The organism is Pseudomonas sp. LBUM1679, assembly GCF_059695565.1.
Genome location: NZ_CP166774.1, coordinates 2,585,707 through 2,642,364 on the forward strand (window position 1 = coordinate 2,585,707; position 56,658 = coordinate 2,642,364).

51 protein-coding genes and 3 pseudogenes (2 of these 54 cut by a window edge) are annotated in these 56,658 nt (G+C 60.2%); 22 read left to right on the forward strand and 32 right to left on the reverse strand.

Translation table 11 applies throughout. From position 1 onward, the window contains the following. From ACA062_RS11945 to ACA062_RS11970, 6 genes are all read left to right on the forward strand, one after another. On the forward strand, positions 1-522 hold the 3' portion of the coding sequence (locus ACA062_RS11945) for an AMP-binding protein (RefSeq protein ID WP_497456539.1). The gene continues 636 nt to the left of window position 1, outside the view; 522 of the gene's 1,158 nt are visible here — the last part of the coding sequence; the start codon falls outside the window, past its left edge; the stop codon is at positions 520-522. Between the two features lie 12 nt (positions 523-534). Beyond that, entirely contained in the window at positions 535-1,326 is a 792-nt protein-coding gene (locus ACA062_RS11950) for an ABC transporter ATP-binding protein (RefSeq protein WP_497456540.1), read from the forward strand. A gap of 69 nt (positions 1,327-1,395) precedes the next feature. Further along, positions 1,396-2,277 (forward strand): branched-chain amino acid ABC transporter permease, encoded by an 882-nt coding sequence (locus ACA062_RS11955; RefSeq protein ID WP_497456541.1) that lies wholly within the window; start codon positions 1,396-1,398, stop codon positions 2,275-2,277. Positions 2,278-2,288: 11 nt separating this feature from the next. After that, positions 2,289-3,356, forward strand: a complete 1,068-nt coding sequence (locus ACA062_RS11960) for a branched-chain amino acid ABC transporter permease (protein WP_497456542.1) — start codon at positions 2,289-2,291, stop codon at positions 3,354-3,356. Positions 3,357-3,432: 76 nt separating this feature from the next. Beyond that, positions 3,433-4,755: an ABC transporter substrate-binding protein gene (locus ACA062_RS11965; protein WP_497456543.1), complete on the forward strand. Its 1,323-nt coding sequence runs from the start codon at positions 3,433-3,435 to the stop codon at positions 4,753-4,755. A 25-nt stretch (positions 4,756-4,780) separates the two neighbouring features. Then, positions 4,781-5,551 (forward strand): ABC transporter ATP-binding protein, encoded by a 771-nt coding sequence (locus ACA062_RS11970; RefSeq protein ID WP_497456544.1) that lies wholly within the window; start codon positions 4,781-4,783, stop codon positions 5,549-5,551. 69 nt (positions 5,552-5,620) lie between these two features. Here ACA062_RS11970 and ACA062_RS11975 read toward each other — a convergent pair whose 3' ends face one another. The 11 genes from ACA062_RS11975 to ACA062_RS12025 form a co-directional block, all read right to left on the reverse strand. Further along, positions 5,621-6,724, reverse strand: coding sequence for a sigma-54 interaction domain-containing protein (locus ACA062_RS11975; RefSeq protein WP_497456545.1), 1,104 nt, complete (start codon positions 6,722-6,724; stop codon positions 5,621-5,623). An 8-nt stretch (positions 6,725-6,732) separates the two neighbouring features. Beyond that, the gene (locus ACA062_RS11980; protein ID WP_497457405.1) at positions 6,733-7,920 is read right to left on the reverse strand and encodes an acyl-CoA dehydrogenase family protein; all 1,188 of its coding nucleotides are present in this window, start codon (positions 7,918-7,920) and stop codon (positions 6,733-6,735) included. Between the two features lie 403 nt (positions 7,921-8,323). Beyond that, complete coding sequence (locus ACA062_RS11985; RefSeq protein WP_497456546.1) at positions 8,324-8,590, reverse strand: hypothetical protein; 267 nt, start codon at positions 8,588-8,590, stop codon at positions 8,324-8,326. Positions 8,591-8,810: 220 nt separating this feature from the next. Continuing rightward, positions 8,811-9,794 carry a LysR family transcriptional regulator gene (locus ACA062_RS11990; protein WP_497456547.1) on the reverse strand — a complete coding sequence of 328 codons (984 nt, stop codon included), beginning with the start codon at positions 9,792-9,794 and terminating at the stop codon, positions 8,811-8,813. A gap of 88 nt (positions 9,795-9,882) precedes the next feature. Further along, the gene (locus tag ACA062_RS11995) at positions 9,883-11,232 is read right to left on the reverse strand and encodes an amidohydrolase family protein (RefSeq protein ID WP_497456548.1); all 1,350 of its coding nucleotides are present in this window, start codon (positions 11,230-11,232) and stop codon (positions 9,883-9,885) included. 66 nt (positions 11,233-11,298) lie between these two features. Next, positions 11,299-12,699 carry an NCS2 family permease gene (locus ACA062_RS12000; protein ID WP_497456549.1) on the reverse strand — a complete coding sequence of 467 codons (1,401 nt, stop codon included), beginning with the start codon at positions 12,697-12,699 and terminating at the stop codon, positions 11,299-11,301. Between the two features lie 10 nt (positions 12,700-12,709). Next, positions 12,710-13,360, reverse strand: a complete 651-nt coding sequence (locus ACA062_RS12005; RefSeq protein ID WP_497456550.1) for a glutathione S-transferase family protein — start codon at positions 13,358-13,360, stop codon at positions 12,710-12,712. Between the two features lie 11 nt (positions 13,361-13,371). Continuing rightward, on the reverse strand, positions 13,372-15,096 hold the full coding sequence (locus ACA062_RS12010) for a Rieske 2Fe-2S domain-containing protein (RefSeq protein ID WP_497456551.1): 1,725 nt from the start codon (positions 15,094-15,096) through the stop codon (positions 13,372-13,374). Then, positions 15,093-15,980 (reverse strand): aromatic ring-hydroxylating dioxygenase subunit alpha, encoded by an 888-nt coding sequence (locus ACA062_RS12015; RefSeq protein WP_497456552.1) that lies wholly within the window; start codon positions 15,978-15,980, stop codon positions 15,093-15,095. Before ACA062_RS12015 ends, ACA062_RS12010 begins: the two co-directional genes overlap by 4 nt. A 114-nt stretch (positions 15,981-16,094) precedes the next feature. Next, entirely contained in the window at positions 16,095-17,756 is a 1,662-nt protein-coding gene (locus ACA062_RS12020) for a PHA/PHB synthase family protein (protein ID WP_497456553.1), read from the reverse strand. 181 nt (positions 17,757-17,937) lie between these two features. Next, positions 17,938-18,912 carry a ribonuclease Z gene (locus ACA062_RS12025; protein WP_497456554.1) on the reverse strand — a complete coding sequence of 325 codons (975 nt, stop codon included), beginning with the start codon at positions 18,910-18,912 and terminating at the stop codon, positions 17,938-17,940. 783 nt (positions 18,913-19,695) lie between these two features. Between ACA062_RS12025 and ACA062_RS12030 the strand changes: the two genes are divergently transcribed. Together ACA062_RS12030 and ACA062_RS12035 are read left to right on the forward strand one after the other, a co-directional pair. Continuing rightward, on the forward strand, positions 19,696-20,559 hold the full coding sequence (locus tag ACA062_RS12030; protein ID WP_497456555.1) for a diguanylate cyclase domain-containing protein: 864 nt from the start codon (positions 19,696-19,698) through the stop codon (positions 20,557-20,559). A 108-nt stretch (positions 20,560-20,667) separates the two neighbouring features. Next, entirely contained in the window at positions 20,668-21,510 is an 843-nt protein-coding gene (locus ACA062_RS12035; RefSeq protein WP_497456556.1) for a hypothetical protein, read from the forward strand. Positions 21,511-21,549: 39 nt separating this feature from the next. On the opposite strand, the gene ACA062_RS12040 is transcribed toward ACA062_RS12035, so the two are convergent. From ACA062_RS12040 to ACA062_RS12050, 3 genes are read right to left on the reverse strand one after another with little or no spacing between them, the layout of a single operon-like run. Then, a complete protein-coding gene (locus ACA062_RS12040) occupies positions 21,550-22,905 on the reverse strand; it encodes an amidase (RefSeq protein ID WP_497456557.1) in 1,356 nt (451 codons plus the stop codon). Between the two features lie 13 nt (positions 22,906-22,918). After that, positions 22,919-23,938, reverse strand: a complete 1,020-nt coding sequence (locus tag ACA062_RS12045) for an MFS transporter (RefSeq protein WP_497457406.1) — start codon at positions 23,936-23,938, stop codon at positions 22,919-22,921. After that, positions 23,860-24,249 carry an MFS transporter gene (locus ACA062_RS12050; protein ID WP_497456558.1) on the reverse strand — a complete coding sequence of 130 codons (390 nt, stop codon included), beginning with the start codon at positions 24,247-24,249 and terminating at the stop codon, positions 23,860-23,862. Before ACA062_RS12050 ends, ACA062_RS12045 begins: the two co-directional genes overlap by 79 nt. Before the next feature lie 211 nt (positions 24,250-24,460). Between ACA062_RS12050 and ACA062_RS12055 the strand changes: the two genes are divergently transcribed. The 3 genes from ACA062_RS12055 (at position 24,461) to ACA062_RS12065 (ending at position 27,401) form a co-directional block, all read left to right on the forward strand. Next, positions 24,461-25,498, forward strand: coding sequence for a LacI family DNA-binding transcriptional regulator (locus ACA062_RS12055; RefSeq protein ID WP_497456559.1), 1,038 nt, complete (start codon positions 24,461-24,463; stop codon positions 25,496-25,498). A 257-nt stretch (positions 25,499-25,755) separates the two neighbouring features. Then, the gene (locus ACA062_RS12060; protein ID WP_497456560.1) at positions 25,756-26,421 is read left to right on the forward strand and encodes a c-type cytochrome; all 666 of its coding nucleotides are present in this window, start codon (positions 25,756-25,758) and stop codon (positions 26,419-26,421) included. Further along, a complete protein-coding gene (locus ACA062_RS12065; RefSeq protein WP_497456561.1) occupies positions 26,418-27,401 on the forward strand; it encodes a c-type cytochrome in 984 nt (327 codons plus the stop codon). Before ACA062_RS12060 ends, ACA062_RS12065 begins: the two co-directional genes overlap by 4 nt. Before the next feature lie 110 nt (positions 27,402-27,511). On the opposite strand, the gene ACA062_RS12070 is transcribed toward ACA062_RS12065, so the two are convergent. Next, positions 27,512-27,772 (reverse strand): hypothetical protein, encoded by a 261-nt coding sequence (locus ACA062_RS12070; RefSeq protein ID WP_497456562.1) that lies wholly within the window; start codon positions 27,770-27,772, stop codon positions 27,512-27,514. A gap of 276 nt (positions 27,773-28,048) precedes the next feature. Here ACA062_RS12070 and ACA062_RS12075 point away from each other — a divergent pair, with 276 nt between their 5' ends. Further along, a complete protein-coding gene (locus tag ACA062_RS12075) occupies positions 28,049-28,255 on the forward strand; it encodes a hypothetical protein (RefSeq protein WP_497456563.1) in 207 nt (68 codons plus the stop codon). A 133-nt stretch (positions 28,256-28,388) separates the two neighbouring features. Here ACA062_RS12075 and ACA062_RS12080 read toward each other — a convergent pair. Continuing rightward, a pseudogene (locus ACA062_RS12080) lies at positions 28,389-28,637 on the reverse strand (avidin-fold protein); the annotation flags it as partial. Positions 28,638-29,124: 487 nt separating this feature from the next. Here ACA062_RS12080 and ACA062_RS12085 point away from each other — a divergent pair. After that, entirely contained in the window at positions 29,125-30,450 is a 1,326-nt protein-coding gene (locus ACA062_RS12085) for an MFS transporter (protein WP_497456564.1), read from the forward strand. Next, entirely contained in the window at positions 30,447-31,379 is a 933-nt protein-coding gene (locus tag ACA062_RS12090) for a 2-hydroxyacid dehydrogenase (RefSeq protein WP_497456565.1), read from the forward strand. Before ACA062_RS12085 ends, ACA062_RS12090 begins: the two co-directional genes overlap by 4 nt. A gap of 688 nt (positions 31,380-32,067) precedes the next feature. Here ACA062_RS12090 and ACA062_RS12095 read toward each other — a convergent pair. Further along, a pseudogene (locus ACA062_RS12095) lies at positions 32,068-32,298 on the reverse strand (hypothetical protein); the annotation flags it as partial. 289 nt (positions 32,299-32,587) lie between these two features. Between ACA062_RS12095 and ACA062_RS12100 the strand changes: the two are divergent. Continuing rightward, positions 32,588-33,895 (forward strand): MFS transporter, encoded by a 1,308-nt coding sequence (locus tag ACA062_RS12100; protein ID WP_497456566.1) that lies wholly within the window; start codon positions 32,588-32,590, stop codon positions 33,893-33,895. 442 nt (positions 33,896-34,337) lie between these two features. On the opposite strand, the gene ACA062_RS12105 is transcribed toward ACA062_RS12100, so the two are convergent. The 4 genes from ACA062_RS12105 to ACA062_RS12120 form a co-directional block, all read right to left on the reverse strand. Then, positions 34,338-36,566 (reverse strand): LTA synthase family protein, encoded by a 2,229-nt coding sequence (locus ACA062_RS12105; RefSeq protein ID WP_497456567.1) that lies wholly within the window; start codon positions 36,564-36,566, stop codon positions 34,338-34,340. Positions 36,567-36,701: 135 nt separating this feature from the next. Beyond that, positions 36,702-37,142, reverse strand: a complete 441-nt coding sequence (locus ACA062_RS12110; RefSeq protein ID WP_497456568.1) for a hypothetical protein — start codon at positions 37,140-37,142, stop codon at positions 36,702-36,704. 149 nt (positions 37,143-37,291) lie between these two features. Beyond that, complete coding sequence (locus tag ACA062_RS12115) at positions 37,292-38,203, reverse strand: carbohydrate kinase family protein (RefSeq protein ID WP_497456569.1); 912 nt, start codon at positions 38,201-38,203, stop codon at positions 37,292-37,294. Positions 38,204-38,275: 72 nt separating this feature from the next. After that, positions 38,276-39,226, reverse strand: coding sequence for an AraC family transcriptional regulator (locus ACA062_RS12120; protein ID WP_497456570.1), 951 nt, complete (start codon positions 39,224-39,226; stop codon positions 38,276-38,278). 295 nt (positions 39,227-39,521) lie between these two features. On the opposite strand from ACA062_RS12120, the gene ACA062_RS12125 reads away from it, so the two are divergent. Further along, positions 39,522-40,295, forward strand: a complete 774-nt coding sequence (locus ACA062_RS12125; protein WP_497456571.1) for an L-iditol 2-dehydrogenase — start codon at positions 39,522-39,524, stop codon at positions 40,293-40,295. Between the two features lie 303 nt (positions 40,296-40,598). Here ACA062_RS12125 and ACA062_RS12130 read toward each other — a convergent pair whose 3' ends face one another. The 5 genes from ACA062_RS12130 to ACA062_RS12150 all read right to left on the reverse strand — a co-directional run bounded on the left by ACA062_RS12130 (position 40,599) and on the right by ACA062_RS12150 (position 46,743). Further along, entirely contained in the window at positions 40,599-42,662 is a 2,064-nt protein-coding gene (locus tag ACA062_RS12130; RefSeq protein ID WP_497456572.1) for an ABC transporter ATP-binding protein, read from the reverse strand. A 23-nt stretch (positions 42,663-42,685) separates the two neighbouring features. Next, positions 42,686-43,579: an ABC transporter permease gene (locus ACA062_RS12135; protein WP_497456573.1), complete on the reverse strand. Its 894-nt coding sequence runs from the start codon at positions 43,577-43,579 to the stop codon at positions 42,686-42,688. Then, positions 43,576-44,529 (reverse strand): ABC transporter permease, encoded by a 954-nt coding sequence (locus ACA062_RS12140; protein ID WP_497456574.1) that lies wholly within the window; start codon positions 44,527-44,529, stop codon positions 43,576-43,578. The genes ACA062_RS12135 and ACA062_RS12140 overlap by 4 nt, the downstream gene beginning before the upstream one ends. Next, on the reverse strand, positions 44,526-45,197 hold the full coding sequence (locus ACA062_RS12145; protein ID WP_497456575.1) for a dimethylsulfonioproprionate lyase family protein: 672 nt from the start codon (positions 45,195-45,197) through the stop codon (positions 44,526-44,528). Before ACA062_RS12145 ends, ACA062_RS12140 begins: the two co-directional genes overlap by 4 nt. Before the next feature lie 76 nt (positions 45,198-45,273). Next, positions 45,274-46,743 carry an ABC transporter substrate-binding protein gene (locus tag ACA062_RS12150; RefSeq protein WP_497456576.1) on the reverse strand — a complete coding sequence of 490 codons (1,470 nt, stop codon included), beginning with the start codon at positions 46,741-46,743 and terminating at the stop codon, positions 45,274-45,276. A gap of 166 nt (positions 46,744-46,909) precedes the next feature. Here ACA062_RS12150 and ACA062_RS12155 point away from each other — a divergent pair, with 166 nt between their 5' ends. After that, the gene (locus ACA062_RS12155; protein WP_497456577.1) at positions 46,910-47,785 is read left to right on the forward strand and encodes a LysR substrate-binding domain-containing protein; all 876 of its coding nucleotides are present in this window, start codon (positions 46,910-46,912) and stop codon (positions 47,783-47,785) included. Positions 47,786-48,035: 250 nt separating this feature from the next. Further along, positions 48,036-49,829, forward strand: a complete 1,794-nt coding sequence (locus ACA062_RS12160; RefSeq protein WP_497456578.1) for a thiamine pyrophosphate-requiring protein — start codon at positions 48,036-48,038, stop codon at positions 49,827-49,829. A gap of 23 nt (positions 49,830-49,852) precedes the next feature. On the opposite strand, the pseudogene ACA062_RS12165 reads toward ACA062_RS12160, so the two are convergent. Next, a pseudogene (locus ACA062_RS12165) lies at positions 49,853-51,178 on the reverse strand (PAS domain S-box protein); the annotation flags it as partial. A gap of 239 nt (positions 51,179-51,417) precedes the next feature. Between ACA062_RS12165 and ACA062_RS12170 the strand changes: the two are divergent. The 4 genes from ACA062_RS12170 (at position 51,418) to ACA062_RS12185 (ending at position 54,310) form a co-directional block, all read left to right on the forward strand. Then, on the forward strand, positions 51,418-52,080 hold the full coding sequence (locus ACA062_RS12170; RefSeq protein ID WP_497456579.1) for a glycosyltransferase family 2 protein: 663 nt from the start codon (positions 51,418-51,420) through the stop codon (positions 52,078-52,080). A 303-nt stretch (positions 52,081-52,383) separates the two neighbouring features. Next, positions 52,384-53,037, forward strand: a complete 654-nt coding sequence (locus ACA062_RS12175) for a hypothetical protein (RefSeq protein WP_497456580.1) — start codon at positions 52,384-52,386, stop codon at positions 53,035-53,037. Further along, the gene (locus tag ACA062_RS12180) at positions 53,037-53,468 is read left to right on the forward strand and encodes a phage holin family protein (RefSeq protein ID WP_150786208.1); all 432 of its coding nucleotides are present in this window, start codon (positions 53,037-53,039) and stop codon (positions 53,466-53,468) included. The genes ACA062_RS12175 and ACA062_RS12180 overlap by 1 nt, the downstream gene beginning before the upstream one ends. Next, positions 53,465-54,310, forward strand: a complete 846-nt coding sequence (locus ACA062_RS12185; RefSeq protein ID WP_497456581.1) for a DUF3618 domain-containing protein — start codon at positions 53,465-53,467, stop codon at positions 54,308-54,310. Before ACA062_RS12180 ends, ACA062_RS12185 begins: the two co-directional genes overlap by 4 nt. Positions 54,311-54,385: 75 nt before the next feature. Here ACA062_RS12185 and ACA062_RS12190 read toward each other — a convergent pair whose 3' ends face one another. The 5 genes from ACA062_RS12190 to ACA062_RS12210 form a co-directional block, all read right to left on the reverse strand. Further along, on the reverse strand, positions 54,386-54,880 hold the full coding sequence (locus ACA062_RS12190; RefSeq protein WP_497456582.1) for a GFA family protein: 495 nt from the start codon (positions 54,878-54,880) through the stop codon (positions 54,386-54,388). Then, complete coding sequence (locus ACA062_RS12195) at positions 54,832-55,086, reverse strand: DUF6555 family protein (protein ID WP_497456583.1); 255 nt, start codon at positions 55,084-55,086, stop codon at positions 54,832-54,834. Before ACA062_RS12195 ends, ACA062_RS12190 begins: the two co-directional genes overlap by 49 nt. 371 nt (positions 55,087-55,457) lie before the next feature. Further along, a complete protein-coding gene (locus tag ACA062_RS12200; protein ID WP_497456584.1) occupies positions 55,458-55,976 on the reverse strand; it encodes a GNAT family N-acetyltransferase in 519 nt (172 codons plus the stop codon). After that, positions 55,934-56,239 carry a type II toxin-antitoxin system TacA family antitoxin gene (locus ACA062_RS12205; RefSeq protein WP_497456585.1) on the reverse strand — a complete coding sequence of 102 codons (306 nt, stop codon included), beginning with the start codon at positions 56,237-56,239 and terminating at the stop codon, positions 55,934-55,936. The genes ACA062_RS12200 and ACA062_RS12205 overlap by 43 nt, the downstream gene beginning before the upstream one ends. A 146-nt stretch (positions 56,240-56,385) precedes the next feature. Beyond that, a protein-coding gene (locus ACA062_RS12210) for a cupin domain-containing protein (protein WP_497456586.1) crosses the window boundary here: on the reverse strand, positions 56,386-56,658 show its 3' portion. It continues 105 nt past the right edge of the window; the window shows 273 of its 378 coding nt (coding positions 106-378); the start codon falls outside the window, past its right edge; it ends in the stop codon at positions 56,386-56,388.

Sequence of the window (56,658 nt, forward strand, 5' to 3'; positions counted from 1 at the left end):
CAGCTGGGGCGGCACGAAGAAGCCCTGGCGGCGCGAGCGTTTGCCGCGGGTGGTCAAGCGCGTTATTTGTTGGCGCCCTGGTTGATTGCCGGCTTTCGCCTGAATTTTCCGGAGAACCTCGCGACTCGTGACCAGGACCGCCGTGAGCTGGGCCCGACGCTGGTGGCCGGCACCCGGGAAACCTACGAGCGCCTGCATGCCCAGGTCCTGGCCCGCTTGCCGGTGCCAGGCAGTTGGCGTCGGCGCCTGGTGGATTGGGCGCTGGTGGCGCACCCCGGTGCGCTGCAACGGCACCTGGGGTACTGGCTGATTCGCCGGCCGTTGCGCGATGTTATCGGCTTTTCCCGCACCCGTGTGCCGTTGCTGGTGGGCGAGGCACCGGCACCGCCAACCCTGGCCTTTTTCCAGGCGTTGGCGATTGATGTACGCAGCTGGCCGGACCCGGCGCAGTGGCACCGCCCCGTGCCCTGGCCAGCCCCGCTAGTCAACGGCTGGATCGAAGACAGCACGCAACCGGCCTGAAGGACATGACTCATGGCACAGACACAGGCGACACAGGTTGAACATCTGCTGGTGCTGGAAAACATTGGCTTGTCGTTCAAGGGCGTCAAGGCGGTTACCGACATCAGCTTTGCCGTGGCCACCGGGGAGATTTGCGCCTTGATCGGCCCCAATGGCGCGGGCAAAAGCTCACTGCTAAATGTGATCAACGGCGTGTACCAGGCCCAGCAGGGACGCATCCGCTTTGCCGGGGAAGCGTACCGGCGCATGCGGCCGCATGAGGTGGCGGTGCGCGGCATTGCCCGCACCTTTCAGAACATCGCCTTGTTCAAAGGCATGAGTGTGCTCGACAACGTGCTCACCGGACGCACCCTCAAGCGGCGCAGCAGCTGGATCGAGCAGGCCCTGCGCATCGGCCGCGCTGCGGGCGAAGACGACCGCCAGCGCGAGGCCGCCGAACGGATCATCGACTTTCTGCACATCCAGCCCTGGCGCGACACCCTGGTCGGCAAGCTGCCTTATGGCTTGCAGAAACGGGTGGAACTGGCCCGTGCCCTGGCCGCCGAACCGCGCTTGCTGCTGCTGGACGAACCGATGGCCGGAATGAACGCCGAAGAGAAGCAGCAGATGAGCCGCTTCATCGTCGACATCAACCGTGAGCTGGGGACCACGGTGGTGTTGATCGAGCACGACATCGGCGTGGTCATGGGCATTTGCGATCACGTGGTGGTGCTCGACTATGGCCGCAAGATCGGCGACGGCCCGCCCGATGAGGTGCGGCAAAACCCCGAGGTGATTGCCGCCTACCTCGGCACGCGCCACTAACCCCCGAGTCTGCAGCGCCACTCGCTATCGGGTGGCCGGGGACTCTTTGCCCGCAAAACAGGAAGGCTCATGGACTTTTTCTTCGAGGTGTTGATCGGTGGGCTGCTGGCCGGGGTGATGTACGCCCTGGTGGCCATCGGTTTTGTCCTGATCTACAAGGCGTCCGGCGTCTTCAATTTCGCCCAGGGCGCCATGGTGCTGTTTTCGGCGCTGACCTTTGTCAGCCTGTTGGAGCGCGGGGTGCCGTTCTGGCTGGCCTTCGTCATCAGCCTGGCGGCGATGGTCCTGCTGGCGGTGGCGGTGGAGCGGGTGGTGTTGCGCCCGCTGGTCAACCGTCCGCCGATCACCTTGTTCATGGCCACCCTCGGCTTGTCCTACGTGATCGAAGGGTTCGCCCAGGCGCTGTGGGGCGCCCAGGTGCATGGCCTGGAACTGGGCATCAGTGACGAGCCACTGGAACTGGGCGGCATGCTGCTGTCGCAGTTCGACATTTTTGCCGCCGTGACCGCCGCGTTGCTGGTGTTGGCGCTGTCGCTGCTGTTCAACAAGACCCGTATCGGTTTGTCGTTGCGTGCCGTGGCCGATGACCCGCTGGCGGCGCTGGCCGTGGGCATCCGACTGCAACGGGTCTGGGTGTTGGTGTGGGCGGTGGCCGGGTTTGTCGGTCTGGTGGCCGGCCTGCTCTGGGGCGCGCGGCTGGGGGTGCAGTTTTCGCTGTCGCTGGTGGTGCTCAAGGCCCTGCCGGTGCTGATCATCGGCGGCTTTACCTCGGTCAGTGGGGCGATTGTCGGCGGCTTGATCATCGGCGCCTCGGAGAAGCTGGCCGAGGTGTACCTGGGCCCCGTCATCGGCGGCGGCATCGAGAACTGGTTTCCCTATGTGCTGGCGCTGCTGTTCCTGCTGGTACGGCCGGCCGGGCTATTTGGCGAACGCGCGATCGAGCGGGTTTAAGGAGAGGCGTGATGTTTTATCAAGAAGCCGGTCAGTTCAGTACTCGCTATGCCCAGGACCGCCGGGTGTTTCGCCTGCGTCAGGACAGGTACGGCTTGGTTGCCTTGCTGCTGTTGGCCTTTGTCGGTGTGCCGTACCTGGGTAACGACTATTGGTTCAGCGCCATTCTGATTCCATTTCTGGTGCTGTCACTGGCCGGGCTGGGGCTGAACCTGCTGACCGGCTATGCCGGGCAGTTGTCGCTGGGCTCGGCGGCCTTCATGGCGGTGGGCGCCTTTGCCACTTACAACGTTGAACTGCGGGTGCCGGGCTCGCCGTTGTTGCTCAGCATGGCCCTGGGCGGGGGAGTGGCGGCGCTGGTGGCGGTGCTGTTCGGCCTGCCCAGCCTGCGGATCAAGGGCTTCTATCTGCTGGTGTCGACCCTCGCCGCGCAGTTCTTTGTGACCTGGGCACTGACCCGCTTCAGCTGGTTCTCCAACAACAGCGCTTCGGGCGTGATCAGCGCACCGCGCCTGGAGATTCTGGGTGTGGACCTGAACTCGCCGGTGGGTCGTTACCTGCTGACACTGGGCGTGGTGGTGGCGTTGTTCTGGCTGGGCAAAAACCTGGTGCGCAGCGAACTGGGGCGAAACTGGATGGCCGTGCGTGACATGGACACTGCCGCCGCGGTGATGGGCATTGCATTGCTCAAGACCAAGCTGCTGGCGTTTGCCATCAGCGGCTTCTTTCTCGGGGTGGCCGGAGCGCTGTGGGCCTTCACTTACCTGGGCACCGTGGAGCCCCACGGTTTCGATCTGAACCGGTCCTTCCAGATCCTGTTCATCATCATTATCGGTGGCCTGGGCAGCATCCTCGGCAACTTCCTGGGCGCGGCGTTCATCGTGCTGTTTCCGGTGCTGCTGTCGAACCTGGTGGCCTTGTTGCCCGCCGGGCTGATCGATGCCGGGCAGATGGAAAACCTGCAGAAGATGGCATTTGGCGCCCTGATCATTGTGTTCCTGGTCAAGGAGCCGGAGGGCCTGGCGCGCCTCTGGCAAAAATTGCGCGAGCGCGCCCGGTTGTGGCCGCTGCGCTACTGAGCAAACGGCGCAGGCATGGCCTGCGCTTCGATCCTCCTGCGGCAAACGTGCTGAATCATTGATAAGGAAAAAACCGATGTCCAAACGTTCTCTACTCAGTGGCCTGGCGCTGGCAATCAGCCTGAGCGCTGCCTTTACCGCGCAGGCGGCTAACGAACAGTACTTCCCGCTGCAGAGCTATCGGGTCGGTCCTTATGCCGCCGGTGGTACCGGTTTTTTTGGTGGGTTTATCGACTACCTCAAGTACGTCAATGCCAATGGAGGGGTCGACGGCGTCAAGCTGACCTGGAGCGAGTGCGAAACCGAGTACGTGGTCGAGAAGGGCGTGGAGTGCTACGAACGCCTGAAAAAAGGCCTCAATGGCGCGCCTGCCGCCGCGACCAATCCGCTGTCGGTGGGCATTGCCTATGCCACGCTGGAGCGCTCGACCGCGGACAAACTGCCGCTGATTACCATCAACCACGGCCGTACCGATTCCACTGACGGCAGCGTGTTCCCCTATGCCTTCCCCTTGCAGCTGAACCCGTATTCCGAGGTGTCGGCGATCATCAACTACATCGGCCAGCGGGCCGGTGGCCTGGACCAGCTCAAGGGCAAGAAGATCGTCACCCTGTATCACGGCTCGCCCTACGGCAAGGAAACCAATGAGGTGTTGCAGACCCTGGCCGACAAGTACGGGTTCAAGCTGACCCTGCTGGAAGTGCCCCATCCAGGCAACGAGCAGCAGTCGCAATGGCTCAACATTCGCCGGGAAAAACCCGACTGGGTGATTTTGCGCGGCTGGGGCGTGATGAACCCGGTGGCGTTGAAAACCGCGCAGAAGGTTGGCTACCCGGCGGATCACATCATCGGCAACATCTGGAGCAACTCAGAGGACGATGCCGCCCCCGCCGGTGCCGCCGCCAAAGGCTATATCGCGATCACCACGCACCCTTCGGGCACTGATTTCCCGGTCCTGCAAGGCATCCAGCAGCAGGTGGTGGCCAAGGGCAATGGTGACCTGGCCGATCCGAAACGCTTTGGCACCGTGTATTACAACCTCGGGGTGGTGAACGGCATTCTCAACGTTGAAGCCGTGCGCATTGCCCAGGAAAAATTCGGCAAGCAACCGCTCACCGGCGAGCAGGTGCGCTGGGGTTTCGAGCATCTCAAGCTGGACGATGCCCGCCTCAAGGAACTGGGTGCGCTGGGCCTGGTGCAACCCTTGCAGCTGTCGTGCTCGGACCATGAAGGGGGCGGGGCGGTGCGCTTCCAGCAGTGGGATGGCAGCCAGTGGAAACTGATCAGTGACTGGGTGCAGGCCGACCGTGCCTTGCTCAGGCCAATCATTGAAGCTTCGTCGCACCAATACGCCAAGGAACAGGGCATCACGCCGCGCGATTGCACCCAGGACAGTTGATGCCGGTCATTTTGGGGAGAGCAGCATGAACCAAGTACCAATCTTGCAGATCGACGCAATTGAAGTCCTTTATGAACAGGCCATCCTCGCCGTGCGCGGGGTATCCCTGGTGGTGCCGCAAGGCCAGATCGTGGTGTTGCTGGGGGCCAACGGTGCGGGCAAAAGCACCACGTTGAAGGCCGCGTCCAATCTGGTGAGGGCCGAGCGGGGCGAGGTGGTGCAGGGGCGGATTCTCTATCGAGGCCAGGATGTCACGCGCAGTACGCCCCATAGCCTGGTGGCCAGCGGACTGGTGCAGGTGCTGGAAGGCCGGCATTGCTTTGCCCAACTGACCGTGGAGGAAAACCTGCTGATGGGCGCCTTTGCGCGTCAGGTGTCCCGTGGGCAATTGAAGGCTGATCTGGAACGAATCTACAGCCAGTTTCCACGCCTCAAGCTGCGGCGCAAAAGCCTGGCCGGCTACACCTCCGGCGGTGAACAGCAGATGGTTGCGCTTGGCCGGGCGTTGATGGCCCGGCCAAAACTGGTGCTGCTGGACGAACCTTCGATGGGGCTGGCGCCGCAGATTGTCGAGGAGATCTTCGAGATTATCCACCAGCTCAATCAGCGCGATGGCGTGAGCTTTTTGATTGCCGAGCAGAACATCAACCTGGCCCTGCGTTATGCCCGGTACGGTTACGTGCTGGAAAGCGGCCGGGTCGTCAGCGAAGGCACGGCCGAACAGTTGGCCGCGCGCAGTGATATTCAGGATTTCTACCTGGGGGGCGGCACCGGTGGCACGGGGGCTGCGGCTTGACGACGCGTGAAGGTTGCGAGGGCTCATCGCGGCTCTGATCATTGAGCCAGGGATGAGCCCTGTCGCCGTTCAGATCGACAGGTTAACCACTTTGATCGCCTGGTCGTTTTGTGCCGGGCGGCGTTTGTTCACCACCAGCTCACCGACCTTGATCAGCATGGTACGGGTGATGTTGCGGCTCAGCCCCAGCAGGTTGGCGGTGTGCACCTGGTTGTAGTGGCAGAAGCGATAGGCCGCGCGCAGCAGCGCTTCCTCGACCCGCTCATGCAGGGCGCCGCTTTCTTCCTCGAACAGCTTCTGGAAGGCTTGCTGCAACCGGGCGTCGACACTGTCGTCCTGGACAGAGTTACTAGCTTCCTGGCGGTCGATACGCAGGTTGGACAGGTGCAAGTCCTGGACGCGGATCAGATTGTTACGGCAGATCAGCAGGGTGTGGTGAATGACGTTTTCCAGCTCGCGAATATTGCCCGGCCATGAATAATTCACCAGTTTGCGTTCGGCTTCGGCATCCAGCACCACTTCGCCATAGCCCAGCCGGTGACTGTATACGGCGATGAAGTGACGGATCAGCGGCAGGATGTCGCCCGGCCGCTCGCGCAACGGGCTGAGCTCCAGGCTGACCACATTCAGCCGGTAATACAGGTCCTCGCGAAAGTGCCCGGCGTTGATGGCTTTTTCCAGCTGCACGTTGGTCGCAGCCAGCACCCTTACATCGATGGGGATGCTTTTGCGTGAACCCAGGCGAACCACTTCACGCTCTTGCAGCACCCGCAGCAACTTGACCTGGATCGGCATCGGCAGGTCGCCGATCTCGTCGAGGAACAGCGTGCCGCCGTTGGCTTCTTCGAACCAGCCGGCCTTGGCACTCAGGGCACCGGTGAAGGCGCCTTTTTCGTGGCCGAACAATTCGGCCTCCACCAGGCTTTCGGAAAAGGCCCCGCAGTTGACTGCGATAAACGGCTTGTTGCTGCGGGCGCTCAGGTTGTGCAGGTGACGTGCCACCAGCTCCTTGCCGGTGCCGGTTTCGCCGATAATCAACACGCTGGCATCACTGGGCGCGACCTGTTGCAGGTGCGCCAGCAGCGCCTGTGATTTCGGATCTTCGAAGACTTGCGCGGTGGCGCGTATCGAGGTGGCCAGGGCCGGTGAGGGCGGCAGCGTGAGTAATTGCATGGTCGGGCCTATGAATAAAAGGACGGAGTGGGCAGCGCCGAATTGAGCGCCCAGTCACCCAGTTCATGGAGCTTGTAGTCCACGGGGTCGTGCAGGGTCTGGGTGCGCAGGTTGCGCCAGTGACGATCAAGGCGCAGCGCGGCATGGGTGGCGCGGGCGCCGGTCACTTCGAACAGGCTGCTGGTCAGGTCCAGGCCGGTGCGGGTGGCCGCGACCTTGGCGGTGGCAATGGCCAAAGCCAGTTGGCCACGCTCCTCGGCACCTAGCCGGTGCTCCTTGCTCCAGGCTTTGTCGAGCAGAGCGTTGGCGCGTTCAGTGAGCAGGCGCACGCTTTCCAGTCCGACCCAGAACTCGCCGTAATGGCGCAGGACATAGGGGTCTTGATTGGCCTGGCTGACGTTGGCCTTGAACCAGGGGCGCGTTTCCTTGAGGGTGTAGTTGCGAGCTTCTTCGAACGCACCCTCGGCGATACCCAGGAAGATATTGACGAAGGTCAGTTGGGCAATCAGCGGGCGCAGACAGGCAAAGGGCGTGCTCAGCGGACCGGGATCGAGCAGCAATTCATTCTCTTCCACGCGGACCCGCTCGAAGGTGGCGCTGCCGCTGTCGGTCTGCCGTTGGCCGATATTGTCCCAGTCGCCGTGCAAGGTGATGCCGGTGCGGTGACTGGGAATGGCGGCGATCAACAGTTTGCCGCGGGTGGATTCGTCCAGCGCCGAGGCAATCAGCATTTCCGAATCGGCGGAGCCTGAGCAGAAACTCTTGCGCCCGGAAAATTCGCGCCAGCCGGCGAGCTTTTTCGACAGGGTACGGGTGTCCAGCGGGTTAAGGGCGTTGCCCCAGAACCAGTTGTTGCGCGCGGTCTGTTCGAACCAGGGCTGCCATTGTTCAGGCCGGGAAAACAGGCGCACCGTGGCCAGCATCAGATGCTGGAAGCCGAACACATGGGCAATCGAGCTGTCGACCCTGGCGAACTCGCGCACCACGTCCAGGGTGTCGCTCCAGCTGGCGCCAAGGCCACCGTATTGCTGGTCGATTTTCATCGCCAGCAGGCCGCTGCGGCGCAGCTCGTCACGCTCGGCTTTCGGCGTACCGCCCAGATGATCGCGTTCGGCGGCGGTTCGGGAAAATTCGGCGGCGAGCGTCCGGGCGACCTGCAGCGGGGTTTCAAGTCTGGATGTAGGGATGGCGGTCACAGGCTGTTCCTCAGGCTGTTTTCCGCAGGTAAGTGGAGTGCTCATGGGCGCTGTTCCTGTTCGAATTGCGGAAGGTGCAGCCATCAGAGCAAAAGCTGTTCCAGCGTTGGAGTAACTATAAAAAACAATAAGTTAATCTGTTATTGGGTTTCGACTGCTGTTGTCGGGGGCAATTAACTGTTGGGTGACTGTTGCGTGAGCAACAATGGCGCTGCTGTTGGTCTGGCAACACCGCGGCATCCATGAGCTGAATGTAAATGATCTAAAAACCATCTAATAAATACTTTTTGGTTATTAGCTTAAGGCTTTATCGGGCTGGAGATTTGCATTGAGTAAAACTCCCCATGTTCATTGCGAAAAATGGGGAGTGAATGATTGATGTGAGCGAACAGCAGGCTTCCTCTTACCCTGGCATTGTCCAGGATTGCAGGGTGTAGCCCCCCTGGTTCAACTCGGCGCGCACCGCTTCCAGCAGGCTTTCCAGCTGCGCCGGGTCGGAATAGGCACTGCTTGGAATCTGTTTGCGACAAATACGCGTGCTGGCCCGGTCGATGACGGTCAGGCTCAGTTCGCCATTACCGTCTTGCGGAGCCCAGGCGATGCATTGGAAAGGTTCGAATGCATGGCCGGCAATCAAAAGTGCTTCGTTGATGCGGAGCGGGGTGCTCATGGGTCTCGTCTCTCCTTGTACCCAAACAAATGATGTGCCGTCGGTTGGGCGCTGATTTCTACTTCTTGTTTTTTTTGCGCTGCAGGAAAGGAGATTGTTCGGTATCCACGGGCCGTGCGGAAGTGTTTGCAGGTGACGTTTCCCTGTCCATCGGTGCCACGTGGACGAAAGGGTGACGGACGAAAAGATTGGCGTACGGTTGTCTCTCCCTGGCACAAGCTTACGGCAACGCAGCGGCTGCCCTGTGCTGCGCCAGCTCCTGGGTAATTTCCCTGGCCACCTGGTTGATTTCTGCACGCAACCAACGATGGGCCGGGGCGGCATGCAGGCGTTCGTGCCAGACCTGGGAGACGGTAAAGCCCTCGACCTCGACCGGTGGGTCGAAGACCTGCAGCGGGATTTGCTTGGCGATGCGCAAAGCCGTCAGCTCCGCGATCATGCCGATCAGGTCGGTTTGCGAGACGAGCAGGTGGGCCAGCAGAAAGTGCGGCACCGTCAAGGCGGTGCTGCAGCGTATATCGTGTTTTTCATAGAGGCCGTCGATGGCCTCTTTGACCGCCCCGTGGCTGCTGCTGTTGCGCAAGTGTTTGCCCTGGCGAAACTGTTCCAGCGAGAGGCTGCCGTTGATCTGCGGATGCCCGACGCGCACCACCGACTTGAGCCGGTCGCAGAACAGCTTGCGCACGTGAAAGTTTGGCGGGGTGGTTTTTTCATTCCAGATGATCAGGTCGAGATGGCCGTCCTTGAGCCGATGCAGATCCTCTTTGGGCCGCAGTGGCTGGATCTTCAGTTCCACCCCTGGCGCGGCTTCGTCAAGGCGCTGCATCAGGCGCGGCAACAGGATAAAGCCAATATAGTCGGTGGTTGCGATTTCAAAGCTGCCCTTGAAAAGCCCAGGGTCGAAGGCCTTGCTCGGCGCTATGAGGTTGTGCAGGGCGGCGATGCTTTGCTGCAGCGGCTCTGCCAGTTCCAGGGCGCGGCTGGTCGGCAGCATGCCGCGGCCCATGGAGACGAACAGCGGGTCATTGAACAACTGACGCAGACGGGCCAGGGTGTGGCTGACCGCCGATTGGGTCATGTTCAGTTGCTGGGCGGCACGGGTGACGTTGCACTCTTTGAGCATGCAAAGGAATACTTGCAATGATTTCATGTCGACGTTTTGCATGTGCCGGGCGTGGGCCTCGCTGTGGGTGATAGAGCGCATCTGCCATCACTTTCGAGGCTTGCGCCCGAGAGTGCTGCGAAAGCCGGCCCGGATCATTCGACCTTCGCTGGACAGTCAGTCAAGGAGCTTAGACCATCGACACCAGTGTATGGGCGAAGTCCTTGCGTCGCTCCATGAGTTGCAAGGTCTGGGCCTGCGCGGCCTGTAGCAATGCGGGTTCGTTGACCCGGGTACTGCGGCCGTTGTGCAGGATGATCTTGCCGTCGACCAACACGGTTTTGACGTTCGAGCCGCGTGCCGAGTACACCAGGTTCCACAGCACGTTGGTGTTGGCTCCGTCCCAGACGATCGGACACATGTTCGGCTGAGCCAGGTCGAGCAGCACCAGGTCTGCGCGCTTGCCGACTTCGATCGAGCCGATTTCATGTTCCATACCCAGCACACGCGCACCTTCGATGGTTGCCATGCGCAAGGCGACATTGGCCGGCAGGGCGGCTGCATCCAGGCGGTGGGCCTTTTGCAGCAGCGAGGCGAATTTCATTTCCTCGAACAGATCAAGGCTGTTGTTGCACACGTTACCGTCGGTGCCCAGGCCGACAATGATGCCGGCGGCCTGCATTTCCGGGACGCGGGCGATGCCGCTGGCCAGCTTGGCGTTGCTGCTCGGGCAATGGGCGACCGACGTACCGGTGTCGGCCAGGCGTTTGATCTCTTCATCGCTCAGCCACACACAATGGGCGATCAGCGTCTTCTCGCCGAGGATACCCATCTGATCGAGCATCGGGATCGAGCGTTTGCCGAAGTGCTTGAGCACCGCGGCTTCTTCCTCCTTCTGCTCGCAGGCATGGGTATGAATGCCGATACCATAGTCGCGCGCGCAGTCGCGGGCATGGGCATAGGCCTGGGGTGAACAATAGAACAGATGCTCAAGGCCCATCCACACGCGCACACGGCCATCGTGGGCCATGTGGTGGGTTTCGATGAGCTTGCGGTTGGCCGCCGGGCTTTCAAAGAAGTCCTTGCCGGGCACGTCTGCAGCATAGGGCGCCAGGTGAACGCGGATGCCGATTTCACCCGCGGCATCGGCACAGCGGTGCATGAAGCGGTACATGTCCATCACGCAGGTGGTGCCGCTCTTCAGTGCCTCGAGGTAGCACAGGCGCGCCGCGTGATAAGCGTCATCGGCATTCATCGCCCGATGCTCGAGCTGGTAATAGGGCAGCCATTCCATCAACTGCATGTTTTCGGTGACGCCACGCATCAGGCTGGAGTGCGAGTGTGCATCGACCAGGCCCGGCAGCAGCGCCATCTGGCCAGCGCAATCGATCACCTCGGCATCGATTGGCAGCGGCATCTCCTCGCCCTGGCCAATCGCTTCGATGATGCCATCGCGTATCACCACATGGCCATTGGCAAGCACCCGATCCCGGGCGTCGACGGTAAAGACGATTGCATTGCGGATAACGGTGTAACCCATGACTGGATCCTTCACGTCAGATGGACTGTGACCTCGGGGTAGAGGCTTGAGGGACATCAAGGTGCTTCAGTACTGCACGCGCATGACCAGGAACACCGACAGCACCGCCACCCACCACATGATCGGCCGGACAGTGTGGGCCTTGCCGATCAGCAGTTTGAGCAGGACGAAGACGATAAAGCCGAGGGCTATCCCCAGTGTGATGGAGTAGGTCAGCGGGATCAGCAGGATCACCAGAAACGCCGGAATGGCTTCCTCATAGGAGTGCCAGTCGATTTTGGTGATGGTGTCCATCATGAACACCCCGATCATGATCAGCACGGGGGCGGTGGCGATCGCGGGTACGAGTGACAGTAACGGCGAGAGAAACAGGAAGGGCAGGAACAACAGCGCCGCGACCAAGGCGACCATGCCGGTGCGCCCTCCCTGGGAAATGCCCGCGGCCGACTCGATGTAGGCCGTTGCCGGGCTGGTGCCTAACGGCGCCGACGCCAGTGCCGCGAGGGCATCGACATGCATCGACTGCTTGATGTTGCGCGGGTTGCCGTCGCTATCCTTGAGGTCGCCCGCTTCGGAGATGCCGAGGAAGGTCGACAGGGACTCGAAGAAGTTGGTGAACACCAGGACAAAAATGTACGGCAGATACTCGATGCGCAGGGAACCGAGCAGGTCGACTTTGCCGAGGAAACTGAAGTCCGGCGCGGCGAACAGGCCACTCCAATTGACCAGCGTGACGCTGCTGGCATCTTCTGGCCAATAGGCACTGGCATCGCCCCACAGGCGACCGATCGGGATGGACATGAGGGTGGTGCCAATGATGCCGAAAATCAGTGCGCCCGGGACCTTGCGTGCCACCAGGACGACGGTCATCAGCAAACCGGCAAGAAATGTCAGGATGATCGGGTTGAAGGGGGCGGCATGGACCACGGTGAACGGGTCGGCGCTGATGAACTTGGCATTCACCAGGCCAATCAGGGCGATAAACAAGCCCATGCCGCAGGAAATGGCATTGCGCAGGCTGGCCGGGATGCCATCGATCACCGCCTGGCGGACATTGAAGAAGGCCAGCACGGTAAAAATCACGCTGCCCCATAGCACACAGCCCAGAGCGATCTCTAACGGAATTTTGGCACCCACCACCATGGTGTAGGCGAACAGGATGTTGATCCCCATGCCAGGGGCAATGAGAATCGGGTTTTTGGCATACAGGGCCATGGCCAGGGTGCCGAGAAAGCTCACCAGTACGGTGGCGGTGACACCGGCGGAGAACGGAATGCCCGCCGCTGAATTGATGCTCGGGTTGACCACGATCACATAGGCGGCGGCGAGGAAAGTGGTGGCGCCGGCGATGGTTTCCTTCCTCAGGGTAGAGCCTTCATGGCCGATGCCGAAGTAGTCCTCCAGCCAGAACGCGAGCTTCGCAAAAAAACCGATGTGCGTACCGCGCAACTTGACCTGTTGGTTCATGTTCATCTCCTCAAGACAGCTGGCGAGGTGGCGAGGTGGCGAAAATGCCTGACATCAGGATGAATCCGGGCAAGCGTTTGATTTGATCCGTCCAGCGGCGGATGGCGGGATAGTCGATCAGGCTGATGCCGCCCTCGTCGGACAGCATCACGTAGGGGAAACAGGCGATGTCGGCCACGGTCGGTAGTGCTGCGCTGCAGATCCAGCCGTGGTTTTCGCGCTCGGAGAACCACAGCTGTTCCTCGAGAATGCGCAATAGGGCATGGGCCCCGCAGCGGGCCTTTTCGGCATCGAGATCATAGTTGAAAACATCCGCCAGGCGAGCGGCCGAGGCGGTTGTCGTAATGCCGTCGGCAAAGGCCAGCCACATATTCACTTCACCCAGGCGTCGGGCATCCTGCAGCGGATACCAGTCGCCGCTGGCATCGTAGCGTGCGGCCAGGTAGGTGAGGATCGCCTGGGCGTCGCGCAGGACATAGCCATCGTCGTCGAGCACGGGCAACTGGCCGAGCGGGTTGATGGCCAGGAAGGCGGCACGCTTGTGTTCCTTGCCGGGATAGAACTCGACCTCGACCGTGCTGTAGTCGAGCTGCAGCATGTTCATGAACAGGCGCAGCTTGTAGCAGTTGCCGGACAGCTCGTAGTTATAAAGCTTGATCATCGACCGACTCCTTAAAGATCGAGCACCAACAGTTCAGACGTGCTGCGTGATACACAAGGCATCAGGCAACGGTTGCTTTGCTGTTCCTCACGGGTCAGGAACACATCGCGGTGTAGCGGTGCACCCTCGATCACGCCTGTGCGGCAGGTGCCACATACCCCTTGCTCGCACGAAGTGTCGACGGCGATGCCGTGAGCCTTGAGGCAGTCCGCCAGGCTGACGTCGACCGGGACGGTAAACTCCTGGCCACTGTGGTGCAGGCGAACGCGAAAGGGCTGGTCGTGTTCATGGCTGACCGGGTTGGCAAACAGCTCGAAGTGAACCTGGCGGTCGCTCAAACCCGCTTCGGCCGCGAGCGCGCTGACCAGATCGATCAGGGGTTTCGGACCGCAGACATACAGGTGCGTCTTCAGGTCCATCCGCTGCAGGACGATGCGCAGGCGTGCGCGGGTTTGCTCCGGGGTCAGGCCTGCATGAACGCGGTTGTGCCGCAGATCTTGCAAACGTTCGGGGAAGGCCACATGGGCAGCACTTCGGACAAAGTAGTGCAGCTCGTAGGGCTGACCGGTGGCTTGCAGTGCCGAGCCCATGGCCAGGAGGGGGGTGATGCCGATGCCGCCGGCGATGAGGATGCCCCCTGTATTGGGCACCAGGCGGAAATTGTTCTTCGGCATCGAGATGACCAGGCGGTTGCCGACCGTCACGGCGCTGTGGATCGAACGCGAGCCTCCGCGCGATTCGGGCTCCAGTTTGACGCCAATGATCAGGTGTTCGCGCTCATTCGGCGCGTTGACCAGGGAGTACTGACGCAGGTGCCCGCTCGGCGTGTGCACATCGATATGGGCGCCGGCTTCGAACGCCAGGCTGCCCGCCGGCATGGCAAGTTTCAACGCGACGATCTCGCTGGCAGTGGTCCAACGCTCCACTACTTGCACCTCAAGGCTTTGCGCCGGGCTGCGTCGGGTCACGCTGGCGGGTGTGTGGATGCGGTACTGCAGCGGGTCTGTCGGCTTGCTGGCGGTCATTGCGGTCTGACTCTCCAGCTGCTGGCGAACCGCCGTGAGCAGTCGATTGTGCCAGCGCACTTCATCTGTTCCAGGCCTGCTGTCGAGTGTGGATCCGTGCACGATCGTGCGTCCGGCGCTGGCCGGCTGCAGCCAGAAATGCACCTGGCACAGGTGCGCGTCGCTGTACCAGGACACTTGCAGTTCGCCGTTGCTTTGCAGCAGTTTGACCGAGTCGCTCTGGCAGGCTGGATCGCAGCGGGCGTAGTGGGTGAGTGCCTGGATCACATCGGCGAGAGGGGCATTGAAGGGCAGGCTGCGCAATGGTTGGGGGAGCAGGGCGAAGGTGGGCGCTGGCGCCTGGGTATCGCGGGCCTGCGGTGCCTGCAGGTTGACCCAAATGAAACCGTCGACTTCGTGCACGGCGAACGGCTGTGCACACACGCTGGCCGGCGGCGTGCTTGTCGACGCGGCGGGAATCAACGTGCAGCGACCATCGCCGCTTTGGTATTGCCAGCCGTGGTACTGGCAGCGCAGGCGTGAGCCCAGGTTTAAGCCGAGCGTGAGGCGCACGCTGCGGTGTGGGCAACGGTTTTCCCAAGCGTTGACATGGTTATCGTCGTCACGCCAAAGCGCTAGCTCCACGCCATGCAATTGACCGTGGAAAACATGACGCAGTGGCAGATCATTGCTGTGTGCCACGGGGTACCAGCGGCTGTCGTATCGATTCATGCCTCGCCTCCCGTTTGCTGCGCTGCAGACCCAGCGCCCTGGTAAGTGCCGTAGTGGATGCCTTTGTCACGCAACCAGCGTCGATAGGCGCTGGACATCGCATCTGCGCGGGTCGGCACCTCAAATTTCGGGTCCAGCGGCAAGGTGCGTGGGACGTGGTTGCAGAGGATCATCAGGTCCTGGCTGAAGATGGTTTGCTGGAACAGACGCAAGTCGCGGTCACTGCTGGTGGAGTCGATATAGGCCAGCACCACGTGCGCGATGCACCACTCTTCGTCCAGCGGCTGGACGAACAAGCAGATGGCGTCGCGTCGATCGGGCTGCTCGGGACTGGTTTTGTACAGGATGGCGACGTAAGGACGGGTGACGCGATAGACGTACTGCGCCTCTATGGCGTCCTTGGCGGTTGCGGCAGCCATGGGTTGGAAGATCTTGCAGTCAGTGGCGAAAATCTCGTCGTTGTCTGCGTCGATCTCCACCTGATAGGCGCTTATGTCGGTATAGGGCTCGGCCCCGAGCAAGCCGGCATGCACATAGGGGAAATGAGCCATGTCGAGAAAATTCTCCACGACTCGCAAGCCCGAAACATGCACCTTCATCGAGCCCGCCCCCAACACCCGACGATCTTGCTCGTCGAACTCCGGAATCAGAAAAAACGGTTTATCCGGCTCGCCCAGCGATACCCAATGCGTGTAATAGAGGGTACTGGTCGGGTACCTCGATTGGTTTTCGTGAGTGTTCCAGGCAGAAAAATGGCCGGTGGCATCCCGGCCGAAGCTGATGTCCTGCCCTAGCAGACGTGTGCGACAGGTCTGGCCATCGACCAGATCTTCGACGACTGCCAGTGGATACCACTGATTCCAGCTACCCGGTTCGATGCGCATATGTTCCTCGCCAGGAGTTTTTCTTGTATGGCGAGACGTTATTTAAAACCAACGCATGAAACCAGCGACTAATGCTAATTGCTGGTATGCAGGAAAGTACTGGCTCCTCGGTTCTCACTCATGGACGTAGCGCCCTGGAGCCGGCTCCAGTTCACCATGGCGTTTGCGCCCGGCCAGTGTCGGTGCCGAGCGTTCCGCTCCGGCGCGTTCGGTCACCCAGTCAGCCCAATGTGTCCACCATGTGCCGGAGTGCTCACTGGCGTGCGCCAACCACTCGTCCGCGTCCAGGGTCGGAGCCGGGCCGGTGAAGTGGCGGGCCTTGGGGTTGCTCGGTGGATTGACCAGGCTGGCGATATGCCCCGCGTTGCTGAGCACGAAACTGCGCTCTCCACCAAATAGCTGGGCCGACTGGTAACAGCCTTTCCAGGGGGTCACATGGTCCCGCTCTGCCGCCATGAAATAGCTGTCGCACTCGATCGCGCCTGCCTCAAAGGGTGAGCCGAGCACGGTCAACGGCCCGTCGACCAGGGCGTTGTCGCTGAAAACATCGAGGAACTGACTGTGCAACGCTGCTGGCATGCGAGTGCCATCGGCATTCCAGGCCATCACATCGATTGCGGGTGGCGATTCACCCATCAGGTAATTGTTGTGCCAGTAATTCCACACCAGGTCGTTAGGGCGCAGCCAGGCAAAAGCCGCGGCCATATCGCTCGAACTCATCACGCCGGCCCTGGCGGATTTCTGACGGACCAGCTTCAGCAAGGGCGCCGGCGAAAACGCGGCGAGGGGCATCGGATAATCGAAGTCCAATAACATCACACCAAAGGACGCGGCGTTCACCGGGCACTTGCCCTGAGCCACACTGTGGTTCAGGGCCGCGCTGAGAATGAAGCCTCCGGCACAGATGCCATGGGCATTCACTTCGGCGCCATCGGCAATCTCGCGCACCACCTCCAGCGCTTCGAGCACGGCGGCGGCGTAGGTGTCGAGATTCCATGCGGCGTGTTCAGGGTTCGGGTTGCGCCAACTGATCGTGAAAAAGTGCAAGCCGCGACTGACCGCGTATTCGATAAAGCTGCGTCCCGGCGCCATGTCGAGGAAGTAGTACTTGCCGATCATCGGCGGCACCAGCAGCACCGGACGCTCACGCACCGTGGCGGTGACCGGGTGATACTCGATCAGCTCGAACACCTCCGAGCGATACACCACGGAACCTGGGGTGACCCCCAGGTTCTCGCCGACTTTAAAGCCGCTGGCGTCCACCTGAGTGGGCATGCCGCGATTATGCAGCACGTCGTGGAGCCAGTTTTTGCTCCCTCGCAGCAGGCTGGTTCCGCCCGAATCGAAGGCTTTTTGCAACGCCGCCGGATTACCCAGCAGGGTATTGGTCGGTGCGGCAGCACTGGTCCATAGATCAAGGGCAAAGCGCAGTTGCTCCCGGGTACGCCAATCCGGTGTGTCGAGTTGATCGGCCAGGCCGTTGACACTGCGTGACCACGCCAGATAGGCCTGACCCAGACGGCGGTAACCAGGATGTTCGCGCCAGGCCGGGTGGGTGAAACGCCGATCACCTTTCTCAGGCTCGATCTTCGAAGTGCCAACGCCGATTGAAGCCAGTTGGGTGGTCAGTTCAGCACTGGCCGAGACGACCCGGGCGCTGTTTTTTGCCAGACGCGCCAGTCGTGCGAACAGCGATTCCTTCTTGGTGGCCTTGGCTGGAGTCGTTTTACGCGGCGGGACGACTATGAGCTGATTGTTTGTTCTTTTTTTGCTCATGGCAGGGGTTCCTGTTGGGGACGAACTGGGTATTGAAAAGCTTAGGAGAACCCTGTCGTTTGCGCATGGTCTGCTTGGACGCCGAGCGCACAACCGCAAACTGCCCATCAACTCAGCCAGGGCCTGGTATGTACCGGCCATGTACTGCAGCCGGATTCTGCTGATTCTCAAAAAGTGAGCACTATTGCGACAAGCGTTCCATGACGACTTTCAAACGACCATCCCGATCAAGATGGTAGCGTTGCAGATCCTGCGCCAGGATCAACTGGCCAGTGAAACAGGCCGATGCTTCCTCGCGGATATCGCCAATGAACGGGCTTTGCTCGGGATTGGATTGATAACGTGCACTGAAGTGGGTAAGCACCAGATTGGGAATACGTGCCGACTCGGCAAAACGCGCCACGGCGGCGGCACTGCTGTGGCCGTAACTCTCGCGAGTGCGATCGATCAATGCCTTGGAAAAGGTTGCCTCGTGCACGAGCACATCCGCGCCTGGAACCACCTTGGCCAGCAGTTCGGGGGTGTCGTTATCGCCACAGATGATGAAGCGTTGACCGGGTCGCGCAGGGCGTAAATAGTGCTGCGCACGAAACAGACGTCCGGCATGCTCAACGTCAAGTCCATGCGCCAACTCACCCCAAAGCGGGCCGCGGGGAACGCCCTCGGCCTCCAGGCGTTGCACATCCAGGCGCGGGTCAGGATTGGATTCGGCAAATACATAGCCATGACAGGGAACACGATGAGACAGGGCAACGGTGTCGACCTGAACATGGCCATTGCGCCAGCCATTCAAGGTTTCGGTCGCATGCAAGCGTAACTCGAAGGGCAGGCAGGACCTGCTGACGCTCAGGCTGAGGCGCACCCAGTCATGTAGCGCAACCGGCAGAACGATATCGAGCGGTTCCAGGCGCCCCGACATGCCGGCAGTGGCCAGCAGGCCGGGTAAACCGAAGCAATGATCACCGTGGACATGCGTTATGAAGCACCCTCGAAGGTTTTTCAAAGACAAGGGTGTGCGTAGCAGTTGATGCTGGGTGGCTTCACCGCAATCCACCAGATACCAGCCCTTGCCTGAGGATTCGATGAGCGCGGTGCCACTCACATTTCGATTTCGCGTGGGAACTCCTGATGAAGTACCAAAAAATATGAGATCCATGGCCGATCCTTCATTCAGGCAATTGATCTGACAAGCAACCAGCTTGCGAAGCGCTGAAAGAAATCATGATTTTTCCTCCAGCATGCCTTTCGACACCGGTGAGGTGAGTTTGGCTCTATGTAAGTTTCGGCGGACATCATCGAATGCAACTCGGTGTACTCGATGCAGGGTTTGTTCATCGATTTGCTGCGTCGAAAAGCGTTGGTTTTTTGCCCGAAAACAGCACAGCACCCGCCATCGAGCGGGTATTAATTGTCTGAAAAAAATGAGCGAAAAAATCAGTCAGCGTCGAAGGCGGACTTTCTCCCAGCTGCGGTCAACGTAAAACGATCCGGTATCGCCCCGAATGGAATAGAGCGTCGCTCTGTAGAAGGCCGTTCGGCGGGAGCAGTGCAGCCCGCGCAGTTTTTCGTAGGCCCATTTCCAACCATGCTTAGGTGCGCTGCTCATAGAGGTCCCTATACCCATGTCATCCGTTCCTTGATCGTAGCTGGTAGCTAATTAGTGGCCAACCATTGTTTTCAGGCGTCAAAAAACCGTTCTGGAGAAGATCGGATTTCTCTTTTAGCTGAAAAAACGAATGCTGATTACGTGGCGCAAATCGCTGTTTGTAGGAGCAAGCTTGCTCGCGATGGACTCAAGAGCGCCGCGTTTAGCCAGTAAGAACGCGTTATCGTTAACGACCATCCCGAGCAAGCTCGCTCCTGCTAGTCTGCAGGATTCCTCGCCGCCGTCCTTCGCGATCAGGCATGATCAAGCTATATGAACCGGACCCACTGACCTATGGCCGTTGACCTGCAAGCGCTCTACCCCAAACTGATCCATCTGATGCTGGACACGGTCTTCGTGGTTGACAGGCACAATCAGATTGCATTTGTGAGTGATGCCTGTGAGGCACTGCTCGGTTACCGTGCCGACGAGCTGACCGGTACCCCGATCACCGACTATATGCATCCTGATGACCTGGCGGTCTCACGAGCCTCGATTATCCGGGTCATGAATGGTCACCCGCACTTCGATTTCCGCAACCGCTATATTCGCAAGGACGGCGGCATCGTGCACATCCTGTGGGCTGCTTTCTGGTCCGAGGAGGTGGGTGCGCGGATCGGTGTCGCTCGGGACGTGACGGCCCTCAGCCAGGCCGAGGAGGAATTACGTTTCCTCGCCCATCATGATCCGCTGACGGCACTGACCAATCGGTCGCTGTTCAATGATCGACTGGACTCGGCCCTGCGCACGGCACACCGCCACAACAGCACGCTGGCGTTGCTGTTTCTGGATATCAATGACTTCAAGGGCATCAATGATGTGCATGGACATGCCGTGGGCGATCGTGTGCTCTGTGTGATTGCACGACGGCTGGAAGGCTGCGTCCGTGAGACGGACACGGTGGCCCGGATGGGTGGTGATGAGTTCACTGTGCTGTTGACGGATCTGCAGTCGGAGGACGCCGCTTGCGAGAAGATGGAGCAGATTCTCGCGGTCATGACCGAGCCGCTGGGCCCTGAATTTGGCGGGCTGAAAATGCCGTCCTGCAGTATCGGCGTGGCCTTTTATCCCGCGGACGGGGAGGATGCCGATACGCTGCTCAGCCATGCGGATGACGATATGTACCGGATAAAAAGGCGCCGTTCTGCAACGGGGTAGGGCTGGATAGAGGCTGACCGTCAGCACGACATCGAGCTTGGCGACCTGATGCACAAACGGTACGATCACCCTTTCGCCCAAACGCAATGCGTAACACAGGGAATATCAATGCATCAGGTTGCGCAGCGTTATCTTGGCGTATGGAAGCGGCGTTTGATCCAGCACCGCTCAGGGCATTCGGACAGTGAAACGGCCGTGTATTGGCTACAGACACCACGACTGTTTGCCGACCTGCGAATCCCCTCCAATCCGCTCCCAAGCCTGGCGCTCGAAGAACTCAGCCACGCTCAACATCTGGCGTTGTGTGAACAGAAAGGGTTCGCCGGGGTGACCCGGATAGACGCCGACATTTGCCAATGGCATCGCAAAATGGACTATCAGCCGGTCAGTGGCGCTGAAGACATTGGTCGCATGCACTTTGAAACCAGTGAGTGCCTGATCGAAACCGCTCTGGACGAAAGTTACTACGAAATATGGGAACGCTTGCCCGACTCCCTCGGCGCTTGTCGTGGCCAATGGTTGCAAGCAATGCATGAGCCTTCGCGTGCGGGCTGCCTGCTATTGGTCGGGGACTATTTTCTGTTCGCCGCCAGCCGTCCCACACCGCTGACACCGGGCACTCATTTGCGCGAAACGTTCAGCCAACCCGAAAGCTCAATAAACCCTGCTTCCCTGTTCGCCTGCGAACTGTCTTTTGGCCGGCATCACGCCGGAGAACCCCATGGAAAATCGAGTGCTCAACGCTCCCCGCCAACACTGGCCAATGCCTGCTGCCATCATCGGTGGACCCGTTTGCCCCGGATATTTTCGCCAATGAAGCCGTCATGTCTTCACTCGGCACATTCATTCCCGCTGGCGGTTGGCGCTGTGCGCCTGATCCGTCACAGCCCCACCGTCGTAAATCAGCGTAAAAGCCCCCGAAGGGCTCAAGCGGTTAGTGGAATTGGCTGACGGTGGAGGCTGGTAGTGATCAAGCGATTCGCCGGCTCACTAGTCCCGCACGAATCGCTGCGCCATCACCCGTAACAAACGATCATCCTCTCCCGCTGCGCCAATCACCTGCAGCCCCACCGGCATGCTCTTCACCTGTCCCACCGGCAGGCTGATCGCAGGCAGCCCGGTGAGGTTCCAGGCACTGGTATGGCTGAGCAGCGCGGCACGCACATCGATGTCCTGCTCACCCAACCGGACCTCGCGCGCATCGATTGCTGTCGCGGTAATCGGCACGCTGGGCGAGACCAGGAAGTCATAGCGCTCGAACAAATGCGCCATTGCCGCCTTGAGCCGTGCCTGGCTGGCCTGGGCGCGGATGTATTGCCAGCCCCTGACTTCACGCGACAATTCGAGGCGCTCGCGCACCTCCTGCTCGAACTTGTGCGGTGCATCCTGCATGCGCTCGGCATGCACATCGAAGGCCTCGGCGCGTTGCAGTACCAGCAAGGTGTCTTTCATTGCGGCCGCCAGCGGTTCCAGTTCGGCAGTATCCTGCAGCGCCTCGCCAAACAGCTGCTGCGCCGCCTGGTACACCTGCCGATCCAGCTCGGCGTCGACCGGGCCGAAGCTGCCGGAGGTGATCCAGCCAACCCGCAACGGTCGAGGGTTGGTCATCGGCGCACAGACTCGGCCAGCCACCACTTCGAACAGCAGGCGCGCATCCTCGACGTGGTTGGCGATCGGGCCCACGTGGTCGAGGCTCGACGACAGCGGGAACACCCCCTCCACCGGCACGCTGGCAAACGATGGCTTGAAGCCGACAGTTCCGCACAACGCCGCCGGAATCCGGATCGATCCGCCGGTGTCGGTGCCCAGCGCCAGCGGCACCATGCCGCTGGCCACCGCAGCGGCGCTGCCGGCGCTGGAGCCGCCAGTGATGCAGCTGGCATCCCAGGGGTTACGTGCCGCGCCCTGCAGCGAGCGGTCGCCGGTCGGGCCGTAGGCGAATTCGTGGGTCAAGGTCTTGCCGACAATGACCGCACCCGCCTCGCGCAGGCGTTGCACGCACAGCGCATCGCGGCTCGGCTTGAAGCCTGCGAAATGCGCCGAACCGTAGGTGGTGACATGGTCGAAGGTGTCGATATTGTCTTTGACCGCCACCGGTATGCCGTGCAGCGGGCCCAGGTCCAGGCCCTGGGCGAACCGCTCGTCGGCCTTGCGCGCCTGGGCCAGCGCCACCGGTGCATCGACCTGAACGAAGGCGTTCAAGATCGGATTCAGGCGCTCGATGCTGTCCAGGGCTGCTTGGGTCAGCTCGACGCTCGTCAGGCTGCCCGCGCGCAGACGCTTGGCCAGCACGACGACCGATTGACCAAAAAAATATCCAACGTGAGGAGGCTTCGCCAGGCTCATACAAACAACTCCATCAAACTGCTGCGGGTAAAGGGGAAGGGCTGACCTGCCGACTGCCGGGACGCACCATCAGCATCGCGCTCATGCCCAGTGCAGTGGCCACCGCCGCCGCCACGAACATCGACGAGTAGCCATAGCGCACGGTCAGGTAGCCGGTCAGCATTGGCGCGATGAACGAAGCGGTGTTGGCGATGAAATGGGTCATGCCGCTGTAGGCTCCGACCCGGTTGGACGGCGCGGTGTCGATCACCACGGCCCAGTAGACCGAGTTGGGCAGCGCGTTGAGGGCGTTGGCCAGGGTCATCAGCGCAATCACGGCCCACACGGTCTGGGCCTGCGATACCAGGATGAAACAGAGCGTGGTCAACAGCAGGCAAGTCGCGGCCAGCCAGCTGCGTGCCACCTTCAGGTTGCCGGTGCGGCGCAACAGCAGGTCGGAGATCTTGCCGCCCAGGAGCACGGTGAAGCAGGCGCCGGTCCACGGAATCATGCCCATGTACCACAGCGACGAAAGGTTGTAGTGGAACTCGTCCTGCAGGTATTTGGGGGTCCAGGTCAGCAGCAGGAACGTCACGTACACGAACGAGAAGTAACCGACCGCATTGAGCAACAGGTCCTTGTTCTTGAAGAAATGCCATACCGGCGCAACGCTGGTGGTCGGGGTTGAAGCATTGGCTGCCGCGGCGCGTTCGCGTCGCAGGAAGTCGAGCTCGGCCTTGGACACCCGCGGGTTCTCGTCGGGGGTGTTGGTGAAGCGCGTCATGAAGAAGATCAGCAGTGCCAGGCTGACCACGCCCAGCACCACGAACATGCTGCGCCAGCCGCCAGTCAGGGTTTGCAGGCCCACCGCCACCGGGGCGGTCAGCAGTGCGCCCAGTGGTGTGCTGAGCAGTCCAACCGAGACCACGAAGCCGCGCTCCTTGGGCGTGGCCCAGTTGGCCACGCTCTTGTTGATCACCGAGTAGGCCGGGCCTTCGGCAAAGCCGAACAGCACGCGGATCGTGGCGAAACCGGCCATGGCCGAGCCGCCCATGAATGCCAGCCCGAGGTCGCCGGCAAACGCGGTGGCGATCTCGAAATCGACCACGTGGCACCCGCAATCAGCCAGATGCGCCTGGCGCCAAAGCGGTCCGCCATGATGCCGCCGATCAACGCCCCGAGGATGTAGCCGTAACCGAAGTAACCCAGGACTTTGCCCCAGTCGGCTTTGTCGAAACCGTACTCCGGGAGAATGCTCGCCGAGGCATAGGCAATCGCGCCGCGGTCAATGTAGTTGAGCAGTGCCATCAGCATGATCAGGAAGAAAATCTGGTAACGGAAAGACGGAATAGCTGCGCTCTTCATAGGGATCTGACTCTTCAAAATGATGGCAGAAGTCAAAAAGTCGGCCGCGTCCGGCGTATTTTTATTGTGTTGCCCAAACGTTTGGGTAAGCGAAATGTAGATACGCAAAAAGTTTTAGTCAATCGTTTGGGTAAAGGTTTATTTTCCGGGAAGAGGTCCCGGTTGAGGTAGAATCGCGCGCAGAATAATGGACGGTGGAAGCCTCTCAGACATGCCGAATCAATCTCGCCCCGCCACCCTGAAGTCCATGGCGACTGCACTCGGGTTGCACGTCTCCACGGTGTCGCGGGTGCTCAATGGCGACCCGACCGGGGTCGAGCGAGCGGCGTCGGCTGAGGTGGTGGCGCGTATTCGTACATTGGCCAAGGAGCTGGATTATCGGCCGAACACCCAGGCATCCAACCTGAAATTGCGCAAAAGCCAGGAGATCTGCGTGCTCATGCCACGCCTCACCGACCTGGTGATGGCGACCATTTATGACAGCATCGACAGCGCGGCCGAGGAGGCCGGCTACCTCACTTTCGTCTCCAATACCGACGACCTGCAGCCGCGCCAACTGGCACGTGCCGAGCATGCCTTGCGCCGCTCAGTGGCGGGGCTGATCGTGGGTGACTCGCACGTGGGTGAAAGCCAGCCCCTGCTCGATCTGCTCGCACGCAAGCACATTCCCTACGTGCTGGTCAGCCGGCAGATTGCCGGGCACCTCACGGCGGCCAGCGACGACGAATTGGGCGGCTGGTTGGCGGCCGAACACTTGTATCGGCTGGGCTGTCGCGATGTGGCGATCCTGGCGGGTGAACGGCATGCGTCCACCGGGGCAGATCGTACCCGCGGGTTCATCCGCTATTACCGTGAGCAAGGCGTCGCCCTGCGCCCGGAGTGGATCCTCAATGGTCCTTTCGACAGCCTCACCGGACACAAACAAGGCGAGTACCTGTTGGGGCTCAATCCACGCCCACAGGCGTTTTTCGCGGTCAACGACTTCCTTGCTATTGGCCTGATGGGCGCCGCGCGCGACAAAGGGTTGCAGCCGGGCAAGGACATTGCCGTGGTCGGCTTCAACGACATCCCGCTGGCCAATGAACTAATCGTGCCGCTGACCAGCGTGCGCCTGCAGATGGCACAGATGGGACGGCATGCGGTGGAGTTGCTGCTCAAGCGCATCAAGGGCGAGGCCGCAGAGTCGATCATCCTTGCGCCGCAGTTGCAGGTGCGGGCGAGTTCCTCGTTGTTGCGCCGCGATAACTGAGGAAACTGGCGACTTCGTCGTCCTCAACTCTATAGCAACCCACTCCAGTAACGACGGCGCGGCAACGCCTGGTTTCGTGTAGGAAAGAAACCAGGATTGGCGTAGGAAGAAACTTGGCTATACTATTTTCAGCTATAAGGATATTCCTGAAAAGTATAACGGCGCGATCTATCGCTTTCTATCCATGACCCTCTCCCATGGGGCCTGAGTAGTTGGCTGACGCTGTGAATTAGCCAAAAAAAAAGGAGCCCCGAACCATGAATCTTGCAACGAGATTCGGCCTCAAGACCAGCATCAGCGCCTGTGTGTTCATGCTGGCGAGCGCAGCAAACGCCGAGCCCCAAGGGCAGAAAATCTACACCCAAGGGGGCGGGTCCCCTGCAGCCATGGCCTGCGGCACCTGTCACGGCGCCAATGGGATGGGCACCGATAGCGCAGGATTTCCCCGTCTGGCAGGCCTGCCGCAGGGTTATCTGGTCAAGCAGCTTGAGGATTTTCGCTCAGGCAAGCGGGCCAACGCCGTGATGCAACCCATCGCATTGGCACTTGAGGATGCCGAAGGCAAGGCTGTTGCCAGCTATCTGGGTGCATTGGATATCGCTGCGCGCAGTGTTGATCCGGATCCCGCGAGAAGTCATGGCAGCGCTGCGGAAAAACTGGTCAAACAAGGAGACTGGAGTCGTAACATTCCAGCCTGTGTGGCTTGTCACGGAGTGGGTAACCGCGGTGTGGGAGAAAGTTTTCCTCCGCTCGTTGGCCAGTCCGGCGCCTACATCGCAGCACAGTTGAATGCCTGGCGCAGTGGTACGCGCAAGAATGATCCAAATGACTTGATGGGTCATATCGCGCGCTCGCTGAGCGACACCGAAATTCAAGACTTGTCAGCCTATTTCGCCAGCCTGAGCGGGGAGGCTAAACAATGAACTTTCCAGCGAAAATACTGCTCACCGTCGCGATAGCCGTGCCGCTTCTGGCTGCGAAGACGTATTACGAAGAGCGCGACATGGCGCCCCTGGTGAAGGAGCCGGTCGCACAGCCAAACGTTGGCAATGCTCACAAGGATTCAGTCGTGGCGGGTGAGCCGACCCAGCCATCCAGCCCTTCGGTATTTACGCCACCGCAAGAGTCGGAGCTGCCGGACAATGCATTCGGGGTGCTGGTGCGGGAAGGGCGGGATATTTTTATCAATACCCAGAAAAATGCCCCTGAGTTTGTGGTCAATGGACTCAACTGCAGCAATTGCCACCTCGATCAAGGTCGCAAGGCGGGGTCTGCTCCTCTTTGGGGAGCGTATGGCATGTACCCGGCCTATCGAAAAAAGAACAACAAGGTCAATACGTTTACCGAGCGCATGCAGGGTTGCTTCGAATTCAGCATGAACGGCAAGGCACCCGCAAGTGATAGCCATGTGATGAAAGCGCTCGGCACTTATGCCTATTGGCTCTCGACCAAAGCGCCGGTGGGCGAGGACCTTCCAGGGCGCCTCTATCCGGTTATCCCGGCACCGGAAAAAGGCTTTGATCTGGTTAAAGGGAAGCAGATTTATGCCGAACAATGCGCCATCTGCCATGGCGGGGAAGGGCAGGGCCAAAAATCCGCAGGCGTGTTCGTCTTTCCGCCGCTGTGGGGCAAGGACTCTTACAACTGGGGCGCGGGGATGCACCGTATCAATACGGCCGCCGGTTTTATCAAGCAAAACATGCCGCTGGGCAAGGGCGGTTCCCTGACTGATGACGAAGCCTGGCATGTCGCCGCTTATATCAATAGCCATGAGCGACCTCAGGATCCGCGTCTGGTCGATAACTCCGTTGAAAAGACGCGCAAGAAATACCATGAGGGCGACGGCGTAAACTTATATGGAGAGTCCGTCAATGGCGTGATGCTGGGGCAAGGCATCAACTGACCGACTCAACGCGGGAGCGACGCCGTGTGTGAACACGGCTTCGCGCAGCGCGCCATCTTCTGGCGAGCCTTCCATCTTGCAGATGCGGCATTAGCTCGCCGTACACCGAGCTAATGCCGCATCCGACGGTTGGACTTTTCCTCGAGCTGGATGGCGAAATCCATGGCCTCTCGGTAGCTATGGAAGTCCCAAGACTTGCCAGTGTATCGCTCGACGACCTGGAAGATGCCGAGCTTCATGGTCACCACCTGGAAGCGCACACCGCGGCGGGATTTCAGTCGATTGCGCCGGAAGAAATCGATGGGCGCTACATTGGAGTGGACGAGCAGGGTGCCTAGCTCATCGACGCGCTGCACAAAGGATGGATGCATGTCTGATCCTCTCAGTGGGGAGCCTGTATGCGTAAGCACTCGTGCCGCTAGTTGCTTGCCAATGCAGGCAGAGTTGAGTTCTGGACTAAAGGGTGATGGATCTATTGACGGGAGCACAAACGGTCCTGCCCTGAATCAAATAGATAAGTTCATTTTTGGCCATCGTGCCGGTTTTTTTGTTCCCATGCCGTTCGTCCAAAGTTCGGCGCTTGTTAGTGTCTTGCCGTATCTAATGTTCAAGCACATACCTCGCGCGTATCAGAACGGAGAGCCAACATGGACATTGATGAGAATGCTCCTGGAAACATATCTCAGAAGGGCGTAACGAGCGGTACGGATAATGAAGCAGGCCATGACCCCAGGCGCAAGGAATCTGAAGTACCGTTGCCTGCGGACGACGAAGCGCCAGTGGATGAAGAATTGGCGGATCTGGATGCCGATGGCGGGGGTGGATACGATCATGGCAACGGATTAAAGCCGTAATAGGTTGCGGTGGGACAGGCAGCCGGTGACATCGGCACGGCCTTCAGATCGTCTCGTCCGCTTCATCCGGGTGAGGCTTCAACTTGGCGCGGGTGTACTTGCCCGCCCTGACCGTGTAGCAGTTGCAGTTCGGCTATGCGCCAAGTTCGACGTAGCTGGACTCCCCACCTCCCGTCGCGCCCGACAACCAACCCCATACGAAGGTCAGAGTCGTACGTCCAGCGTGATCAACGCCTACCGTGCCACGAGACCAGCCGGCCAGAATCTCACCATCCGTCGTCAATCACTGAAAAAGAAGCTCCATGGTGTCGGGACCTGTCGCGCGTCCGACCTGATGACCCATGCGGATCCGGCCGCCTTGGTAAGTGCCCGATATGGCATCTATCTTAAGCCATTTTGGCGCGGCGCAGATCTGCAGCCAGACGCAAATCAAAAGCAAGATCAAAAGATCGCAGCCTCGCTTCGCTCGACAGCTCCTACGTGATCACCGGTGTACAGATGAGTTGTGGTCAGCGCCGCCCCCCTGTAGGAGTCGGCTTGCTGGCGAAGGCGTCTTCATGGGCGCTGCCAGGCTCGAGGCCGCGTTCGCCGGCAAGCCGGTCTCGCTCCCACAAAAGTCCCCCGACGCCAAGCGCGATAGCGCGGCGTCGAAAGAGGGGCGCACTCTTCTCAGGAAGCCGTATGGATTGTCAAAGTATTTGGTCGGAGAGGCCACTGAGGATCGGGCTTGTGGCGATGCTTACGTCCCATATATTGGGCTTATAATTCATATATTGAACTAATTTTGACTCTGGTTTATGGTCAGCCGTAACCAAGGACCCGACGGTGATCGGGCACCGAAAATAAAGACAATAAAAGGAATTCACCCCATGACCGGTCCTTCGCTGGACAGCCGTCTGCACGCCAGCACCATGAAGAAGCTCAATCTGAAGCTGATTCCGTTCCTGATGCTGCTGTACATGGTGGCTTACATCGATAAGTCGAACATTTCGGTGGCGGCGTTGACGATGAACGCCGACCTGGGTCTCAGCCTGCGGATGTACGGCATCGGCGTCGGATTGTTCTTCCTCACCTACATCCTGTTCGAAGTGCCCAGCAGCCTGATACTGACCAAGGTCGGTGCGCGGCGCTGGATTGCGCGGATCATGATCACCTGGGGCATCATCGCCGCGGGCATGAGCTTGATCCAGAGTGCCAACCAGCTGTACGTAATGCGCCTGCTGCTCGGCGCCGCCGAAGCCGGTTTCACCCCCGGGATCATCTACTACCTGTCGCAGTGGTTCCCGCGCAGCGACCGGGCCAGGGCCATGTCATGGTTCTACATTGGCGCGGCACTGGCGTCTGTGATCGGCCTGCCGTTGTCGGGCGCCTTCCTGCATCTGGACGGTCTGTTGGGGGTCAACGGCTGGCGTTGGTTGTTCCTGCTCGAAGGCATTCCGGCGGTGGTGCTGGGCATCGTGGTACTGCGTTACATGCCTGATTCGCCGGCAGCCACCCACTGGCTGGACAGCGCGCAGAAAGCGTGGCTCAGCCGCACCCTGCAGGCGGAACAGGCGACCACGGTGATCTCTCACAAAGACGCCTGGCACGTCGCCTTTCGCAGCCGCCAGGTATGGTTGCTCAGCCTGTTCTGGTTGCTGCAGGCCTTCGGCACCATTGGCGTAACGCTATTTCTGCCGCTGATCGTGCAGTCGGTATCGAAACAGGGCTCGTTTGTCGTCAGCCTGCTGTCGGCGATGCCGTTTTTCCTGGCCTGTGTGTTCATGTACGTCAACGGCCGACATTCCGATCGCTCCGGCGAGCGCGGCTGGCATTTGGGTGGGCCGCTGTTGCTGGCCGGGGTCATGCTCGGCCTGGCCGTATCCACCGGCAACCAGTGGCTGGCGTATGTGCTGCTGGTGGTGGCGGTCGGCCTGAACTGGGCGGCGACGCCTGTGTTCTGGGCGACCACCACCGAATACCTGTCCGGGCCCGCGGCCGCCGTGTCGATCGCCTTGATCAACTCCATCGCCAACATCGCCGGCCTGGGCCTGCCACCGGTGATGGGCTGGATCAAGGACGCCACCCATAGCTACGATTATGCCTTGCTGCTGGTGGCCGTCGCGTTGCTGGCCGGAGGCATGCTAGGCCTCTATCTGGGCGGCGAACGCAGCCGCAGGGCCACGCTTGTTGCTGCCCAGGAGGCGCATCGATGAAATTTACCGTGCTTAAAGTCGCGCATCTGCCGCCGATGCTCGGCGACCGGCTGAAGGCCGATTATGACGTGCTCGAGGGCAGTGAGAGCGGCGACGAATTGGATGCCACCCAGGCCCAGGGCATCCGCGCCCTCGTCGCCAATGGCGAGTCACGGGTGCGGGCAGGTTTGATCGATCGCCTGCCTGATCTGCAGGTGATCATCGTGTTCGGTGTCGGTTATGACGGTATCGACGTCGAGGCTGCCCGGGCCCGTGGCATTGCGGTCACCCACACGCCGGATGTACTCACCGAAGACGTCGCCGATTTCGCCATCACGTTGCTGCTCGGCACGGCCCGTCGCCTTGCCCAGGCCGACCGTTTCGTGCGTGAAGGGCGGTGGCAGCAAGGGCCGTTTCCGTTCACCCGCAAGGTCAGTGGCAAACGCCTGGGAATCGTTGGCCTGGGGCGGATCGGCAAGGCGATTGCGCAACGCGCCGCGGCGTTCGACATGCACATCAGCTACCACGGTCGGCGCCCGCTGGCGGTTGATTATCCCTATTACGCTTCGGTTACCGAACTGGCCGCGGCGGTGGATTTCCTGGTGGTCGCCGTGGGCGGTGGGGACTCGACTTATCACCTGATCGATGCCGGTGTACTCGATGCACTGGGCAGCGCAGGCATCCTGATCAACGTGGGGCGCGGCAGTGTGGTCGACGAGGTGGCGCTGGCACAGGCATTGGCCGAGGGTCGCCTGCTGGAGGCCGGGCTGGACGTGTTCGAGGATGAACCTCGGCCGCACGCTGGCTTGCTGGACCTGGACAATGTCCTGCTCGCGCCGCATATGGCCAGTGCCACGTGGGATACGCGCCGGGCGATGTCCGATCTGACCTTGGCCAACCTGGCCGCGCATTTTGCCGGTGAGCCGTTGCCTACGCCGATCCCGGGGTGACATGAAGACGCGGTGGCACGCGGTCAGAGCGTCTCGCTGATCCGCTCATATTCGGATTCCAACCAGGCTGCGCGGTCCCGAGCCTCCTCGAGGGTCGAGAATGAATCTATGTTCTTTCCACACTCGGTATCGACCGAGAACATCGCGGTGCCATGGGTAGAGTGATCTACGACTTGGAATTTCATGATGGGACCCTCAGGGCTGGAGCCGGGTAATGGGAAAGCGAAAAGGTCGTTCGAATCAGTGACGCCGGATAGGAATGAGCGCAATTGAGCGTCAGGGATCCGTTGGACCAGTCGGTGATTGTTGACTAGCGGTATCAATGGATCGTTCAATTGCGCAGAGGTTGAGAGTTTGCGCGACGAGATTCGCGTGATCGAGAACGCTCTTGATGACGAACACGATGTCTCGTCAGGTTTGGGAATTCAGGGAGGATTTTGATGTTTTGGTATGGCAGCGAAAAAAGCAGGTTTCGGGTTCAGCGCTGGATTTCAATCATCGTGCTGTGCGCAGGAGCACTTTTATTGATATCGAACATAGATCGGTACGTTTCATGCCAGGGGTCTGGGTACGGGATATTCAAGGGGCTCGTTGCAGTGGGTGTCGGAAGCCTCATGCTTTACTTTTCTGATAAGTGGTAATGGCGGGGCACAGCAGTGTTGGGCCGTCAGCGCTGATGCCCGAGTGGCTACCGCACAGATAAACGCGAGAGTAACCAAAAAAATCTTGGCCGCCATGCGGCAAGCTCGACGTAGCTGGACTCCCCACCTCCAGTCGCGCCGGACAACCTATCCCATACGAAGGTCAGAGTCGTACGTGCTGCGTGATAAACGCCTACCGTGCCACGAGACCAGCCGGCCAGCATCTCACCATCCGTCGTCAAGCACTGAAAAAGAAGCTCAATGGTATCGGGGCCTGTCGCATTCCAGCCTTCGATTATCTTAAGCCATTTTGTCGCGGCGCAGATTTGAAGCCAAATGCAAAGCAAAGCAAAGCAAGATCAAAAGATCGCAGCCTCGCTTCGCTCGACAGCTCCTACGGGGCAGGACCGGCGTGCTGGCGCCGTCCTGAAAAAAAGTATCAGTCAGCCTTACCTCACGCGTTAGCCACGACCCTCCTTCGATGGGATTCTTGCCTCGGCGCTCGCCGGTCCTGTTACGCGCATGTCGGCTGCGGCTTTACCTACAAATACAAAAAAAGGAAACACCATGGTCACTCGCGAATCGTCTCGAGGGTTGTTGCTGGGCATGCCTGTCTGTCTGATATGGGGTTACGTTGCCATTGCTCTGTTCATGACAGGGGACGGCATTGAGCTGGCCTTCCTGTCGCGGTACATCGTCGACCTGGGTTTCACGCCGACCCAGGCTTCCTTGCTGTTCACCGTGTATGGCCTGCTCGCAGCCTTGTCCAGCTGGAGTTCCGGTGTGCTGGCCGAGACCTTCGGCCCGCGGCGGATCATGTTGGTCGGCGTGGTGGCCTGGCTGGTCTTCCATGGGTTGTTTCTGACGTTCGGCCTGAGCGCACAGAACTACCCGTTGATGGTGCTGTTCTACGGCATCCGCGGGCTTGCCTATCCCTTGTTCATCTACGCATTCCTGGTCTGGATTGCTCAGGTTACGCCCGGTGCTCGCCTTGCTTCAGCGATGGGTTGGTACTGGACAATGTATTCCATTGGTATCGGTTTTCTCGGGACGTACCTGCCGAGCCTGAGCATCTCGCGGATCGGCTTTATCGGCACGCTGTGGATGGCGACACTCTGGGTCGCGCTGGCGGCGGTGTTGATTGTGTTCATGGTCAAGGATCGAGGCGCGGCGCGCGAGGGCACGCCTGCACGCCTCGCCGAACGTTTGCGCGAGTTGAGCCGAGGGGTCACGATCCTGTTCGATCAACGCAGCATTCTGATCACGGCCATCGTGCGCATTATCTGCAACCTGACGCTGTTCGGTTTCCCGGTCATCATGCCGCTGTACCTGACGTCGGCCGAGATCGGTTTCACCATGGAGCAATGGTTGCATCTGTGGGGAGTGATGTTCATCGTTACCATTTTCACCAATGTGATCTGGGGATGGGTCGGTGACCGGATCGGCTGGCTACGGCAGATGCGCTGGTTCGGTTGTGTCGGCGGTGCGCTGGCGACCCTGGCGTTCTATTACGTGCCCCTGATGTATGGCGCCCACTTCGAACTGGCCATTGTCGCCGCGGTTGCACTGGGCATTTGCGTCTCGGCGTTCGTGCCCATGGGTGCGGTCTTTCTGGCTATTTCCCCCGAGCGTAAGGGCGCGGCCATTTCTGCCCACAACCTGGCCGCCGGGCTGTCGAATTTCATGGGGCCGGCCATCGCGACCCTGACGATTTCCTGGCTTGGGGTGCAAGGGGTGGTGTGGGTCTATGCATCGTTGTACCTGGTGGGCGCAGTGTTGACCTGTTTCATTCGTGTCGAGCAACCCGGACTCGGGACGCACGCCGAGCCGGTTCCCCATTTCCCGGTCCGGGCCAGTCCTGAACAAGCCATTTGAACAACGCTATGCGCCGGATAACGCCACTCTTCTGAGTGGCGTTTTTTTACGTTGCCACCACCACCGGGTAAGTCATCCGCCGCTCCCACAGATCAGCGTCGCAGACGTATCTTCTGCCAATTGTCCTGGCTGGTACATGATCCGGTGTCGCCACGCAGCCAATAAAGGGTCGCCCGGTAAAGCGCCGTGGTCCTGGTGCAGTGCAATCCACGAAGTTTCTCGTAGGCCCATTTCCAACCGTGCTTAGCTGCGCTGCTCATCTCAATGTCCCTATCGTGGCCATCCTTTTCCGAAATGGTAGCAGCTAAATAAAAAATCGGATCCAACTGATTTAGGGCGTCAATAAATTGTCCACGTCCCACGTGGGTGCGTTCTTTTTCCTCAACAAATTACCCTGTTACTCTGCAGCAGCGACGGCTGTGGGCGAGGCGTCCTTCGCTGGTCAGCTCGATTCGGCGATGTCATCGTCGAGGGTCTCGGCCGGCGATTCCTCTTGCCCGGGCAGTTCGGTGATCACACTGAAGTCGCTGACTTCGACCGCGCCCGATCCATACCCCAGCAGATGGAAAGAGAACGCCTTGCGCGACTGCGGATTGGGGAAGCTGAAATCCATCTCCAGTGGCTGGTCAACCGTGACGAGCATTTCGCTGGGCAGGCCCAATTGCACATCCTGTTCAAGCTCCTTGGTCTTGAGCTGGATGTAGGCGTTCTGATGTGGATCGACCGAGCGCACGGTCAGGCGCACTCGGGTGTGTGAGCCTTTGGGCATTTCAAGGTACTGCGCGCCGATCAGGTTGTCGGCCCAGTCATCCTTTATCTGCGCCTGGAGAGGAATGATGGTCGGGCTGCCGAACTGGTAGTGCAGGCTCAGCGGTGTCTGCAACAGGGTGTGATCCAGGGCCGCGGCGCGTGCCGCGATCTGCCGCGCACGCTTGCCCCCGTATTGACCGGTCAAGGTGGCACGTTCGGCGATGAAGCCCTCGCTGGCGTAATACCGGCAGCGCTGTTGAAAGTCGCACTCGGTGAAGGTGCCCTGGCCATCGTGGTAGCGCAGCTTGCCGTTGGTGAACGACATGATCTCGCGGCCGGTATCGTACTGGCGAAACAGCGAGCGACCGCTCAGGGTCGCAGGGATCGGCAACGCGAAGTAATCGAGGATCGAGGTGCTGAGGTCGACATGGCCGTAGACCCCGGTCTTGATCTGCGGCAGCTGCTCTTGCTCGGGTGCCAGTGTCAGGTTGAAGCCCCAGGAGGACGCGAGGCGCACGCCGTCGATGCCGTGGGATTCGTCGGACGTGATCACCACCAGGGTGTCCTTGAGGACGCCCTGGCGTTCCAGGCCGCCGAGGAATTGCCCAAGGGCATCGTCCAGGTAACCCACGGCGGCTTGCTTGGCGGTGTCATAACGCTGCAAATAGTCGTCCGGGGCCGAGTAGGGCTGGTGCGTGCCGACGGTCAGCAGCGTCAGCATCCACGGCTTTTTGTTTTTCTCCAGCTGGCCGACGTAGTCCAGCGCGCCTTCGAAAAAGGCCTTGTCATCCTTGCCCCACGGGAAGTCGAGGTAGGACGCATTGGTGAACCATTCCAGGCCATGGGTCGCGTCGAAGCCGATGTGCGGCATGATCTTGTCTTTGGCCATGAAGCGCAGCCCGGCGCCCTGAAGGTAGTGGGTGGAGAAGCCATTCTTGCGCAATTGTGCCGGCAGGCAGGCCTGATTGCGTTCGCTCTGGGTCAGCATCTCGACGCCTTTGGGGGTGCCATCGTCGAGCTTGTCGTAATCGCCGCAGAGCATCGCATACAGGCCACGAATGGTCTGGTGGTTGTGCAGCACGTAGTCCGGCGTGTTCATGCCCCGTTGCGCCCACTGGCTGAGATGGGGCATCAGGTTCTCTTGATAACTGCTGTGCAGGGCCTGGCGGTTGACCCCGACATAGGCGCCGGGAATGCCTTCCAGGGCAATGATCAATACGTTGCGTGCACGTCCCGGGGCTGCCAGCAGTCTTTGGCCGGTCAGGTCGAGCTCGGTGAGTCCTGCCATCTGCGGGGCGACATCGATCTCGTCACCTTCCAGCCAGTCTTGCGCGCGCGCTTGAACCTCGCCCACGCCGGCGGCCAGCACCTGGTGCGGCAAGTTGAACACGTGCCACTGGTCGGCATCGGTCGGTTGCAGGTGTTGCGCACCCCAGTGAGCGATCAACAGCAACAGTGGCACGGACCAGGCATGACGGGGCAAGCGCGGTGCAGGTGTGCCAGTGCCCGGCCAATGGGTGCACAGCCACGCAATCAGTCCCAGCAGCAAGGTGCCGGCTAACCAGGGTTGAGCGAATCCGCCGCCGGTGGAGTTTTCCAGAAACTGCGGATCGATCAGGTAATGCAAGTCCGAGAGGGTGGGCAGCCGGCCGACCGCGCTGACCAGTTCGGCGGTCGCCACGGTCATGAGGCCCCAGGCCAGCAATATCGGCAGGGCCAGCCACCAGGGGCGACGGTGCAGGACCACGATGAGCAGGCTCGCAATGCACAGGTCCGACAGGTAGCCATGTGGATTCGACCAGCCCAGCGCTGCACGCAGGCACAGGGGCATGATCAGAACCAGTCCGATGAGGGCGATGAGACGTGCGTAGGGGTGTCGTAACCAGTGACGGATGATGTTCACAAAAGTTCTTCCAGACATTAAAGCTTCATACCAGTGTGCTGGATGGTACCAACTGGCGACAAAACTGGCCCGGGTATCAATGGGTGGAGGCGGTTTTGAGCGGGTGACGGGTCTGAATATTGTTTGACATAAAGTGTCAGAGCGATCGCAACGCTAACTGCACGCCGCGCTGACCGCTTTCGCGGCGCGTTTCAGTTCCTGTCTGACGTCGGCCGGTATCCGCCGTTTCATGGGGCGCTGGTCAAGGAATATCTGCTCGCCTCGAGCATTGATCTCCGCGTCGATACCCGCTGCCTGGGCTTCGATGGAGGCTGCGTGAGCTTCTATCACCCGGTTGACCTCGGCTTCATTGGTCGCCGCGTCGAGGGCATCGATCAAGGCCGCCACTTTGGCTTCCTCATCCTTGGCATACTCTTCTACCGACAATCCGGCGGCCAACGCACGTGCGCGGATTTCCACGCTTTTGAGCGCCTGCTTGGCTTCGCTGCACTGCGCGTCCTGTTTGCGGTGTTCGACGGTGTTCCACTGGATGAGTCCATAGGTCAGCGCTCCGATCACCGCGACGGCGATACCACCCATCAGGGTTCGCTTCATCGTTGCACCGGCGAGCGGCTGGGGAGTGAGGGTTCTTTTTGCATCGCTTCAACTCTACTCGAGGAGATGAAAGCGTAGCATCGGAACCGGCCGCCCCCCGGTTGACCGTCGGGTATTGGTGAAGCAAAAAGTTGAGTGTTTCAGCGGTGTTACGACTGTAACGCTGATGTCTCCAGCAAGTCGTTCACATCGGCCAGGGTCGGTGCATGGGCGCCGGCATGGCGGCACGACAGGGAGGCGCAGGCTGCAGAAAATCGCAAGCGTTCGCGCACGTCGCCAATGCCGAGCAAGTCCGATGCAAGCCAGCCGGCCATGCACGCGTCGCCTGCACCGACCGTATCGGCCACGGTCACCGGGATCGCCGGTTGCTCGTACTGGCTGTCGGGGGTGTGAAGCAGCATGCCATGCTCACCTCGGGTGAACAGGATTTCGGCCATGGGATTAAGCGCGCGCAGCTCGTCCAGTGCCTGGTGTTCGCTCAAGCCTGGGTAAATGTGCCGAAGGTCTTCGTCGGACAGCTTGATCATGTCGGCCAGGGCGGTCATCGTCGGGAAGGTCTGTTCGCGATAATGACTGTCCATCAAATTGCGCCAGTTCGGGTCAAAGCTGATTCGTTTGCCGGCGCCCTTGGCTTGCTCGGCGAGTTTTACCAGGCGGTCTCCCAGGGGCTGGCGAGCCAGGCTGATGCAGCTGAAATGACACACTTGCGCCTGCTCGATCCAGCCTGGCGGCAGCAGGTCCGGCTCAAAAAACAGATCGGCCTCCCCGGCAAAAAAATAGCGCGGAGGGCGGCTCGACGGGACGATGGCGACCAGGGGATCGCGGTTCACTCGCTGTAAAAATCGCAGATCCAGACCTGCCGCTTGCGACTGCCTGGCGATCTCGTCGCCCAAGGAGTCGGTGCTGACGGATCCGGCGAAGGCGCTGCCGACGCCCAGGCGACTCAGTGCGCGTGCCACGTTCCAGGGCGCACCGCCCGGATAGCCTTGCCATTGTCCGGGGGTACCCTGGACAAGGTCGGTCAGGGCTTCGCCAAATACGATTGCGCGAGGCAATACCATGGTCATTTCCTCAATTTTTCCTGGAGTGATGGCTGTTGGCTGATCAGGGGGCGATCACCGGACACCACTCGATCAATGGGCTGTGGTGAACGGAAGGGCGGGATGAACAGCGTTGCGGTTGAACAGCGTCATTGCCGTGGCGCGACGATATTCGCTCGGAGTCTGGTCCATTTCGATCCGGAAATGCCGGTTGAAGTTGGAGAGATTGGCGTAACCCACCTCAAAACAGATGTCGGCCACCGACATCTGTGTCTGCAACAACAGCCTGCAGGCGCGTTGAACCCTGAGCTTGCGCATGAGATCGATGAAGCCATGACCGGTAATCCTTTTGAAGAAGCGCGAAAACCCTGGCTCGCTCATGTCCAGGCGTTGAGCGATGACCGACAGCCGAGGGTCGCCTGTCAGCTCAGTCAGCAGATAGTCGAAGGCCTTGTTGATTCGCTCGGAACTGCGGTCATCCAGGGTCGGCAAATAGCAGGCACTGGCCAACAAGTGCGCCTCCTGCGTGGGCGCTTTGCTCAGCGTGTTGATCAGCTGCAGGAAGAGGATCAGGCGTTCGAGCCCTTGCGCGGGACCTATGGCTTCGAGCAATCGAGCAGCCTGGACGGCCGTTGCCCCGGTAAACTCCAGGCCGCGACGGGCCCGTGCAAACAGGTCCTGCAACTCACCCAGCTCAGGCAGGGTGGCGCGCAAGGCCAGGAGGGCTGCACCGTCGAACTGCAGCACCACATCGCGTCCGGCCAGGTATTCACCGGGTGCCAGGTCGCCTATCCAGTCATGGGGCAGGTCGGGGCCGATCAGCGCGACATGACCTGCGCCAAACGCACCGATGTAGTCGCCGGCGACCAGCTTGCCGCTGCCTTGGCGGATCAGATGAATCTCGAATTCAGGATGATGGTTCCAGCGAGCCAGGGAGTAGGGGTAGTCGTGTTCGTACCAGCGAAAGCAATGATCGGGCTCAGGGAGAATGACCTCCAGCTCGGCGGGTCGCTGTTCGAACAGAGCGGCTCGGCTACCAGGCATGGCATGCCCCTTTATTGTTATTTGATCTTCGTGTGTGACCAACATACCTCCTCTGGGCGGGTTGCCGCTAGCACCGCTATTGCACCACGACTGATACTTTTTTGACTTCGGGGCTGCTTTGCAGCCTGTGGTTAAAAAAGTATCGGTCGAGCATCCGCCATGCATTTGTACGGGGCTTTTCAAGGTGCTGTAATCGAGTCGTCCACTAATGCGGTTCGGCCCATTCCCGAGTTCAAGGCGATCGGCATGGGCAAGCCTGCGAACCCGATATTCAAAAAAAACGGATGAACAATCAATGAAACGACTGCAAGGTAAAAGTGCACTGGTGACCGGATCGGCCCGCGGCATAGGACGAGCCTTCGCCCAGGCCTATATCAACGAAGGCGCAACGGTCGCCATCGCCGACATCAACCTGGAGCGAGCCCAGGCCACGGCCGACGAATTGGGGCCAAACGCCTACGCCGTGGAAATGGACGTGACCGACCAGGCGTCCATCGATAACGCCATTGCTGCCGTCATCGAGCAGACAGGCAAGCTGGACATCCTGATCAACAACGCCGCGTTGTTCGACCTTGCACCCATTGTCGACATCACCCGCGACAGCTTCGAACGTCTGTTTTCGATCAACGTCGCCGGAACCCTGTTCACCCTGCAGGCCGCGGCGCGCCAGATGATCCGCCAGGGGCATGGCGGCAAGATCATCAACATGGCCAGTCAGGCGGGGCGCAGGGGAGAGGCGCTGGTAGGGGTTTATTGCGCAACCAAGGCCGCGGTTATCAGCCTGACGCAATCAGCCGGCCTGGGCTTGATCAAGCACGGGATCAATGTCAACGCCATCGCACCAGGTGTGGTGGATGGCGAACACTGGGATGGCGTCGATGCCATGTTCGCCAAATTCGAGAACCGGCCACTGGGGGAAAAGAAAAAGCTCGTGGGGCAGGAAGTGCCTTTTGGCAGAATGGGTACGGCTGAAGATTTGACGGGGATGGCCATTTTCCTGGCATCGTCCGAGAGCGAGTATGTGGTGGCGCAGACCTACAATGTCGATGGTGGTAACTGGATGAGTTGAAAAATGTAGGAGCGAGCTTGCTCGCGAAAAACCCGAGGACGCTGCGGGGCGTCAGGCTGGTCGCGTTATCGTTGACGACCTTCGCGAGCAAGCTCGCTCCCACAGGGTTTGGGGGTGTTTACACAATCGTGTTCACACCAAAAATCCAATGTAGGAGCGAGCTTGCTCGCGAAAAACCCGAGGACGCTGCGGGGCGTCAGGCTGGTCGCGTTATCGTTGACGACCTTCGCGAGAAAGCTCGCTCCTACAGGGGATTTGCGCTGTTCGCTGCTACGCCAACCCGCCCGGGATCGTCGCTGCAGCTCAGGTTATCGACCGATACGACAAACAAGGCGACGCAGGACCCGATACCTGAGCATGTCGCGCACTGACCGAGACGTCACTGTGATGGGCCAGTTCGGCAAGCGGGATATGGCAGCGGATGAAACCACTCTGCGTCATCTGCGGCGCAGGGCGACGCTCTGCGCACAGGCTGCCGACCTGCCGCGGACAACGACCCGCCAGCGGGCAACCGTTTCCGGCCATGGAAGGCGCGTCTGGCATCGCCGGCGGTTTCGGCACGTAATCATCCTTGCGCAGTCCCGGGGCCGCCAGCAGGAGCATTTCGGTATAGGGATGCAAGGGCGAATTGAACAGCGCATCGGTATCGACCATCTGCATCAATTCGCCGCGATAGAGTACCGCGACCCGATCGGCCAATTGCCGCACGACCGCCAGGTCATGCGAGATGAACAGCATCGCGACCGCATGCTGCTCCTTGAGCGCCAGGAGCAATTCGACAATTTTCGTCTGCACCGATACATCCAGCGCCGAGAGGATTTCATCGCAGATCAGCAGCTTCGGATTGACCAGCAGCGCACGCGCAATAGCGACCCGTTGGCGCTCGCCGCCGGACAGCTGTTCGGGGAAACGATTGAGATAGCCCGCATGCAGACCGACACTTTCCAACGCCGTCTCAAGGGTGGCGGGGGTCGATTCGATCGCGAAATGCTGCAGCGGTCGCTCGAGGATGGCCCGGACACTGCGACGCGGATTGAGTGAGGCATCCGGGTTCTGGAAAATGTATTGAATCTCTCGCAACTGCTGCACCGACCTGCCGGCGAGCGTAGGCTCCAACCTATGCCCGTCAACACTGATGGTGCCCGACTTTGGCGCCAGTCGACCGCTGATGGCGCGAGCGATCGTCGACTTGCCACTGCCCGACTCACCGACCAAGGCCACGATCTCACCGGCGCGCAGTTCGAGATCGATATCCCGTGCGATGGGCACCGTTCGTTTGCCCAGCCACTGCGTGAACCACCCGGACTGCGCGTAGGACAGCGAGAGGTTATCCACCGATAACACAGGTGTCGACTGCCGTTCCGGTTGCAAGGCAATGGACGCCGACGCCGGTGAGTGTTGCGTGTCGGCCAGCTCGGACCAGCGCATGCAGGCCACGGATTGCCCGTCGGTCACGGGCACCAGCACTTGCGGTGTCGAACGACACTTTGCCGTCGCAAAGTCGCAGCGGGGCTCGAATTTGCAGCCCTCGGCCATTTGATCCCGCCGCAGCATGCCGCGCAGGCCGCGACCCCTGGCATGACCCTGGAGCATCGACGGGATCGAGGCGATCAGCCCGCGCGAATAGGGATGGGCAGGGTGCGCCAGCAACTGCGCGCAAGGCGCTACTTCTACCAGCTGGCCGGCATACATGACGCCGATGCGGTCGGCAATTTGCGCCAGCAGGGCCAGGTCATGGGTGACGTAGAGCATGGCCATGCCGATGCGGCTTCTCAGGTCCGACAACAACCGGATGATCTGGCGTTGGGTGGTGACGTCCAGTCCGGTGGTCGGTTCGTCGAGCACCAGCAGGTCCGGGTTGCAGGACACCGCCATGGCAATCGTGACGCGTTGCTGCTGGCCGCCTGACAACTCATGGGGATAGCGCCGACTGACATCGGGCAGACCGACCAGGGCAAACAGTTCCGTGATGCGGTTCTCCATGGAGATCCCGTCGGGCAGTGCGCGGTGGGTCAGGATCATCTCGCGAATCTGCTGGCCGACCCGCATGCCAGGGCTCAATGCGGTCGTCGGATTCTGGGGGACCAGGGCGATGCGGTTGCCGCGCAGGTCTGCCAGCGATCGGGCGTCGAGCTGCAGAAGGTCTGTGCCTTCAAATAACACCTGACCGGTCTGCACGCGGCTGTTGGCGGCGCCATAGCCGAGCAGCCGATAGGCCACGGTGGATTTGCCGCAGCCCGATTCCCCAACGAGACCGAAGGCCTCGCCGGGGGCGATTTCAAGGCAAACCCCTTCCACGACATCGGTCCATCCGGTTTGTCCGCCGTAGGCGATGCCGAGGTTTCGAATCTCGATCAGCTGAGTCATGGTTGCAACCCCTTTATTGTTGTTCATGCGCCGACCACCGACCGTTGGCCGAGCATTCTCGACAGGCCATCGGTAAACAGGTTGAGGCCGACCACCAGGGAGGCAAAGCCCAGGCCAGGGCCGAAGACCGTCACCGGTGAGGCGATCAACAGGCCACGGTTCTCGCTGATCATCAGGCCCCATTCGGGGGTCGGCGGCCGGATGCCGAAACCGAGGAACCCGAGCGCGCCGATCAGGATGGGCGCATAGCTGATGCGCAACGAGAACTCGACCAGCAACACGTTGGCGGTGTTGGGCAGGATTTCCCTGCGCACGATGGACCAGGTGCTCTCCCCTCGAAGTTCAGCCACCGCCACGTATTCGCGGATCGCGATTTCCATCGCGGCCGCCCGGGCAATTCGGGCAATGCGCGGGGTGTAGACCAGCCCGACCACCAACACGATAAGTGCCGGCTCGCCAGCAAGGGCAGGGCCTGCGGCAATGATCGTCACCAGCGCCAGGGCGAGAAACGGGATACTGATCATGGCTTCGACCAGACGCTGCACGATCTCGTCGAACAGACCGCCGAGATAGCCCGACACCAGTCCGAGCACCGTGCCGGCGACCATCCCCAGCGTGGTGCCTGCCAGGGCCAGCAGCAAAACGATGTGCGCCCCGTACATGAACCGGCTGAGGACATCGCGGCCGATCTGATCGACCCCCATCGGATGCAGCCACGACATGCCGGAGAGCGGGATGCCGGTGCCCATTTGCGCAAAACCGTAAGGTGTCCAGAACACGCCGATAAGGGCAAACAGCACGTGTGCGGCGAGAATGATCGATCCGACCTTGAACGAGCCGGGCATCGCCAGCCACCGTCCGGGCCAGGTGGAGAGCGCAGGCGTGCGCCATCCGGACATAACGTTGGTCAGGCTCATCGGCTGGTCCTCAGGCGTGGTTGAAGTAATACGGCGCCAATGTCCGCCACCAGGTTGGCGGCGATGTAGACAGCGGCACTGATCATCACGGTGGCCTTGATCAACGGCAGGTCACGCAACTGCAAGGCATCGATCAGCAGCGTGCCGAACCCGGGATAGGAGAACACCCGCTCGACGATGACCACGCCGCCGATCAGGAAGCCCAGGTTGAGGGCCGTGATATTGAGCGCCGGGACAATGGCATTGGGCATGGCGTGGCGCCAAAGCACGGCATAGGGTCGCAAGCCTTTTAGTTCGGCGAGGCGCACATAATCCGAGCGCAGCACCTCGATCAGGCTGTCGCGCAGCACCCGGATGGCGTACACCGCCATGATGATGGCCAGGGTCACCGCCGGCAGGATCATCGCCCGCAGATTGTCCAGCCAGCTGCCGGCCTCGGAAACCGTCGCCAGCGCGGGCAGGATCGGCAGGGCCACGGCGAAGATGAACAGCAGTATCGTCGCCAGCAGAAAGTCGGGCAGCGACAACAGCACCAGCGTCACCACCGAAATAACGTGGTCGACCTTGCTGCCGCGGTGTGTGGCTTGAATGACGGCCGGCACGATCGCCAACACCAGGTACATGGCAAAGGCCAGCAGCGACAGCAACAGCGTATTGATGATGCGCGGGCCGAGTACGTCGGCAATCGGGCGGCCGGTTGCAATCGAGACCCCGAGATTGCCGTGCAGCAGATCGCCCAGCCAATGCAGGTACCGGCTGAAGGCGGGGTCACCCAGATGCAGTTGTTCGCGAAGCACTTCCAGTGCCTTGGCGGTGGCGTCGCGTCCCAGGATACGGGTCGCCACATCGCCCGGCAGGGCTTCGAGAATCAGGAAGATCACGAGCGAGACGAGCAGCAGCGTGACGGCCGATAGCGCGACCCTGCTGATGACAAGCCGAAGAATGCTCATTTCGAGTTATCCCTCTGAGTGGTCAAGGTTGAGTCCGAGGCCATCCGGTCAGGCGTAAAGGCTGCATCGGTCTCGAGATCGCCTTGCCACACGTACAGCAGTACCAGGGGGCTGTCCCCCGCGAGTGTGGCATGGGGTATCCATGACGGATGATGGATGATTTCACCGGCCTTGCGTAATGACCATGCGTCGTCCCCCGTGCGCCATGACGACGGGCCCGTGACGGTGTAGTAGATTTCATCCGCCGGGTGGCTATGCAATGGATAGTGGGTGTCGGGGCCCAGGAGCATCAGCCCGAAGGAGATATGCGCATCCTTCATCAGCGCCGGTGGTCCGCTGTCGGGCCCACAGATCACGCCATAGCCGTAGTTGTTGCCGAAGTCCGCGCTGGGCGGCGCCGCCAGGTAGCTCTCGCTGCGAGTCAGGTGGATCGCGGGCATAAGGTCCGCGAGCGCCCTGGCCAGTTCGCAATCGGCGGTATAAGCCTGCAGCTCGGCTTCACAACGTGTCTGCACCGGCACGCGTGCGGCAGGCACGGCCTGCAGGGTCGACAGGCCCGATTGCAACAGGCGCAGCCGTTCTGCATGGGATCGTGCGACGGGCTGATCATCGCGATCCAGCGCGTCGGCGAAGCATTGAAGAAATCTGGACAGATAAGGGAGCGTCATGCGCACAGCCTCCTCCCCGGAGCCAGCGGGCTCCGTGGAATGGATTGGATTGAAGTCGGGCGAGGGAGCAGGGCGGCTACTTGGCGCAGCCCAGCTCGGCATAGTTGATGCGGTTCACGTCGACGTTCGGCGAATAGCCGGTACACCCTTTGCGCAGGCCGGCCACCACCGAGGAGAAGACCGGAAGGATCATCCCGCCCTCTTGCGCGACCATGCGCTGGGCATCGCGGTACAGCTGGTTGCGCTCTTGCTCGTTCGAGGTTTGCCCGGCCTTGACCACCAGCGCGTCGAAATCCGCCCGCTTCCAGTGCGTCTCGTTCCATTCCGATCCGCTGTTGAGCGACAGCGTCAAGGCTTCCGCCGGCGGACGCGCACTGGTGTACGAAATCACCGCCGGTTTCTTCAGCCAGATGGTGTCCCAGTAACCTTCGGCCGGCGAGGTGATGACATTCACTTTGATGCCGGCGGCGGCTGCCATCTGGGCATAGACCTGGGCCAGCAACAGCATGCCGGGGTAGGAGTCGGACGTATAAAGATCGAACGCGATGCCATCGGGATGACCCGCCTCGGCCAGCAAGGCCTTGGCCCGTTTGATGTCGGCGGCTTTCGGTGGGGTGTTCAGGCTCAGCGGTGAGCTGGGGGGTATCGGTGTGTCGCCACCCACTTCGCCGTAGCCCAACAGCACGGTATCAAGGATGGTTTGCCGATCCATGACCAGCTTCAAGGCCTCACGCACCCGGACGTCATCGAAGGGCGCCGTGTTGGTCCAGACCGCCAGGTACAGCGAGGTGGCACCCGGTGTTGCGACCAGATCGACCGCCGGATTGCCTTTGAGCGTGATCAGGCTGGCCGGATCGACGACCAGCGACAGATCGACCGAGCCCGACAACAGTGCCGACAGGCGCGAAGTCGCTTCGAGACTGGTGGTGATCTCAAGGCAATCCGCTTTCGGCAGGCCGGCCTGCCAGTAAGCGGGATTGCGCCGCATGACCCGCACAGGACCGTTGGTGGTAAAGGTTTGCTGCATGAAAGGCCCGGTCCCGTTGCCCTTGGTCCGCAGGTCTGCACCCTTGGCGCCTTCTGGAACCATCAATGCATATTTGGTGGCGATCAGCATGGGCAGCTCGACCACCGGCGATTTGACCTTGAAGCGCACGGTATGCTGGTCGACCGCGGTGATACCGGCAGGGTCGAGGAAGGAGAGGGTGGAAAATCCACCGGGGGAGATGGCCGGGTCGAGCAGGCGACGATAGGAATAGACCACATCTGCCGCATCGAAATCGGATCCGTCGTGGAACTTCACCCCTTCGCGCAGATGGAAGGTCCATTCGGTGGCGTCCGCGTTGGATGCCCACGATTGCGCCAGGACCGGAATCGGCTGCATGGTATTGCTGCGGTCGACCAGGGGTTCATAGACGGCGCGGATATGGTAAACACTGTCGGTGCCGATCAACGCGGCCGGGTCCATCGTTTGCTTCTCGCCGTCCGATTCGTACCCCAGCACGCGCACGCATTTTTCTGCGGCCGAGACAGTGGGTGGCGACAAGAAACAGGCTCCGAAAGCAAGCGCAAAAGCTGAGGTTGCAAGCAAACAACGGTTCATTTCAGTGCCCCTGGTTTATTTTTATGGACCGAGTATGAAATTGCCTTACCCCCCAGGCAAACGAGTATATTTAACCCCCGCTTGAATTTTTTTAACGTCGCGAGCAAGCATGATTTCGAGATCGCTTCCCCCCCTGTCGACGCTGAAAGTCTTCGAATCCGCTGCGCGCTTGCGAAGCTTCAAAAGTGCCGCCGAGGAGCTGAGTCTTACCCAGTCGGCCATCAGTCACCAGATCGCTTCGCTGGAGCGCTACCTTGGGACAGCGCTGTTTTGCCGGTTACCCGGTCGGGTGGAGCTCAACGAAAAGGGCGAACTGTACTTTCCGGTGATCCAGGACGCCCTCGATCGCATCGCGCTCACCACCGACCTCATTCGCGAAAAGCAGACTCAGACGTCCCTGACCGTGCAGGTCTATGTCACCGTGGCCGTCCGCTGGCTTATCCCCAGACTGCAGAAGTTCAAGCAAGCCTCGCCCGAGATTGCTGTCAGCCTGGATGCGAGCCTGCTGGATTGGGAGTTCAATCCCGCTCGTGCCGACGTCGGGATCATCTACACCCGTACACCGGATCGGCCGAACCTGACCTATACGCTGTTGCGCCAGGAGCGGCTGGTGGCGGTCTGCTCAAAGGACATGGCCAAGACCATTGCGACGCCTGACGATCTGCGCCAGGTCCCGTTCCTGGCGATTTCCGGGGCCACTGAAGACTCCTCGATCTGGGCCCGGAGTATCGGCCTGCCCAACCCCCTGCAAAAAAACGCGCCGCGGTTCGACAGCTGTTTACTGGCGATTGAAGCAGCGATCAGCGGACAAGGGGTGGTGGTGGTTCCCGAATTCCTGGTCGAGGCCGATCTGCGCCTGGGCAGTCTGGTCATTCCCGCGCAAACGGACGTCATGCAGCCCGGAGGCTGGTATCTCGCCTATCTTCAACGGCGTGGCCATGAACAGCCGATCAGACGTTTTCTTGACTGGATACAGACGCAATAACGCGGATCACTGTGATCGAGCGACTCGCGTGGGTGTGGGGCAAGTGATGGCGGTGTCCTCTGCGTGTCATCCAGGTCTGCCCGGAGGGTTCCAGGGGGTTGCCTGGGTGCTGCGCCAAAACGACGCCTCTGGCTAATAAATCGAAACTTCGAAGTCAGCGCGACTGTCCAGACCCTTACACCTCTCGGGGCAATACTTCGGTGGCCGTCCTCGGGAATGCTCTGCGCATCGGTGAACGGCGAGGATCGACATGACAACGACAGTGGGTGATTTTCTGGTTGAGCGACTCAGCCAATGGGGCGTCACGCGGATTTTTGGTTATCCGGGGGACGGCATCAATGGGGTCTTCGGCGCGTTGAGCCGTGCCGGGGGCAAGATCGAATTCATTCAGGCCAGGCATGAAGAAATGGCCGCCTTCATGGCCTCGGCCCATGCCAAATTCACTGGCGAGCTGGGCGTGTGCATCGCCACTTCCGGTCCTGGCGCCTCGCATCTGATCACCGGGCTTTATGACGCGCGCATGGATCACATGCCGGTGTTGGCGATCGTCGGGCAACAGGCGCGTGCGGCACTCGGCGGCCACTATCAGCAAGAGTTGGACCTGTTGTCGATGTTCAAGGACGTGGCGGGTGCGTTCGTGCAGCAGGCCTCGGCACCGGCGCAAATCCGGCACCTGGTCGACCGGGCGGTACGCACGGCGATCGGCGAACGTCGGGTGACGGCGATTATCCTGCCAAATGACCTGCAGGACGCCGAGTACCAGGCACCGGCCAGGGCACACGGCACGGTGCATTCCGGCGTCGGTTACAGCAAACCGAAAGTGGTGCCTTATGAGGCCGACCTGCAGCGCGCGGCGGATGTCCTGAATGCAGGTGAAAAGATCGCCATTCTGGTCGGCGCCGGGGCATTGGGCGCGACCGATCAGGTGATCGCGGTGGCTGAAAAGCTCGGTGCCGGGGTGGCCAAGGCGCTGCTGGGCAAGGCCGCTCTGCCGGATGACTTGCCCTGGGTCACGGGCAGCATCGGTTTGCTTGGTACCGAGCCCAGTTACAAGCTGATGATGGAATGCGACACCTTGCTGATGATCGGCTCGGGGTTCCCGTACTCCGAATTTCTCCCCAAGGAAGGGCACGCACGCGGGGTGCAAATCGATCTGCAGCCCGACATGCTCAGCTTGCGTTATCCCATGGAAGTCAACCTGGTGGGCGATGCGGGCGAGACGCTCGCGGCACTGGCGCCCTTGCTTGAGCAGAAGACATCGCGCCGATGGCGCAAAAAGGTCGAAGGCTGGCGCAGTGCCTGGGAGAAAACCCTGGAGAAGCGCGCCCTGATGAAAGCCAAGCCGATCAATCCGCAGCGTGTGGTGTATGAACTGTCCCCACGCCTGCCTGAGCTTGCCATCATCACCAGCGATTCGGGTTCGTGCGCCAACTGGTACGCCCGCGATCTGAAGATTCGCCGGGGCATGAAGTGTTCGCTCTCTGGCGGGCTGGCGTCCATGGGCGCCGCCGTTCCCTACGCGATTGCGGCCAAATTCGCCTACCCGCAACGTACCGTGATTGCCCTGGTGGGCGATGGCGCGATGCAGATGAACAACATGGCCGAGCTGATCACCGTCGCCAAGTATTGGCGGCAATGGGACAGCCCCAAATGGATATGTGCCGTGTTCAACAATGAAGACCTCAATCAGGTCACCTGGGAGCAGAGGGTGATGCAGGGCGATCCCAAATTCGAGGCTTCGCAGAACATTCCCGACGTGCCCTATCACCTGTTCGCCATTTCGATCGGGCTCAAGGGGATCTTCGTCGATCGCGAAGAGGACGTGGCCGCTGCCTGGGACAAAGCGCTGGCGTCGGACGTTCCCGTGCTGATCGAATTCAAGACTGACCCCGATGTCCCGCCGTTGCCGCCGCACATCAAGCTTGAACAGGCGAAAAAGTTTGCCTCGACCCTGCTCAAAGGCGACCCGGACGAAGCGGGGGTGATCGTGCAAACCGCCAAGCAGGTGCTGGGCGCCGTGCTGCCGCGCGGCTCGAAGAAGTAGCACTGACACACCGCTTGCCTGTTACACCCCTGGCCCAGGCCTGCGGAACTCACTTCCACACTGCCGCCATGGGCTTCGGCCAGTTGCCTCACCAACGACAGACCGATCCCCAGCCCATCCCGTTGATGGGTCGCATGCTGGTTGGCAGCCTGGCCAAACAGTTCAAACACTTCGCTGATGCTCTGCGCACTCAAGCCTGCGCCGCTGTCCTTGACGTCGAGCCGGGCCATGCCGCCCTCGCGACCGGCAATCAACTGGATCTGGCCGCCTGCCGAGGTGAATTTCAGCGCATTGTTCACCAGGTTCCAGATGATCTGTTCCACTCGGGTCGGGTCGGCATTGATCATCAGCGGGTGCCCCGCGTCGGGCAGGCGCAGGCTGACGTTGATGCCTGCAGCGTCATTTATGACGACGGCGTGGATGTCTTGCAACGCTTGGCACAAATCCATGGTGGCCAGCTTGAGTTTGAGTTTGCCCGTGCGTATGCGCGCCACATCCAGCAGGTCGTTGATGATGCGTGCCTGACTGTTGACGGCGTCACAAATGGTGTCGACCGCCTTGGCCGCGGGGGCCAGGGATTTGGTCACGGGCAGGCGACGCAACAGTTCCGCGTTGAGCTGGATCAGATTGAGCGGGTGCTTGAGCTCATGGGACATGACGGCAAAGAACTCGTCTTTGAGATGGCTGCTGATCTTTGTTTCAGCCAACTGCTGGTTTTGCTCTTCGTGCAAGCGTTTGTGGCCGGTCAGGTCCCGGGCAATTTTCACATAGCCCTTGAGATTCTCACCCTTGAGCCGCGTCACCTCACCGCTGCAGAAGAAGCGGCTGCCATCCTTGCGCAGGTGCCAGCGTTCATCCTGGCTGCGGCCATGGATACGCGCTGCCTGCAGTTCGCTTTCAGGCAGGCCGTTGGCGCGGTCTTCTGCGGAAAAAATGAAGTCGTAATAAGCACCTTCGGCCTCGGCCTTGCTGTAGCCGAAGATCAACTCGGCACCTTTGTTCCAGCTGGTGATGATGCCCAGTTCATCGAGGGTGATGATCGCGTAATCGCGGGTACTTTCGGCGACCAGGCGCATGCGTTCTTCGCCCAGGCGCAGCTCTTCTTCGGCGGCGCGACGTTTGCTGATGTCGATGAAGGTCAGCACGGTGCCGTCTATGTGGTCTTCGCTGGAGCGGTAGGGCAGCAGGCGCGCGATGTACCAGCGGTGTTCAGTGCTGCTGACTTCACGCTCGATCATGTTCAGCGATTCGAACACCTGCGCCGCATCAGTGGCCAGGTTGTCGTAATGCAAGCGGTGGGTGATGTCGAGCAACGAACGCCCGGTATCCACCGGCAACATATTGAAGATAAGTAGCAGCGCTACCTGTCTGATCAGGACGGCTCAGTGATTTAAGCGTAGTCCATTGGTTGATGAGCCGGTCTTGACGAGGAAGGTTTCGGGACGACTGGCGCTCATTCATGACAGAACCCGGCCGCATTGCCCCGAGGGGAGGAGCCGCGCCGGGGCCAGACATTCTTTAAACCTTCCGATGGCGCGAAGGGTCGATAGGTGAAGACCATCGGCTTCGCTGAATCGAGGGAACATCAATGATTGGTGTCGTGATACCCGCCCATAATGAAGAAAAACATATTGCCACCTGCCTGTCATCCGTCTTGCTTGCCGCAAAACATCCGGGACTCGAAGGTCGCCAGGTAACTGTGCTGGTGGTTCTGGACGACTGTTCAGACGCCACAGACAGGTTGGTCGCTGCCCTGGAAGTCAGCGCATTGATGGTCTGTTTCCAGAATGTGGGTAAAGCCAGGGCGACCGGTGCGGAAGAACTGCTCAGTGCTGGAGCGCAGTGGCTCGCCTTTACCGATGCCGACACGGTGGTGCCTCCCGATTGGCTCGCACGCCAAGTTGAATTCATGGTTGATGCGGTTTGCGGAACGGTCGAGGTCGACAGTTGGGATGATCATGGCGAGTGGGTTCGCGCCAGGTATATGGAGCGCTACCAGTTCATTGAGAACCATCGCCACATCCATGGCGCCAATCTCGGCCTCAGTGCCACAGCGTATCGAGACGCTGGCGGGTTCCAGCATCTGGTGGCTCACGAAGACGTTCACCTGGTTGCCGCACTTGAAAGAATCAATGCCCGCATTATCTGGACGGCAACCAACCCGGTCGTTACCAGTGCGCGCAGGGATTACAAATGTTGCGGTGGCTTTGGTGAATACCTGGTGTCCCTCACGGTGGCGTCTGCGTTGTAAAAGGCTGGACAGGTGTCTGAGAGCGGCCGATCCAGATCGGCATTGGTCAGGATTTTCTCGTCATGATCGGCAAACCTCCATCCATCCAGAGGGCGACTCTCTGCCTGGTGAGCGATAGAGGACGGGGTGAAAACAGAGTTCCATCGAGATGACTGACTGTCGTATTTCTCACTCCACAACGTATCGCTCATCATTCCTTTGGAACTCCCGACAACTGCGCTCCGTCCTTTGAAATGAGGGGGGCTGCGGGTATCTCGTGGCGGACCCTATAACGCTTTTTTTATATGGAAGGCGAGGAACGTCATGAATACTTCAGACACCAGAGCTGGCACTCAGACAGATCATCAGGACAACACCGGGAGGCCTGAGCAAGACTTTCAACATTTAAAGGAAGACGTAACAGAGGTGCTTGGCGGCGCGAGGCAGCAGGTGGATGCGCAGTTCGGGCAATACCGTGATACAGCGGCGGATCAGATCGAGGCACTGGCCAAGGGCGCGAAGTCCGTCGTTTCCGAACTTGCAAGCAAGGATACGCTAGGCATGTCCGACTACCTCGCCGACATGGCGCAATCCATGAGCGGCCTGGCAGGAAGTCTGCGCGGAAAAAGTGCCGAACAGCTACTCCATGATGGGGCCGACCTGGCTCGCAGCAATCCGACACTCTTCATCGCCGGCAGCATCGCGCTGGGCTTTGGCTTGTCGCGTTTTCTGAAAGCCGGCAGTTCCCCTGCCGCGACCTTCACCGATGGCAGTGACCCGGCCTCAGGCAGCTCTGTGCCGCCGTCAGGCGGTTTCGGCGCTCGTCGGCCTTATGAAACCTCCGTTGCATCACGCACCGATCCGGGGCCCGGCCTGGCCACCGGCATCACGCCGGCGTCGTCGAATGAACAGGACCACCCTTCGGACTTTGCCACGACGTCGACACCGGGTTCGACAACCTTCAAAGGAGAATTGTGATGAACAGACAAGATCCGGATTTTCCAGGCTCAAGACCGCTGTCCGCTCCCGAACAGGACGCTTCGGTCGTTGGATTGTTGCGGCAATTGTCCCGTGAAGTGCCCGATCTCTTCAGCAAGGAGCTGGCGTTGGCCAAGGCCGAGTTGCAAGCCAGCCTCACCACACTCAAGGCCGGCATTGCCGGCGTGGCGGGGGGGGCGATTGTGCTGCTGGCGGGGTTCATCATCTTGTTGATGTCCGCCGTCTACGGCCTGAGCATGGTAATGGCGCCATGGTTGGCAGCGCTGATTGTGGGCATCGTGGTCATGATTGTCGGGTTCGTCATGCTGCAGTCGGGGAAGAAACAATTCGAGCCGTCCCACTTCAAGCCTGAACGCACGCTGGGCGCCTTGAATAAAGACCAGGAAGCGCTGCGGAGGAAAGTCTCATGAACCGTGAATTGGACATTGAATCGGAAAAAAGTCCGGAAGCCATCGAGCGCGAAATCGATGCGCAGCGAGCAAGCATCGGCAATATCGTCGATGCCCTGGAAAGCAAGTTTACGCCGGGCCAGATGTTCGACCAGGCGTTGGGGATGATGCAGAGCAACGGCACGACGTTCCTGACCAACCTGGGAACCAGCGTGCGTAACAATCCGGTTCCCGCTGTAATCACCTCGGTTGGATTGCTGTGGTTGATGATGAGTCAGAATCGTCCGCCGACGCCACGTCCGGGCTATCGAGCTGGCCCAAGCGCGGTGGACAAGGCTGGGGAGTGGGTTGATGGCTTGAGCGACGGTATCGACAGCGCGCGAGACCATTTGCACCAGACCGCTGATACCTTCAAGGAAGGCTATCAGTCGGTCAAAGGCAAGGCGGCGAACCTGGGCGACAATCTGGGTGCGGCCACGGAAAACATCAGCCATGCCATGCATGATGCCAGTGACCGTTTGGCACGCAGTACCCAAGTGATGAGTCATCAATTGCGCCATTTGTTGCAGGAACAACCGCTGATGGTCGCCGCTGCGGGCATCGCGTTGGGTGCGATGTTGGGCGCGGCATTGCCTTCGACGGCGACGGAGCAACGTTACCTGGGCAAGACCAGTGCGGGCCTGGCCGACAAGGTCAAGCAGCAGGCCCGGGAGGGGTTCGAGGCGGTGCGCGATACGGTGACAAAGACGACGGAGCACCCGGATATGGACGTCAAGCCGGATGGGGAGCAGCAAACGGTTCCCGCGAGCGAAGCGAGTGCAGCGAGTGCAGCCGACCTGTCGCGAGGATTGGGTACTTCGTGATCGGGCGCGTGACGGGAGGTCCGCAATGGACCTCCCGTATTGCTCAAACCATCGAAAACCCTGGGGTTCACCGGTTCACAGTGAGTGCCAGACCCCGCCATCCGCAACCGGGACATCATTCAGGTCGAAGGGATTGACCCCTTCCAGGCAGCCGATGTTGAAACCGAACTCTTCCGGATTGGTGCTGCGGCGGTGGTGTGTATAGGTGCCGCAGTTTTTACAAAAGTAATGCTCGGCCACATGCTTGCCAAACTGGTACCTCGACAGCGCGGTCTTGCCCCTGATCACCTTGAGATCTGCCCAGTCTACTGCGGCGACGATTGCGCCTTTGCGTTTACAGAACGAGCAGTCGCAGCGGTGTGGATTGGGAACACCGTCCGGCAAATGGATCTCCAGAATGACGGCGCCACAATGACAACTGGCCCGGTGATGCGGGCGGATAGCAGTGTTGCCGATTTTCTTCAGCATCACACTGCCCTGATCATTGAAATCGGGGACCACGAATTGCTGCGGGTTTTGGGTCATGACGTTGAAACCTCTGTCCAATCCAGTTTTGCGGATTCGCGCCATTTAACGTCAGTCACTCCATACTTCTCCGCTTGCGGCCTGGAGATGATTTTAAGCGGCGGTCTACCCGGTTTCGGTATGGGAGCTATTCCGGCATCACAGCTTGCCCAATGCCATGCATCGGCATTGCGCATCAGTTTTGCCCGGATGATGAACGACTTCGACTCTCCGTGAAGCTTGTATTCGATGATGTAAAGACAGGTATTCATGAGGCCCCCTCCATTTGCTCATAGACAAAGGAGTGGCCGCGTCAAAAAAAATTCAAAAGGTTTGCATAGCCCCGATTACTGGTTGATTTGGATCAACATACTGCGAATTCGACCAAATTTCACTCTAGCTGATAGTGGCGGATTTGCCGTTTCTGATCGACCACTGACATGTCCAGCGTCCGGCACAAAACCTGTGGCGCCCAAAGCCGAGAACGCTTCGCACGAGCACACGATGCTATTGCAGCGACGGTTCCTGGCGTATATGCAGCAGAACCTGACCGAGAAGATGTCTGGGGGTTGATAACTGTCGGTTCAGTCTGGAGAGCGGATGCTCCAGCCATTGGCGCACATCTGCTCTCGAAGGGGGGCAGTCAGGTGAGGGGAAGCATCATCGTGATTGGAGAAAGCTGTGGGCTGCGGATGAACCCGGCCTTTTCATAGAGCGTCACCAGCCTTTCATTCAGCGGGTGGACTACGAGGGCGGTTGAGCCAATTTCGCTGGATGCTGCGATCGCTCGGATAATGGCATCTCTGAGCAGATCGATCGACAGCCCGGTGCCTTGAGCGGACTTGCATACTCCCATCCGCCCCAGAATCGTGATCGGATGCTGGTCGGGTGAATTGCGTTGCGCCTTCCTGGGCACCACGTTCGCGCGAATGATCATGCCGCTCGACAAGGTGTAATAGCCAACCACGGTTTTGCTGCCCTTCAGGCAGGTAACGAACACTGTGGCAAATCTGGAGTCCTGGGCCTTGGAAGCCTTCTTTGCCAAGTATTCGTTGATCGAATCATCACCACAATCGAAGGCGCTCAGCTCATGGATGTCCTTGAGTTTTTCCGGGGCGGTCAGCTCCAGCGAGGCGGCCTTTCCAGCAGTTGGCGCAGACATTCGTTACTCCTTAACGGGTTTGACTCCAAGGCTTGTTCAAATGCATCAAACTCATGGTTGGCAAGGACGAACAGGCGTTGATCCAGAATGACTTCCTCGGCTTTTTTACAAGCAGCATCCAGGATAAAGCTGGTCCGGTCGCTTCCCGAAATGGCTGCGGCCACATCGATCAAGTCTCTTTTTCTGAAATCGACCCGCATGTTGATCGGTACGGGTTTGGATCTGTCTGTTGCAGCAGATTCCGCAGGCAATAGAGTGGTCATGGTCTTGGTCCTTTTTTCTGAGGCCCTTATAAGTGCCTACTGCCAAAGTATAGGCAGTCTGTGTAGCAAATGTCTACATGTAACGCAGAAAGCTATACAGGCCGGTTGAGCCGGCTTTGGGCAAACCTGCATGCAGCCCTATCTCTTCAACGCCGGGTATAAATCACCATCAAAATGGCCCCATGCTCCGAACCCGCACTGTGTGCCGCGTCCGGCGCGCGGCAACAATAGTCGCCGACCTGCAACGTGCGATCCTGATCAAAGAACGAGCCCTGCAGCACGAACAGTTGCTCAAGCTCCCCGGCATGGGTGTGGCTGGGGACATGGGCGCCGGGGTCGACTTTCATCAGCAAGGTCTTTTCACCGCGCTCGGAGTCTTCGAACAGCGGCTTGATCCAGAAGCCTTCAGCCGCCGTCGG

Excerpts from the sequence above, each read along its gene's own strand:
- ACA062_RS11950 (WP_497456540.1), top strand. The coding sequence starts at position 535 with ATGGCACAGACACAGGCGACACAGGTTGAACATCTGCTGGTGCTGGAA.
- ACA062_RS11955 (WP_497456541.1), top strand. The coding sequence starts at position 1,396 with ATGGACTTTTTCTTCGAGGTGTTGATCGGTGGGCTGCTGGCCGGGGTG.
- ACA062_RS11960 (WP_497456542.1), top strand. The coding sequence starts at position 2,289 with ATGTTTTATCAAGAAGCCGGTCAGTTCAGTACTCGCTATGCCCAGGAC.
- ACA062_RS11965 (WP_497456543.1), top strand. The coding sequence starts at position 3,433 with ATGTCCAAACGTTCTCTACTCAGTGGCCTGGCGCTGGCAATCAGCCTG.
- ACA062_RS11970 (WP_497456544.1), top strand. The coding sequence starts at position 4,781 with ATGAACCAAGTACCAATCTTGCAGATCGACGCAATTGAAGTCCTTTAT.
- ACA062_RS11975 (WP_497456545.1), bottom strand. The coding sequence starts at position 6,724 with ATGCAATTACTCACGCTGCCGCCCTCACCGGCCCTGGCCACCTCGATA.
- ACA062_RS11985 (WP_497456546.1), bottom strand. The coding sequence starts at position 8,590 with ATGAGCACCCCGCTCCGCATCAACGAAGCACTTTTGATTGCCGGCCAT.
- ACA062_RS11990 (WP_497456547.1), bottom strand. The coding sequence starts at position 9,794 with ATGCGCTCTATCACCCACAGCGAGGCCCACGCCCGGCACATGCAAAAC.
- ACA062_RS11995 (WP_497456548.1), bottom strand. The coding sequence starts at position 11,232 with ATGGGTTACACCGTTATCCGCAATGCAATCGTCTTTACCGTCGACGCC.
- ACA062_RS12000 (WP_497456549.1), bottom strand. The coding sequence starts at position 12,699 with ATGAACCAACAGGTCAAGTTGCGCGGTACGCACATCGGTTTTTTTGCG.
- ACA062_RS12005 (WP_497456550.1), bottom strand. The coding sequence starts at position 13,360 with ATGATCAAGCTTTATAACTACGAGCTGTCCGGCAACTGCTACAAGCTG.
- ACA062_RS12010 (WP_497456551.1), bottom strand. The coding sequence starts at position 15,096 with ATGAATCGATACGACAGCCGCTGGTACCCCGTGGCACACAGCAATGAT.
- ACA062_RS12015 (WP_497456552.1), bottom strand. The coding sequence starts at position 15,980 with ATGCGCATCGAACCGGGTAGCTGGAATCAGTGGTATCCACTGGCAGTC.
- ACA062_RS12020 (WP_497456553.1), bottom strand. The coding sequence starts at position 17,756 with ATGAGCAAAAAAAGAACAAACAATCAGCTCATAGTCGTCCCGCCGCGT.
- ACA062_RS12025 (WP_497456554.1), bottom strand. The coding sequence starts at position 18,912 with ATGGATCTCATATTTTTTGGTACTTCATCAGGAGTTCCCACGCGAAAT.
- ACA062_RS12030 (WP_497456555.1), top strand. The coding sequence starts at position 19,696 with ATGGCCGTTGACCTGCAAGCGCTCTACCCCAAACTGATCCATCTGATG.
- ACA062_RS12035 (WP_497456556.1), top strand. The coding sequence starts at position 20,668 with ATGCATCAGGTTGCGCAGCGTTATCTTGGCGTATGGAAGCGGCGTTTG.
- ACA062_RS12040 (WP_497456557.1), bottom strand. The coding sequence starts at position 22,905 with ATGAGCCTGGCGAAGCCTCCTCACGTTGGATATTTTTTTGGTCAATCG.
- ACA062_RS12045 (WP_497457406.1), bottom strand. The coding sequence starts at position 23,938 with ATGGGCGGCTCGGCCATGGCCGGTTTCGCCACGATCCGCGTGCTGTTC.
- ACA062_RS12050 (WP_497456558.1), bottom strand. The coding sequence starts at position 24,249 with ATGAAGAGCGCAGCTATTCCGTCTTTCCGTTACCAGATTTTCTTCCTG.
- ACA062_RS12055 (WP_497456559.1), top strand. The coding sequence starts at position 24,461 with ATGCCGAATCAATCTCGCCCCGCCACCCTGAAGTCCATGGCGACTGCA.
- ACA062_RS12060 (WP_497456560.1), top strand. The coding sequence starts at position 25,756 with ATGAATCTTGCAACGAGATTCGGCCTCAAGACCAGCATCAGCGCCTGT.
- ACA062_RS12065 (WP_497456561.1), top strand. The coding sequence starts at position 26,418 with ATGAACTTTCCAGCGAAAATACTGCTCACCGTCGCGATAGCCGTGCCG.
- ACA062_RS12070 (WP_497456562.1), bottom strand. The coding sequence starts at position 27,772 with ATGCATCCATCCTTTGTGCAGCGCGTCGATGAGCTAGGCACCCTGCTC.
- ACA062_RS12075 (WP_497456563.1), top strand. The coding sequence starts at position 28,049 with ATGGACATTGATGAGAATGCTCCTGGAAACATATCTCAGAAGGGCGTA.
- ACA062_RS12085 (WP_497456564.1), top strand. The coding sequence starts at position 29,125 with ATGACCGGTCCTTCGCTGGACAGCCGTCTGCACGCCAGCACCATGAAG.
- ACA062_RS12090 (WP_497456565.1), top strand. The coding sequence starts at position 30,447 with ATGAAATTTACCGTGCTTAAAGTCGCGCATCTGCCGCCGATGCTCGGC.
- ACA062_RS12100 (WP_497456566.1), top strand. The coding sequence starts at position 32,588 with ATGGTCACTCGCGAATCGTCTCGAGGGTTGTTGCTGGGCATGCCTGTC.
- ACA062_RS12105 (WP_497456567.1), bottom strand. The coding sequence starts at position 36,566 with ATGTCTGGAAGAACTTTTGTGAACATCATCCGTCACTGGTTACGACAC.
- ACA062_RS12110 (WP_497456568.1), bottom strand. The coding sequence starts at position 37,142 with ATGAAGCGAACCCTGATGGGTGGTATCGCCGTCGCGGTGATCGGAGCG.
- ACA062_RS12115 (WP_497456569.1), bottom strand. The coding sequence starts at position 38,203 with ATGGTATTGCCTCGCGCAATCGTATTTGGCGAAGCCCTGACCGACCTT.
- ACA062_RS12120 (WP_497456570.1), bottom strand. The coding sequence starts at position 39,226 with ATGCCTGGTAGCCGAGCCGCTCTGTTCGAACAGCGACCCGCCGAGCTG.
- ACA062_RS12125 (WP_497456571.1), top strand. The coding sequence starts at position 39,522 with ATGAAACGACTGCAAGGTAAAAGTGCACTGGTGACCGGATCGGCCCGC.
- ACA062_RS12130 (WP_497456572.1), bottom strand. The coding sequence starts at position 42,662 with ATGACTCAGCTGATCGAGATTCGAAACCTCGGCATCGCCTACGGCGGA.
- ACA062_RS12135 (WP_497456573.1), bottom strand. The coding sequence starts at position 43,579 with ATGAGCCTGACCAACGTTATGTCCGGATGGCGCACGCCTGCGCTCTCC.
- ACA062_RS12140 (WP_497456574.1), bottom strand. The coding sequence starts at position 44,529 with ATGAGCATTCTTCGGCTTGTCATCAGCAGGGTCGCGCTATCGGCCGTC.
- ACA062_RS12145 (WP_497456575.1), bottom strand. The coding sequence starts at position 45,197 with ATGACGCTCCCTTATCTGTCCAGATTTCTTCAATGCTTCGCCGACGCG.
- ACA062_RS12155 (WP_497456577.1), top strand. The coding sequence starts at position 46,910 with ATGATTTCGAGATCGCTTCCCCCCCTGTCGACGCTGAAAGTCTTCGAA.
- ACA062_RS12160 (WP_497456578.1), top strand. The coding sequence starts at position 48,036 with ATGACAACGACAGTGGGTGATTTTCTGGTTGAGCGACTCAGCCAATGG.
- ACA062_RS12170 (WP_497456579.1), top strand. The coding sequence starts at position 51,418 with ATGATTGGTGTCGTGATACCCGCCCATAATGAAGAAAAACATATTGCC.
- ACA062_RS12175 (WP_497456580.1), top strand. The coding sequence starts at position 52,384 with ATGAATACTTCAGACACCAGAGCTGGCACTCAGACAGATCATCAGGAC.
- ACA062_RS12180 (WP_150786208.1), top strand. The coding sequence starts at position 53,037 with ATGAACAGACAAGATCCGGATTTTCCAGGCTCAAGACCGCTGTCCGCT.
- ACA062_RS12185 (WP_497456581.1), top strand. The coding sequence starts at position 53,465 with ATGAACCGTGAATTGGACATTGAATCGGAAAAAAGTCCGGAAGCCATC.
- ACA062_RS12190 (WP_497456582.1), bottom strand. The coding sequence starts at position 54,880 with ATGGCGCGAATCCGCAAAACTGGATTGGACAGAGGTTTCAACGTCATG.
- ACA062_RS12195 (WP_497456583.1), bottom strand. The coding sequence starts at position 55,086 with ATGAATACCTGTCTTTACATCATCGAATACAAGCTTCACGGAGAGTCG.
- ACA062_RS12200 (WP_497456584.1), bottom strand. The coding sequence starts at position 55,976 with ATGTCTGCGCCAACTGCTGGAAAGGCCGCCTCGCTGGAGCTGACCGCC.
- ACA062_RS12205 (WP_497456585.1), bottom strand. The coding sequence starts at position 56,239 with ATGACCACTCTATTGCCTGCGGAATCTGCTGCAACAGACAGATCCAAA.